The sequence below is a fragment of the Alteromonas sp. ABE4_545 genome, from assembly GCF_056161325.1.
Genome location: NZ_JBSWYY010000003.1, coordinates 115,343 through 173,013, shown reverse-complemented (window position 1 = coordinate 173,013; position 57,671 = coordinate 115,343). Strand labels below are relative to the sequence as shown.

Here is a 57,671-nt window from a genome sequence, read left to right as displayed (position 1 = left end):
CACCGTGAGTTGCCCAACGCGTGTGTGCAATACCTGTTGCGCCCAAAGCTTCACCTTCGGCGACGGCATCAGCGAGTGCTTGCACTTTACCTGTACGGCGAATACGCGTTAAGGTGCCATCGCTTTGTAACAAGGCCACACCGGCTGAATCATAACCGCGATATTCTAAGCGCTTTAAGCCTTCTAATAGTATTTCTACAACATTGCGCTCTGCAACGGCACCGACTATTCCACACATGGGCTAATCTCCATTGGGAGTGGCGAGTAAAACCTCGACTCCGTGTTCTTCAATTCGTTTGATGGTGTCTTGCGGCATGCCCTCATCAGTGACTAACACTGAAATGGCTGACCACATTAATTCTAAGTTTGGCATGCGATACGACAGCTTATGTGATTCTGCCATCACCACCACTTTCTCTGCTACCTGCGCCATGGTTTGGCTCAGAGAGGTCAATTCATTGTAGGTGGTTGTACCGCGCTCAATATCGAGGCCTGCTGCGCCTAAAAAGGCAATATCGAAACTGTAGGCCGCTAATAAGGTTTCAGCCATTTTGCCCTGAAATGATTGGGATTGAGCATCCCATGTACCGCCTGTCATCAGGACCGTTGGCTCATTGGCAAAACTCGTTAGCTGATTGGCAACGGGGAGCGAATTGGTCATAACAACAAGATCTGACGGAATGGCTAAGTGAGGCACTAAGCAGGCAGTTGTGCTACCGCTATCAATGATAACCCGTTGATTGTTTTCCAGCAGTGTTGCCGCGCGCACGCCAATACGTTGCTTATTCGATGTTACCAAAACGGGCGCTTCGGGCGACGCTTTAGGTAAGGGCGCTGCACCACCAAATTGCCTGAGCAGCTTGCCTTCGTCGGCAAGCATGGCTAAATCTTTGCGAATGGTCACTTCAGACGTGGCAAACCGTGACGCAAGATCATCCACCTGCACATGCCCGTGAGTATTCACCCACTGGACAATGGCATTGCGGCGTTCTTGCGTATTACGTTTCTGCATGGTTGAAACACATAAAATTTCGAGATGAAAGAATTCTACACAACTTCTTTCATTTCGCAATGCATTAGTTAAACACTAACACTTTGCCAGCTTCCGCAGCTTTTTCCGCGAGCTCTATCACCTTGATCACATTCACCACACTTTGTCCGTCGGCAGGTAGCGGAGTGCCGGCTTGAATAGCGTTGGCGAGTTGTGTGTAAAACGCCGTGTAAGCGCCCCGCTCTGTGGTCACGGTTTCAGCACTTTCTGCGGTGTATAGCATGCCGTGTTCAGCGTCTTGAGTTATACCAAATGCAGGCTCATGAATAGAAAGCCCACTAATTAACTGCGCTTCTTGGGGGTCGAGATAATACTTGCGGTAACTACCTTCATCACCTTGCAGGTCATAACGCAAGGTTGGCCCAGCCTGGAAGGGTGTGCTACCAAGCTGCACTAATTTATCTGCGTACACTAAGGTAATGTCGAATAAGTCTGTTGACTCTCCGTTATCTCGCAATTGAGTTACCGTGCCACCCACGTGCTCTGGCGGGCCGAACAATTGTAACGCTTGGTCAATTAAATGGGGGCCTAAATCCCAGAAGATACCGCTACCCGGCCCGGCAAGTTCACGCCATCTCGCACGCGGATGGGGGCGAAAACGGTCAAACCGGCTCACCAATCGCTTCACTTTACCGATGCGCTCATTGTTGATTAACTGCTGAAGAGTCAGGAAATCACCGTCGAATCGACGGTTGTGATACACACACAGTTGTCTATTTTGCTCCGCGGCCAAATCCACCAAGCGTTGTGCTTCTTCGGCGCTTAATGTGAAAGGTTTTTCTACCAACACATGACTATTAGCCAACAACGCTTGCTCTGTTTGTTCTACGTGTAAGTGATTCGGCGTAGTGATCACTACAAGGTCAAAGCTCGCTTCTGCCAGCGCCTCGTTTAGTGAAGACCAAACCGGCACATCACTCAATCGTGCCTTTACCTGATCAGGTTTGGAAGACACAACTCCAGTCACACAAAATTCAGGAAGCTCAGAAAGAAAAGGAAGATGAAAGGTCTTGGCTGAAAAGCCAAAACCAACAAGGAGGGTGTTAATCATCACAAACCTCTGTAAAAGCGGGCAGGGCCAGCCTGCCACATCATTATTTTTTAGTTGGGCGTGCCCAGCCTGCAATATTGCGCTGTTTGCCACGAGCAATGGCGAGTTCGTTGTCGCCCACCGCTTTGGTCACGGTTGAACCCGCCCCGATTGTTGCGCCATCACCAATTTCCACTGGTGCCACCAAGGATGAGTTTGAGCCAATAAAAGCATTCGCGCCAATTTTGGTTTTCGACTTATTCACGCCGTCATAATTACACGTAATGGTGCCGGCACCAATATTGGTATTTTCACCCACTTCGGCGTCGCCAAGATAAGTGAAATGATTGGCTTTTGCGCCTTTGCCCAATACGGCTTTTTTCATTTCCACAAAGTTACCCACTTTGGAGCCAGCTTCCATCACTGCACCGGGGCGAAGTCGAGCAAATGGCCCGATCGTGCACTGCTCGGCAACAGTGGCATCTTCGATAATACTGTTGGCTTCAATGGCAACATAATCGGCAATATGGCAGTTTTTCAAAATGCAGTTGGGGCCAACTTTTACACCGTCGCCCAATGTCACCTTGCCTTCGATGACCACGTTCACATCAATAGTAACGTCTTGGCCAGTAGTAAGTTCACCGCGAATATCTAAACGCGCGGGGTCTGCCAGCGTTGCACCGTTCATCATTACGTCGTGAGCTTGCCATGCTTGGAATGCACGTTCAATACGAGCGAGTTGAGCGCGGTTATTCACGCCTTCCACTTCTACCGCTTCGTCAGGATGGGCTGCGCGAATTTGCTTGCCTTCATTGGCAGCCATGGCAATTACGTCGGTGAGGTAATACTCGCCTTGAGCGTTGTTGTTACTTAACTGCCCCAACCAACGCTTAAGATCAGCGCCATTCATCACCATCATGCCGGTGTTGATTTCTTTGATTTCTCGCTGGGCGTCGGTGGCATCTTTGTGCTCAACAATCGCCACAATATTATCGCCTTCGCGGATAATACGCCCCATGCCAGTAGCATCGTCTAGTTCTACTGTTAACAAGGCTAAATCACATTCTGCTTTGGCGGCGAGGAGGCGTTTCAACGTAGATGGCTTAATTAGCGGGGCATCACCCACTAAGATCATCACGTCTTCATTATCATTAATATGCGTGACCGCTTGTTGCACCGCATGGCCTGTACCTAACTGTTCAGCTTGTAAACACCAATTAAGTGACTGCCCAGTAACATTAGCTTGAAGCTGCTCACCGCCATGACCGTAAACTAGATGTACCGCAGTGGCATCAATCGATTCAGCAGCGTTGATAATGCGCTGTACCATGGGGGTACCAGCGACTTTATGCAGTACTTTTGGCAACGCCGATTTCATTCGCGTACCTTTACCGGCCGCAAGAACGACAACAGAAAATGACATGCTCATTCCTTGTTAACTTTTTATTCTGCTAAACAGTGTAACCAAGCCAAGATAACAAGTCAGTGTTTTGGTGTTAAATCTGTCTGGAGAGGTTATAAAAGAGTGAATATTTGTAAAATCGATGAATGGAGTTGTTTATATATTGTCCCATAAAGGCGCTTCACTCTATAATACACCGTAATGGACACCTAACCTGACACGGAGCCTTTTCGTCAGTGAATACTTTTCGCATCCTGCATCGAAGCATACTCGTACTCTTCGCTGTAGTCGTTATTGCAATTATTACCTTGGTACATGTGAGTATCGCCAAAATAGTTGCAGAGCAAAGCCGCGCACAGCAACAATCAATGTCTCCTGCGTTTTCACTGATCACATCGCAAATACTAAAGCCGCTACACGTGTCAGAAGCGTTAGGCCGGTCTCAAGAAATACAAACACTGATGGCCGAATACCCTACCGACCAAGATAAGATATTTGCCACACTCACACGACTCGCCCAAGAGTTTGATTTGTCGTTTTTCATTGCCAGTGAACAAGCGCGTATGCAGTATTACTCGGATGGCACCCAAAACCCGCTGATCGAAGGCGAGGTGTCGTGGTATTTTAAATACAAGGCAAGGCCTGAAGATAAAGTCGCCGACATTGGCAAGTGGGAAGACACGCACTTTTATATTGATATAAAAATTTACGATGACAACGGAAAGTTCTTAGGTTTCTTTGGCATTGGAAAAAGCCTTCAAAGCTTTATTTCTATTTTCGACACCTACAAACGGCAATATGGCTACGACTTTTTGTTTGTCGATCACACTGGCGATATTATGTTGTCGTCTGACCCCCTGCTAAACGCCTCCCAATCTCAATTTACCAATATGAGTGAATTAGCGTGGTTTGCAAGCTTGCCGAACGATGTACAAGACAACAAAGCGCTCAATAACCGATTGGTCACTATCGATAGAAAAGACTACTTGATCGCAGAGGTGCAATTAAACCAATTCGATTGGACCATGTATTTACTCAGCCCACTAGACAAAAGGCAAACCGAAATATCACAAGGCTTTATTTTTAGCGTTGTTACCATTTTAGTGATTATCTTTTCGTTGTTCTTGCTGGTTTATAACTTGCTGTTTTATTTCCGTCGCGACATGCAACCAGAGCTTGTGGTGCCTGTGGATGATCGCCTTCCTGATCGCACCGCCTTGCAAAGCCGCTATCAAGACCTTTCTCAGCAGGTGCCAGCCATGAGTATTATCTTGGTCGATATCGATAAATTCACCGAAATCAATGACAGGTTTGGCCGTAATGCGGGTGATATTGTTATCGAAAGAGTGGTGAATGCGATAAACGAAACCAAAAACGATGCTGACTTACTTGGGCGTTGGAGCAGCCAAGAATTCATCTTATTAATGCCAAATCGCGGGCCGCATGACGCGCAAGAATTTGCCCAACAATTGCGCTATATCGTGGCAACGTTACCGCCAATACATGAGTACCCCGATTTGCAGGTCACGGCATCTTTTGGTGTCACTTTTACCGCCAGCCCTCGTACACTCGCCGAGATGACCGCATGCGCCGAAGATGCCCTCTATGAGGCTCGCCGAGGAGGGGGCAACCTCGTTCGCATGCAATTAATGAATTAGCAAAAGCTGTGTAGTGCTGCGGAAACTCCAGCTACTTGAATGTTGCTCCTTCCAAGGTCAATAAACTGGCCTTGCGCGCTAGCCCTCCGGCATAGCCAGTTAAGGTACCGTTTTTGCCTATGACTCGATGGCAGGGCACAATAATCGCTATCGGGTTTCGGCCATTTGCCATTCCCACTGCCCGCACCGACTTAGGGTTGCCAATTCGGTGCGCAATATCACCATAGGAACACGTATTCCCATATTCTATCTCACACAACGCTTGCCAAACCGTTTTTTGAAAATCGGTGCCTTGTGCGTTTAACGGCACATTGAAGTGGGTACGCGTGCCGGAAAAATACTCATTTAACTGTGTTGACGCCAACGCGGTAATGTCGTTGCCCTGCTCCATCTGACACTCAGTTTCAGTCGCATCAAAAAGCACTTGGGTAACACCCACATCGTCAGCGCGAACAGTCAGCTTTCCCATCGGCGTTTGTGTGGTTTGCTGAAAAAACATAGTAGCCTCTACGAGTTAGATTGTTGTGTAGCCAACTGCCACAACTGAAAAGTCAGGTAACTCCGCCACGGAGCAGCGTTCTCTTCATTCACTTGATATTGCGCCGCCATTTTACGCACAATCAAATCGCCAGCCAAATAACAGTCTGGCTCACTGCGCCCTCGCAACATCAAATAGTTTACCGTCCACGGACCTACACCTTTAATTGCGAGCAAAGCCTGCTCATCAATAGCAACATGATGTTCTTCGCACTGGTAGCAATAGCGCGCAAATTGCCGCAATGCCTCTTTTCTTGCCTGCGGCATTTTTAACACAGTAAGTGCGTTGTCCATAAGCTGTGAAGGAGCGGGAAACACAGGGCCGAAAGAGGTGGTTTCACCCACCTCTACTACCAAGCGACGTAGCAGGTTTATAGCAACTGTTACACTCACTTGTTGACCCACAATGGCCCGACATCCCGCTTCAAACTCACTCCATGCGCCAGGTAAACGCAGCCCCTTGTCAATGGTTTCTGAGTTAATCCCCGCGCTGACCAATGCCTCTTCTATCAACTGTGGGTCGGCATTTACATCCAATACTCGCGCTACATTATCGAACACGGTGCGGGTGTAAGCCACATTGTCGATAGTAATAGAAACCCTAAATTGCTGATGTTGTTGATCATGTGTCGCCACCACCACACCAGAATATTGTGGCGAATGAAACACACGCTTATAGCCATGCGCCGTTACCTCTTCCACTTCGGGAATAGCGCGTTTTGCCAAAAACTGCCAAACGTGCTGCCAATTGTAGGGCGTGCGATAACGCAAAGGTAAATCAATTGACGAACTCAACGGCTTGTTACCAACAGACTTACGCAGCGCACTGGGCGACAACGCAAAATATTTCGCCATATTGGCCTGTAAACGTCGCGCCGACTGAAACCCAGCGGCAATCGCGACATCAGTTACACTGAGTGATGATGATTGCAAAAGCGATTTGGCAAACAACAATTGCTGGTAAATACGAAATTGAGACGGCGAAACCCCAATACGCTGTTCAAAAAGCTTGTGAAGATAGCGAGTACTGATCCCCAGCTTCTCGGCAATGTGCTCCACACTTAACGCGTGTTCGGTCGTCAGTAGCCCAACAGCCCGTCGAAAACTGGTATCGGCCCCCATCCAAGCAGAAGAACCGGGCGCACTGTCGGGGCGACAACGCAAACACGGTCGAAACCCCGCTTGAATAGCTTGTGAGGCTTGCTCGTAATAATCCACATTCTCTTCTTTGGGTAATCGCGCTGGGCAAACAGGGCGACAGAATATTCCCGTGCTCTTAACCGCAACAAAAAAGCGCCCATCAAATCGCGCGTCGCGGCTCATACGTGCTTGAGAATAAATATGTCGTTGATGATGACTTAACATGGTCACACCTATAAAAGAATACCTACACAGAGTACGTGATTTTTTTTATTGTGTGCGACGTTTTCGGCACTCACCTCAAGATTTATTGGTCACAACCATTGCAGTTGATCATCACTATCGGCATACGCATAATAGCACCTGATTTTCTGACACATGAATACGGCAACATAACAGCCATAACGACAATAACGACAGGAGTGCTGTTTGCGCTATTTCACCCGCAAGGCCAATTACCACCGTATAACGATGTGGATAATATGTGCCTTTACTTTAATTGCAGCACATGTCACACGAGCCAGCGAACCTGCGTGGCTAAAAGACTACGCCGCCCATGTGCAGCAACAAGCCAAAAAATATCGCATTCCTGGTTACGCATTTGTGATGTACGAGCAAGGCAAGTCACCTCAGGTTTATGTGTATGGTAAAACGCATTCGGGTGGAGAGAATATTCGGCCCGATACGGTTTTCCGCTTAGCCTCCGTGTCGAAAACCTTTACGTCTGTATTAATGGCCAAGCTCGTCGCCCAGCATCAACTCAATTGGACCACTCCTGTCAACGACATGATCGACGATGTGCACTTTGCGGGGCAAGGAATGGATGAGCTACGCCTGTCGCATATTGTGGGGCAGTCCAGCGGTTTTATGCCAAATGCCTACGACAACCTTATTGAAGCCGATTATTCGTTGCGGCGTGTGCTAAAACAATTATCGGTGTTACAGCCCTTGTGTCAGCCGGGCGAGTGCTACACCTATCAGAATGCTTTGTTTGGCGTGATCCAAGATTATTTTGTGTCGCAAAATACGTCTTACCAGCGCCAGCTTCAAGAGCAAATTATTACCCCCCTTGGCATGCCAACTGCCAGCTCAGGCAAAGGCGGATTGCTCGCGTCTGAGCATTGGGCTAGGCCTCACATTGCTCTGGCTGCGAACCGTTGGAAAAAGGGCAAAATAGAAAGTAACTACTACCGTTTTACGCCCGCGGCGGGAGTAAACGCCAGTATTGAAGACATGACTATATGGTTACAAGCGTTGCTGGGTGAATTTCCTACCGTTATACCACCAGCTCTGATAAACGACGTTACTACACCACGTGTCAAAACCAGCCGAGAAGTGTACCGCAGAGGATGGAGAGAGAGTTTGCGCGATGCTCATTATGGATTGGGTTGGCGCATTTATGATTTCGACGGACACATTATCAATTATCACGGTGGCTGGGTGAAAGGCTACCGAGCTGACGTGGCCTTTGTGCCTGAACTCGGCGTAGGGTATGTAATGTTAATGAATGCCGAGTCTAATATGATCAATACCACTACGGCAGAATTCTGGCGTCGCTATTTCGCCAATCGCGACGCGAACTAACCCCTAAAGCAAAACAGGCTGGGTATTCCCAGCCTGTTTTATGATTATGAACGCGTTTTCAAGTAGGTGTAGCCACTTAAACAAGCTTCATAGAAGTCGGTCCATTTTACCCCTTCACGAGGTTTAATTTTTCCAGCAGCTATTTGCTTGTCGATCAGGCGTTTTACGTCAGAAGCCATGGCGCGCGGGTTGTATTGCATGATAGACAATACGTCTTCCACAGACGAACCTTTCACCACTTCTTCAATGTAGAAGTCTTCTGGATCATCGTCATAGCTAAAAATATGCACTTCGTTTAAACGACCAAACAAATTGTGCATGTCACCCATCACGTCTTGGTATGCACCAGTCAAGAACAAGCCAATGTGATACGGCTCGTTAGGACGCAGCTTGTGCATAGGCAATATGTCTGAAATTTCACGCCCGATAGTGAATTGGTCAATTTTGCCATCGCTGTCACAGGTAATATCAACCAATGAACAGTTAACGTCAGGGCGCTCATTCATGCGTGTTAATGGTACCACAGGCAATAATTGATCAATGGCCCACGTATCTGCCGCCGACTGGAACACAGAGAAGTTACACAAATACTGCGAAGACAAACTGTAGTCTAGTTCTTGTAGCTCATCGGGCACATAATCAGCATGCTTATAGTAAGCGTGTAAACGCTCCATAATGCGCCAATAGAAGGTTTCGATTTTTGCTAACTCTTCTAAGCTTAAAACACGCAATTTAAACGCGTCGAGAGCCTGCTCTTTGTACTGCGATGCGTCGTTATACAGCTCTTGCATGTTAGCGTGTTGGTCGAAAGTGCTGGCCATTTCACGCATGTTTTTCACAAAGAAATGTTCGCCTTCTACTTCTGACGTATCCACTTCTGCGCTATTTGAACGAATTTCACCGACAATTTCGGTCACAACACAACTGTGATGTGCAGTAATTGCACGGCCACTTTCACTCACTAAGTTAGGGTGCGGCACACCTTCTAGGTCGCATACTTCTTTCATGCCATACACGATGTCAGCAACGTACTCTTGAATGTTGTAGTTGCGCGAAGAGTCATTGGTTGATGCGCTGCCGTCGTAGTCGATACCCAGGCCACCGCCTACGTCTACGTAATCCAATGCAAAGCCCATTTTATGCAATTCAGCATAAATGCGTGCACCTTCAGAGATGGCTTCTTTTACCGAGCGAATATCGGTTAGCTGGCTACCAATGTGGAAGTGAAGCAATTTGAGGCAATGAGACATACCTTCCGCTTCTAAGAAACGGGCAGTTTTAATAATTTCGCTGGTAGTTAAGCCAAATTTAGCGCGCTCACCGCCTGAACTTTCCCACTTGCCACGGCCCTTCACGGTCATTTTCGCACGCACGCCAATAATAGGCTCTATCTCTAGCTCCTTGGCGATTTTAACCAACAGCAGTAGCTCAGAGTACTTCTCAACCACTACCACCATTCGACGACCAAGCTTTCGGCCTAACAAGGCCAAACGCATAAACTCTTCGTCTTTATAACCGTTCAATACCGTTAATGAGTTTTCATTGGTGTTGAGTGCAAGTACGGTAATAAGCTCGGCTTTTGAGCCAGCTTCTAAACCGTAGTTATAATCACCGCCCGCGTCGACGATTTCTTCCACTACTTCGCGCATCTGGTTTACTTTAACCGGATAAACACCATTGTATTGGCCCCGATATTCGGCTTCGCTAATGGTGCTGTTGAACGTCTCGTTCAATAACGCAACCTGTGAACGCAACACATCGTGAAAACGCACAACAACTGGAAATTGCACGCCTTCTTGTTTGATTTCATCGATAACCGATTTAAAGTCAATCTTAATAGAAGGATCGGAAGGCACCGGTGTAATATGCACGTTGCCGTTCTCACCAATTTGAAAATAGCCACCACCCCAACGAGATACACCGTAGAGCTTTTCCGCCTCTTCAATTGTCCAGTCTGCAGGAAGTCCTGTCATTTCTAACCTTATTAAATAAAAACACCGGTGCCATTACGTAACCGGTGGTTAAAAATATGATGAATTTTGCGCGTATTATAGCCACCTTTTTTGCCTTGGCTATTCGTTTTTGCTCTTTGCATAAAAATTTATTTTACGCCTTATTCAATAAGCTTTTGCGAGCGATTCACCGAGAAACTTTTCATCTTTTTCGCATTTTTACATACGGTGTTAGAGTCTAGATCAAAATGACCGGATACCCCACCCATTTCCACCGCACATAACTGTGACTCAACCTTACCGCAAATCTGCCGATAAATTAACCAATACACTGTACCGCTAATTTTCGGTGTGGTAGTTTGTTTACGACAGCAAGGAGCAATCATAATGACAACAATAACAGGTGAATTTTCTGTAGAACTCACTCCTCAACAAGACGGCGTTAATACAGGCAGGATGCTAATTCAAAAGTCATTCAAAGGCGATTTAGAAGGGATTAGCGAAGGGCAGATGTTGAGTATTCGCACTGACACGCCCGGTTCGGCAGGGTACGTTGCCATAGAAACCTTTACAGGCACTTTATTTGGCAAAGCCGGTACGTTTTCCTTACAACACATGGGCGTAATGAACCGAGGTGAACAATCGCTAACTATCGTGATCGTGCCTGACTCAGGCTCAGACAACTTAGAAGGTATTCAGGGTAACATGCACATAGACATGGCGGAGGGTAAACATCTGTATACGCTCACCTATTCGTTACCTGACAACGCCTAGTTATCGCGTTTACGTCAGTTTTACCCGCAAAAGGTTTGTCACTCCAAAGCGGACGCGATAGGCTCGCAGTACCTAGACTTAAATCCAATCGCTATGAAGTATTTTCATGTTGTGAGTGTCTGCTGTGCGCTCTTTTCTCTTTCCGCTAATGCAGCTACTGAATTTCCAAAAGACGGCGTTGATCTAAACCGCTATCGCGCCGATGTAAAAACGCTGGCCAGCGACGCTTTTGAAGGCCGCGCTCCACTCTCTCAAGGAGAGAAAAAAACCATCGCCTATTTGGTGGACGCCTTTAAGCGTATGGGCCTGAAACCCGCGTTTGGCGATTGTTACACTCAACCGGTTCCACTCGCAAAGATCACCGCCGACCAAAATATGGTACTGCGTTTTGGTGATTTAACTTTGCAAAATGGCAGCGAGTTTACTGCGCGCACACAACAAATTGCCGACACTGTATCACTAACCAATAATGACGTAGTGTTTGTTGGCTTTGGTGTCAATGCGCCAGAATATCAGTGGAATGACTATGCCAATGTTGATGTAAAAGGCAAAACAGTCATTATGCTTGTGAATGACCCAGGGTTTAGCTCTCAGCAAGCCGACTTCTTTAAAGGCAACGCCATGACTTACTACGGCCGTTGGACTTATAAGTACGAAGAAGCTGCACGACAAGGCGCAAAGGCTGTGTTTATCGTGCACGAAACCATGCCTGCGGGCTATGGCTGGGGCGTGGTACAAAACTCTAATACCAATACTAAGTTCACGTTAGTTGACGACAATGACAACTTAGGTCAAGTTGGCGTAATGGGTTGGCTGAGCCTTCGCGCGGCCGAAAAACTGTTCGCCGAAGCGGGGTTGGATTACCGTGAGTTGAAAAACCGTGCCGCTAAGCCGGGGTTTACACCTGTGGCGCTCAATACTCCTGCGAACCTGGTGATGCACAACACAATTGAACGTGCCGAATCACAGAATGTTGCGGCTATTTTGCCCGGCACCTCGGCAAAAGATGAATGGGTAGCGCTACATGCTCACTGGGACCACCTTGGAAAAGCCATCGAAAATGGCAAAGAAGTGATCTACAACGGTGCGGTGGATAACGCCTCAGGTGTGGCTGGTGTACTTAACCTAGCCCAGGCCTTTAAAGCCATTAGCGACAAAACCCCGCTTAAACGCACTTTGATGTTTGGTGCATTTACGGCTGAAGAAACGGGACTAATTGGTGCCCAACACTTCGCAGAAAACACGCCAATACCCAAATCAAAAATGGTCGCATTTTTAAATATCGACGGCATGAATGTAAACAAAGCCGTCGATTATATTCTGCAATACGGGGAAGGGGTTTCAACTCTAGAAACCTATTTAGCTGATGCAGCAAAAGCCCAAGGCCGTGTTGTTAAACCCGACCCTCGCCCACAAAATGGCTTGTTCTTCCGTTCTGATCATTTTGCGGTAGCCCGCGAAGGTGTGCCATCGTTGTTATTTATGAGCTTGGGAGATACAGACCCAACGTTTATCAGCCAAAAATACCACAAGGCCGCTGACGACTATTACCCATCGTGGGAGCTGGAAGGGGTGGAACAAGACCTTTCACTCATTGGGCAAATTATGTTGTCGCTGGGTAATAACGGAGATTGGCCAACTTGGATAGAAGATTCTGAGTTTAAGGCTAAACGCGCTCAGCAGCGCCCCGAGTAAGGCCCACTTACCATTAAAGCCCTTAACTAAGGGCTTTAATCACTTTTTTGGCTAATCGCGTGTAGGTATTGTCTGAAAAACGATTTGAGCCAATAAAATGCACCACAGTTGCGCCAGCACAGTCTTCATTAACTGTTGGGAAATTGTAATTCTGATACGTTGGCCAAGGTAACATTACCGCATTGGGCGTTTTTGATATCAGGCTTAACGTGGTGGTTTGTTCACTGCCCCAACGACGCCATTCAGGCCCTACGTGCTCTTCTAAAGCTAAAGACAATGTTCGTATTTCATCGACAGTCGCAAACTGTTTAGGGTAACCGGCAAAGCCAGCACAGCCACGCAGATATGGGAAGCTACCATCGAAAAAGGGCACTTTGTGAAAGGACTGTTCAGCCAAAGGTTGCACGTGCGTTGGCTGCCATTGAGCACATAGGTCTCTCATATACTCTACATCTACCCCAACCGACCACTTATCACTGCCGATTACAAACCCAATATTGTGCTTAACACAATGGTTAACATAAATGGCCGGAGACAATGTGATCGTGTCGCTGTCTAGTTGGATAACATACGCGTTTTCAGCCAACGCTTGTGCGCGATATAAGCGCTTCCACGAAATATAGTCAGGGCTATCGTAGGTATTAACATCGGCTGCGTTGAAAAACGTGATATGAGGAATATGGTGCTTTATCAACGCTAAATCAGCATCGTTTAACGAGCCGTCATTAATCGCTTCAATACTGCCATAGCCTAAGTTGGCCATAAATGATTTGGCCGCCAGCAAATACATATCAACACTGCTGTGACCTACCATGGAGACCACTTTGACACTGTCATCGTAACGGTAGCTAACAGGTGCAGTCGCTCTCACCTGAGCCGCAGTTTTCTCAAACCTCGATTTATTCCATTTGTGTTTAAGTCGATTTAGGATACTCATAGAAAACTCAGTCTATTAAATTAAACGGCATGCCTTACAAATGCGAAAGACTTCCTCAGGATAAACCCGGTAGAGGAAAGATGTGCGAAACTGTTTGAACACCACAATAGCAAACACAAAAGACAACACACCATAAATCACCACGCCCACACCAACACACAAGAACAAACGTACCATGGCATGCTCGGCAATAAGTAATTGCTGCAAGTAAATAACACTTTCATACATTAGTAACGCTGGTACTAAAATCATTAACAGCAATAAAATAACGCGGAACACGGAAAGGGCGAACAGACGATTTGCCATGAGCAACATAAAGGCAAAAGCAATCCCCCCTACAACTGCTCGCATCTGTGAAAATTGCACTACATCCACAGGCACCAGCATAAGAAATGCGGCTATTAATAACGCCAAAGCGAATAAGTCATTAACAATGCCAAAACGCGTATGACCAAAGCTGTCATACCCGATAAACAACAAGGGTTGGGTGACAAACGGCAACATTAAAAACCCGAGAATACCAATAAATGGCGCAACACCCATCCATTTTTCGCCGAGTACGATGAAGGTAAAATCATCCGCAACGGCCATTAACCCTAAGGCACAAGGAAAAGTGACAAACCACGAGAAAAACAACAATTGATAGAGCTTTTCCATAAAGTGAGTTCTGTCACTTTTCAATGACACCAAACCCGCAACAGATGGCCCTAGCGCTGGCCCCATAAGTTCAGATTGCGGCATCAGGGCAAAATCTCGGGCCACTTTAAACTGACCGGTCGCAGTATCACCGTATTGCTTACCAACCAAAAGAACGTCTATTTGCGCACGTGAAAAAGACACGATATTTCGCAAAAATATTTGCGCTGAAAACCGGAACATTTCCGATTCAAAGTGAAAGCGTAATTTTGGTCTAAACGGGCAAACCACATAACTCAATACTGTTGATGAAATAGCTTGTACCGCTTGCCCAATAGCCAACGCGTAGTAATTTTGAAAATAATACGCTGAGGTAATTGTGGCGATAAACGCTACCACTTTTGCGCCAATTTTTATTTGGTTTTCAATTTTAAAATTCACCGCTTTTTGGTAAGAAACCATACCAATATTGGTAAACATTTCGGCAATTTTCACTACCGTCAAAATACGAATAACCGTACTGACTTCCGGGCTTTGTAGAAAATCAGCAATAAAGGGCGCGCAGGTGAGTAGCAAAAGGGCGGCAAGGCTTCTAAACAGGATATTGAGCGTCCAAGCTGAATGGTAGGTATCATCACTTGGGTTTTCGGTGAACAAGAGGTAGCGATTCACTCCCATATTGGTCATTACGTCGAATAAGCCAATCACCATCAAGGCTATTGCGATCAAACCAAAATCTTCAGGCATGAGTAATCTAACCAGTATTAGTGTACTCACGACACCAAGACTTCTCACAATTAAATTACCTATCACGTTCCATTTATAGGAATGAATTATTTTCTTTTTTAGATCCATTAACTTTGTGAGGCCGAATAACCACTGCCACGTTGCTACCACTCGTATGTACTGGCTAGACTAACGGTAAATGCCACGATAAGGAAGTATGATTTCACTGGCGTCGTACTCGCTGATTTACTCGTGCTCTGCCCACGCATCCCAATATGGCGGGCTACCATAATAATCACTGATAAAATCAAGAAACGACCGCACTTTATTGGTCATGTAATGCCTGTGTGCGTACACGGCGTAAAGCCCCAGAGGCTCTGGCTCATAATCCATCAACAGCGGCTTAAGCAAGCCCTGTCTAATGGCATCTCCAACAATAAAAGTGGGTTTAAGTGCAATACCTAAGCCCGCAATAGCGGCCTTAGCCAGTACATCACCATTGTTACTTTCAAACCCAGACACCGCCTGCTTTGCCTGTACTTTTGCCCACTCAGCGCCATACAATTGCGTTTCAAATTCCGAGTAGCTGTAACGCAAAATGTGATGGGTAGCCAACGCTTCACGCGTTTTCGGCTCGCCATACTTATCAAGATAAGCTTGGGAAGCACAAAAAACCATGCGAATAGGAGCAATATGCTTGGCAATTAACGATGAGCTTTTTAGCCTGCCAATTCGCAAAGCAATATCAAACCCCTCATCGACAATATCGACTTTGCGATCATTTAACTGCAAATCGATGCCTACTAGCGGGTAGCGCTCTCTATAATCACACAGCAATGGGGTAATGTGCTGAATAGCAAAAGACACCGGTGCACTAATTCGCAGTAACCCTTGAGATGTACCCTGTAAATTGCTCACCTGCGAATCCATGGCTGCCACCGCGTCGAGCACATGCAAAGCTTGCTGAAAATAATTTTGCCCTGCTTCAGTTAAGCTCACTTTTCGAGTTGTTCTGTTTAACAACCGCACACATAAACGCGCTTCGAGTTGAGCAATATACTTACTCACCAACTGAGGAGACACATTCAGTTTGTCTGCAGCACGAGTAAAACTCCCCGTTTCTGCCACTGCAACAAACGCTTGCATGGTATCTAGCTTATCCATCATCCAACCATTATCAACATTTCATTGTTAATTAAACAACAACTAGCTCATTTATCAACAAAATAACACACAGTAAAGTATCACCATCGTTGAGGAAAACCTCAAAACCCAATATCCAGATTAATGACTTAAGGTGACACTGATGAACAACACAATTTTGACCCGTATTTTTGCGACCCAACAATCTATCGCCAGCACAGTACTTCGCATTCCGGTTGGCCTCACGCTCGCCGCTCACGGCTCTCAAAAACTATTTGCATGGTTTGGCGGTTATGGCTTGGAAGGCACAGGGCAGTGGATGGCAAGCATTGGCCTTGAACCAGGGTTTATCATGGCCTTGCTAGCTGGCAGCGCGGAATTTTTCGGTGGCCTAGCACTCGCTTTAGGGTTATTGACCCGCCCAGCAGCCATTGTAACCGCCTTCACCATGTTAGTGGCTATTTTCAGCGTACATATCAACAACGGTTTATTTATGAGCAACAACGGCTACGAATATGCGCTTACCTTATTTGTGGTCACCATCACCCTTGCCATCCAAGGCGCGGGGCGCTTCTCTATCGACAGTGTAATCAGCCGCCGCCTTCGCGCTGAGTAGTTAACCATCTTATAAATTGGAGTGAGGTAAGTAATAACTCACTCCTATTCAACAGGAGAACCACAATGTTAGTCGATGGCCAATGGCAAGAAAACTGGCAACCCGTACAAAGCAAAGACGCTGACGGTCGATTTATTCGTCAAACCTCAACGTTTAGGCACTGGATCACTGCCGACGGCAGTGCTGGACCAACGGGTAATGAGGGCTTTAAAGCTGAAGCTGGCCGTTATCATCTGTATGTTGCCTATATTTGCCCGTGGGCGTCGCGAACATTAATGGTAAGAGCGTTAAAAGGGCTAGAAGATTATATTAGTGTTTCTGTAGTAAACCCGAAGTTGAGTGATCAAGGGTGGCAATTTGGTGGGTATGAAGATGCCGATACAGACCCATTGCACCATGTATCCTATCTTCACGAGCTATACACAATGGCTGACCCAAAGGTCTATGGCAGAGCAACCGTGCCGGTGCTGTGGGACAAGCATACCAATACACTGGTGAACAATGAGTCAGCAGACATTATTCGTATGTTAAATTCTGCCTTTGATCATCTCACTGGCAATAACGTGAACCTGTACCCTACGGCATTGCAAAATGAAATAGATGCACTAAACACTAACATATACACACAACTCAACAATGGCGTTTACCAGGCTGGTTTCGCCAGTTCTCAAAAAGCGTATGAAGAGGCTTACCAGCATGTCTTTGCCATGCTGAACGCTTTGGAGTTGCGATTGAGAGATGGCCGTCAGTTTCTGTTTGGTGACACTCTCACAGAATCAGACATCCGATTATTTGTTACTTTAATTCGCTTTGATGCGGCGTACTACAGCCTGTTCAAATGCAATCAACAGCAAATTAAAGCCATGCCCTTTTTGCATGCCTATATGCATCGTATTTATGACATTCCCGGCATTGCCAATACGGTAAATATTGATCACATTAAAGCTGGCTATTACTCAATTAACGCCCTTAACCCTACAGGCATTATACCAATCGGGCCTGCGGAAATTTGAGGGCTAGCTGCGATAGAGGGTTTTAATGAGGTGGAAGCCAAACTTGGTTTTTATTGGCCCGTGAACTTTAAGGGTTTCCTTTTTAAACACCACATCGTCAAAGGCTTTCACCATCTGGCCACGGCGAAACTCACCGAGGTCGCCGCCGCGCTTACCCGAAGGGCAAATCGAGTGCTTTTTGGCAAGCGCGGCAAAATTCTTACCTTTCTTGAGTTGTTCAAGGATGGTTAGCGCTTCTTTCTCTGTTTTTACCAAAATATGCACCGCGGCCGCTTTGTTCATTGCAATTGTCTCTATAAATCACCAGCGTGCATTATACCTCGACAATCACAAATCCGCTCGCCCAGCTTCTTTTACCCAGTTATCATTTCACTCGCGATGCAAAATCACTCACACCTTGCTCAGTGCGTTTCACCGGTTTTATGGTACCGTCGTCATTAAAATACAGGTATTCTGCGGCGCTATGGCGTTGACGGCCACAAGTAGAATCTAACTCAAGCCAGCGATGATAGAAAACAAGCCATTGGCCTTTATACTCAACAATAGAATGATGGTTATTGCTGTTAGCCTCTTGCTCCATAAAGGCTCCTTGATAAGTCCAAGGCCCCTTAGGTGAACGACTGGTGTAGTAGGTTAATACCCGGTTATTTTCTGGCATGGTGAAATAGTAAAGGTCGTTGCGTTTAAATACCCAAGGCCCTTCCATTTTAGGCTCATAGCCCCCCATATCCATTTTCTCTAATTCGCCTTTCACACTGCGCATATCGTCGGCCATTTCAACCACGTGATAATCATGGCCTTTGGCGTGCACATACAAATATGCCTTGCCATCATCATCGATAAACATGCTTGGATCGTTGGCGTAAGGGTCGGTCCACAACGGCTTACCAATCACATCTTTAAACGGCCCAGTTGGCGAGTCACTTTCAGCAATACCAATGCCCATCCACTTAGTGCTTTTTTCTGGGTTCACCCTGTCTTTGTGGCCAGTACCCGCGGGGAAAACCAAATAATATTTACCGTTTTTATACGCCGCATCAGGCGCCCACGCGTAGTTATCAGCCCAAGTTAAGTCATCTACCGATAAGCTAGGCCCATGGTTGGTCCAATTCACAAGATCGGTAGATGAAAAGGTGTACCAATCTTTCATCCAGAAGTCTTCCTGACACTCAAGATCATGGGAGGTGTAAATATACATACGCCCATCTTTCCAAACGTGAGCAGAAGGGTCGGCAGTGCGTAGCTTGTCGCCTAATTCGAGAGGGTTTTGCGCCAGAAGAGAAAAAGACAGCGTAGATAAACAGAGTGCAGCAATTAGTTTTGTCATGTTGACAGGCTCTTGAGAAATCAAAGAATTAACGAAAAAGTAACAACATGAGTGAAAGGTAGCTACTACTACCTAAGATATTGATTGAAATGTTCAAATGAGAATAGTGAGAACAATACAGAGACCTCCCTCTATAGAAGGTGGCTTCTTACAAACTGACCCCGTGGGCTATGAATTTTCGGCTAGCGCCGGCGCTTCAGTGAGGCTTGGATTGGAGGCAGGAACAGATATTAGTTTCACCAGAGAAAAAGACGACTTTTAAGTGATCATAAAAATAACGAAAGACCACTTATAACAGTGCCTCCAAGGGAAATCACATGTAACCGTACACATGTTTACACTGTGTTTCATCTAGGTGTACACAACAGGTTTTGTCATTTACGATAATATCCTTAAGGAAATACTCGAAAGGAATGCCATGAGTAAAAAAAGTAAAGCAAGACGTGACGCGAAGAAAAAGAAGTTAAAGAACAAAAATCATAAAGTAGATAAAAATTTCTCCCCAACTCGGGTTAAATCAGATGGAGGTCCAGTCTTAACTAGCTTTGAAAATCCTCTATCTTCGTTGACTAGAGAACAACGAGAGTCTTTAATCGAAAAAATTTCTTCTGAGAGTAAAGTTAAGCTAAAAGAAGGAATCGATGACCTTAAGGAATTCCTTTGTGAGTACTGTCCGTTAACTACTTTATCAATTGTCTCTACTTATTCTTTAAGTCAGGGTATCAGTGACGATGGGGTTGTTAATAAAGAATCTCCCATTGGGGTTGAGCAATATCATGTGGAGCTACTACAAGCTTTAATTCTGACGATACCTAAAGATTCGTTAGGTACAAAAATGCCTACGAATAGAGATATTGAAGTTGTTTTTGAGCTAATTAAAGAAATTCAACAAAACTCAACTCACAGTAGATATAGAACAGCAGAACTCAATCAGTCTAATGAAGAAAAAGCAATATCTACTATTCAGGAGCTGCTAAGAGGACATACTCAAATAGTCCGTAATTGGGGTTTTAACTCTCAGATTAAAACAATAATTACGGAGCTCTACACATATTTTGATGTTGAAGTTAACAACATATTTGGTTTTACAGTCACAGACACTATAAAAGTATTCTCTCATTTAGTTAGTAGTGGTGAACAAAGATTAACTGAAAGATATGAATTTTTGAGTAGCGTTTATAGAACTCATGACAAGAAAAAACTAATAGATTTATATACTGACCATATAGGTCTCTCAGTGAATGACAAAGAAGAGCTGTTTGAGGATTTAGCTATTGATAAAACTCCCTTCAAACAGTTATTTTTCCTAATGCTTTCTCACTATGACTTATTCACTCCATACATGTATCACATAGATTGTGAAGAATTAAGTCAAAAGTTAAGCATTGCACAAGAGACTATAGTAAAAATACTCAACCATTTTTCACTCGAAAGCGGTGAACTTGCTACCCACTATCAGGATTTCATATTTCTTGATAACCCTATCTGGACAAGACCTATAGTCCAAAGAGAGTCAGAGTATTTCTGTCCACTCCCACAAGTGTTTTTTAGTTTCTCCTTGAACAGTCTAGACAATCTAATCGAAGGTTATGATAAAGACAAACTTCATGAAAGAAGAGCGTTATATCTAGAAGAAAAGATAGAAGAGATAGTAAAAACGAGGTTTCCTGAATCTCATACAATCTCCGGAATACAATGGGATTTTGAGGGAAAAACATTTGAGACAGACCTAATCACCTTCATAGATTCTCATGCACTAATAATAGAGGCCAAATCACACAATATTACAAAGCCAGCTTTGAGAGGTGCTCCAGATCGAATCAAAAAGCACTTCAAAGAAATTTATATTGATCCTAGCGTTCAGTCATTTAGGTTTGCTGAAAAGATTAAAGAATTAATCGAAAATCCGGATACGAATGACCCACTAATCGACAAACTACCAATCGACATTTCAAAAATTAACAAAGTTATTCGAGTTTCAGTTTCGCTAGAGGATTTTGCCACTTTACAAACTAATCTGAAATTATTCGAAGATACTGGCTGGCTACCAGATGGATATGAATCATGCCCCTCAACCAATTTAGCTGATTTTGAGACAACATTTGATTTGCTAGAGCACCCAGTACAAATACTCCACTATCTAGAAAGACGAAGCATAATTCAAAAGCAATATAATCTTATGGGAGACGAGCTAGATTATTTGGGGCTTTACCTATCGACGTTTTTAGCTTTAGGGAACTTTAGTGATTATGCTACAGATCACGTTATAAATATTAGCGGAATGTCTGATTCTATAGACAGTTACTATCAGGCTAAAGATGCCGGTGTATCAATCCAAAAGCCTAAACCTAAAACATCTAAATTATTCACTGAGATATTCAACCAACTCGAAAAACGCTCAACCCCAAGGTGGACGGAAATAGGTTGTATACTAAATATGTATGTACCTGAAGACCAAGTTCAACTGAGTAATATGATAAAAAGTTTGTCCAAGAGAGTGCACCACACTTGGCAACAAGTAGGTCACAAGAACATGATTATTTTATGCCCTCATGAGTCTTCTGAATATTCTCTCGCTGTCGTTTTATACAAGGATGCTAATAAACAATTAAGAGATAAATTCATCAACGAAGCATCAGTGCAAGCCTTGGAACCTGATCATGTAAAGCAATGCTTATTAATTGCAAAGAACATTGATGACAACGAAATAGCATACCATTTGATTGGATTGTTTGAGTCCAGATAGCTAAAAGTCCACTTAAATAAACGACACTTTTATTATTTGTAATGATACGCTGCAATCTAAAGGGTGAGGTGCATGCTACGTCATCCCCCCTGAGATTGTGGGTACGAAAATACCTAACGATGGAGTATATATAAACCTACGACATCTCTTGATGACTTACCTCTGAGGTTAGCCTTATCAGGTTGCGAAGTAGACGTACAACGTGTCCTTCTTCCTTTATTCAACACATCATTAATCATTTCTACTTCAGATACTTCAACTTCATTATTATTCCAATCGAATCCAAATTTGTTTACGTCCTTGGGCGCAGACCTAAATGAAAGATTCCCCGTTTTTTCACTTTCAACTTTTACAGGGAATGCCCAATCGCCATTTTTCAGCAAGAAGGCTATTTCCTTTGACTCTTCACGACTACTCATAAATCCTCCAAACAAGATATATTCTGCCCTGAATACACGAAAGCTACACACTAAAAGCAAAAAAGCCACCAAGTATTATCTTGATGGCTTTCTATAGGTCTCAATGCCGTGTTAGATCAAAAGGGTTTATTATTGTCTCTACATATGAAAAATAAACCCTTGCAGATCAAAGACAAAGAGAGGAACAGGCAATTACATCAAAGTACCCCAAATACCCACAATTCCCTTAATCCCTGACCAATAGAGGGATGTAAGCCACTTGGCGTTCCACATTCCGTTATACACAAACTTATAAGGGGATTAATTATGACTAAATTAAACAAACACATTAAGAAGCATCACGACACCTACGTTTATCACCGCAGAGTTCCAAAAGCACTCGCACATCTATATAAAGGTACACATATTACTTTCAGTCTGAATACGAGTTGTATAAAAGTAGCCAGACTAAAACGAGACAGATTTAACGGCCAACTTGCAATTCAAATGCAATCCGCATTGAGTCCAGAAAGAGAAACCTTTAAGAAACACCTACAGGTCGCTGAGGAATACGCTGAGGGGATTAAGGATACTAGTTCAGGTCTATTTTATGATGACTTCTTCCCTCGTAATCCTATCGCTCATGCAGCATATAGACAGGTTGCATACGGTGAAACGAATCATCCATATACTTATACCATCAAAGAAGCTCTGAGTAGCCTACTCGCCCGTAAGACCTCACTTTCAGAGGATACAAAGCAAAAGCTTAATTCGTCCCTCAAAAGGTTTCTCACCTTTATGGGAGTCAATGATATTAGTCTTCAGGACATCGATAAAAAGTCTGTTGTGGCCTACATTGAACACCTTGGCGATGAATATGCTCATGGCACTATTGCCGCTCATCTATCGCGCCTTAAGTCAATCTGGACTCATGCTTTTCAACTGGGTGAAATATCCATTAAGCAAAGCCCATTTGAAGACCATGATTTAAGTCCATATAAAAGTGGGTCATCACAACGTAAGCAACTGTTTAGCACTGAGCAATTACGCAAGGTTTTATCTGACTGTCCTGATGAAGTGAAGTCCTTAGTTAAACTGGGCTTGTTTACTGGGGCACGTATCAGTGAGTTATGTAATGCTGACGTGGAGGTGGTAGAAGGGATTAAATGTCTTGTTGTCCATAAAGGTAAAACTGAAAGTGCAGTAAGGTACATCCCTTTAGCTGAACAAGTGGCAGACCTACCGTTACCATTGAAGATGGACCACAAAGCAGCAGGGCGTACCTTCTCTCGCTTTAAAGTCAGTCAGATTACTGATGACTCTACACGGTCTTTCCATTCACTACGTAACCACTTCATAACAGCAGGTCAACGCGCTGAAGGACTCAGTGAATTTGATGTTGCCTATGTTGCCGGTCATAAAACCGGAACCACTATGAGTTTTGGTCATTATGCGAGACATGATGTTAAGCGACTAAAGCAAACTGTGGATACCGTTGCAAGCCAGATTGAGAAAGAATGGCTTTAGATAAACCATAATGTGGCACCTGCTTTCAGCAGCATGCCACCACCAAAAATAAACTTGACAATCAATGTGATACACGGATAAAGTAAAAAAACCTCAAGAGGAGGTTGAAAAATTAACTTAAATTGGTTAAATTTTCACAAGCAGGTATAAAAATGGATGGTTGGGGATTGTCTTATGTTGAGTAAATTTGGTCAGTTGGTAAGAAAACTCAGGATTGATAGGCAAATGAAGTTAGGTGAAATGGCAGTTGGCCTTGGTGTGTCTTCTGCTTACTTATCAGCTTTAGAGAATAATAAAAAGAAATTGACGAACGACTTTGTTGAGCGTGTAGTTGAGTTTTTCGATGTAAGCGATAAAGCAGCAGATGAAATTCGTGATGCAGCAGCGCTCTCGAAAGAGGAATTTGTATTGAAACCCAAGAAAGATAGTGAAATTAATCTAGAGGCAGTGGCTATGTTTGCTAGAAGTATTGAGTCTTCATCACTGAGTGAAGAAAAAGCTAAGAAGATTTTGGACATTCTAAAGATGTAGGAGCAACCAAAACATGATCAGGAAACAAGGGCACAAGGTGCCGCCTCTTAGTACTGCAAAAATCAGAGGCATTGCCAATAAGCTGCGATGTATATTTGATACACTCTCAGATCGCTCGCAGCTAAAGTTTGACGTCTTAGCAGCTATCGAATTTCATCTACCCTCGATTAATTCAGATTACTCATACGTCATTGTAGAAGACCAAAGTCTAGGTGACGATCACGCCCAAACATTCCCTGATAAGAATTTGATAAAGATAAAACAGTCTACTTATGATGGGGCTCTTAGAGGCTCCGGTAGAGACCGATTTACGCTGGCTCACGAAATTGGCCACTTATTTCTGCACAAGAACATTTCCTCCTTCGCACGATCTTCTTCTCCCAGCACCAAACACAAAGCCTTTGAGGATTCAGAATGGCAAGCAGACTGTTTTGCAGCTGAACTTTTGATGCCTTTTGATGATGTCAGAAGATGCACTTCAGCTTTAGAGGTCCAATTTAAATTTGGAGTATCATTACAAGCGGCTGAAGTTAGATGGAACAAGGTGAGGAGTGAAATCGAAGAAAATAAATAAGGTAGCTTCACCATGAATTAATATAGTTCAGCTACCCGATTTAAATCGAAAGTTTCTGGCGTGGTGGGATGTCCCCAGAACACCTAAAACATTTCTCTAAGTTTGGCGACTATGAGTATATATCAGTTTTTAGGTCTTGGCTATTCATCCCTAATCATGAATAGGAGTAGTGCTATGCATTCACGCATACATAAATCCAAGACCGTTCCTGTGCGACGTTATCGCCGTTTCAGATTTGGTCAGTGGGAAGACGTCTGTAAACACTTCAGAAGTCCCCCAAGATATTAATTTGTGAGGGGGGTCCCCCTCGCAATTATTACCAGCTTAGAGCTTGCTATTTAGTGAGCGATAATTTTAAGAATTTGATTAGGAATATTTCCAGTGCGCGATTTTAACAGTAATGGTGATATTAACGTCAATGGCGACCTTAATATTACAGACCAGTCTCAAACAACACAGCACAAACTGCTATATCAACTTACCAGCGAAGAATTACTTCAAGAGCGTCCGTTTCGTATTGAAAACATTCAATTAGAACAAGGTGAAAAGATTAAACGGTTAAAACCCTTATACTTTCTCGTTGTGGTTCTAATTGGTCTTGGAGCTACTTTTTCTGCAATTTACGGTAAAGGAGCTCTAGTAAGCCTTTTGACGTGGTTATGCAGTCTGATTTTAGGATTTAAATCTCTTGAAGCAACTTTTACAGACAATGCATTCCAGAAAGATGAACGTGAAGCTGTAAGGCAAATTTCTAGACTGCTGAAGCAAAGAAGAAGTTAAAAGTGTTGGGTGGACGATCTTACCTTCGTCGCACCCAGTTTCCCATTAACTTACCCAGCCTGTAGAGCCACTCGGATTGCGTCATTAGCTTGCATGATTTCACCGTAACGACTATCAACATAAACGATATTAGCGCCCTTAACGGTCATTTGGTCCACAGTGAAATACGACCCTTCACCTCTAAGATCCAACACCTTGATAGCAGACCGTAAGTCACCAAACACTACAGGGGTCTCATTGGCTCCTTCACCGTTCATCTGGTCGATGATAACGATGGGATGACCTAGCATCATGAAGGACTCTTCAAGGCTATAAGGGGAGCGGCCACAATGAATCAACAATGACTGACCATTACTGTCTACCACTTGCTCCAGAGCCTCAAATACATCAGCATTCATGTACCATTTAGCCATGCGCTTGTACTTAGTGGATAGGGATTTCTTAAGGGATACAAAGTAAGACCGGATAGCCGTAGCATTGGCCCCAAATGAGCCGCTAAGACCCGTCTTGACCACCTGATAATAATCCTGATGTCTTTCACTGTCTGGCTTCAGGGCCTCTGAGAATGCGTTAGGTTTATCTATACGGGCCTGTAGGATACCCCTTAACCTCTGGATACCGTTACTACGGCTTTCATCACCGTAAAGTAACTCAGCTACCAGAAGATTACGGAAGTCATCACCCGTCAACCGGACCACTTCAGACTCAAGGTCTATCTTAGCGTCATTCACGATTTCATCCGTTAGTAATGCCTGAGCATAGATCTTACCAAAGAGACCAGATACGCCTACATAACGCTGACCATTGTTAAGTACCGGAGCAGTAGTGAATCCATCTTGTTCACCTGTAAGGGCTACCTGAGGCCGTGAGGTAACCACTAGGGTTTTATACTCAGTAGACTCCACTTCAATACGGTCAACTTCATTAAGTAACGCATGGGTATCTGTGGCTTTGTCGATGATTTGAGTGGCTACACGTTCACCCACTGCATTGGCATCAGGAGTAGCTAGCGCTTTGTTCTTAACTGAGGTCTTAATGCTTGACTTATTGGCTGTATTTTTCATATGTATTTTCCTTTTGAATAGGCACACAAAAGCTGCCCTGAAGGGTTATTCCTTAAGGCATTTCTCATGTGATTGTGTTTGCTTATTGGGATGTCTCAGGAGGGCCTGAAGTTAACTGTAAGGCCATACAAGACGAGAAAGGGGGTAAGGCTTCAGGATGGTACCTGAGGGCCTCTGAGGGGCCTAGAGAGAGCCTGACAGAAAGAGTTTTGCTATGTCATCCGCTAGTCGAGAGGCTGACTCTTGGGTCATGCCGTAGACTCTCTTAAATAGTTGCTCATTTTGGTCCTGAGAGCGCAAGAGTGTGATTTTGCGACCATCATTTAATTCTATGAATGCAATGCGGGTCTTCTCCGGTTTCTCTATGCTGAGAGGCTTACAGGAGACTTTTACTGATTTACGTTTCTTCTTGAACATTGTTGTATTCCTTACGGTTTCTCTAGTCCATTAGCCCTGTTGTATCTGGTCGCTAGGCCTGTGATGAATGAAGTACGGGATACGCTGACGCCATGGGACTCCATGAAGTGCTTCCTTGCCTTGTCTATCTCAAGGTATTCCTCCCGCGTTAACGCTATGGTTGTTCTTTTGGGTTTACTGAGGTTATTACTGGTCATAATTCAAAGGTCCATGTTTAACGGTTATGTAAAAAATACTAACGGGGTATTCCGTGACGGATTCCGTTAGCATGGTAAAGGTTTGCTTGGGGGGTGACCCCTTAGGGTGTAACGGCCCTAGGTGAGCGTGGTGAATTCTTAGGGCCGTTACATAAGCATCATGTAGACCTATCGTTAGACGTGTAGGTAACTGACCTACATAGAACTACATGAGCCGTGAACACAAACAAAAGAAACAAATACAGCCTGTCAGACTGAAGTTATCAATAAGCACACCCTGAGGCTGAAATTAAAGGTAGTGAGATTGTTGAAGGGACTATTTTCAGCAGTGAGGCTCACGTTTGTGAAGAGACCTCAAAATGTGCTTATGGATAGCTTCACGTAATCGAAAGGCTTTCTTTCTTCTAATGGTCAGGGATAATTAGTTGAAGTAGTGGATGACTTATTTTGGTAAAACTTAAGGTTCTTCTTCGTCATCCTGCCCCATTTCCGCATTATGCGCTTTTGACTCACTTTCATTTTGAGTCATATTGCTCACTGAACGTTTTGACTCACTTTGAGGAATTTTAACATCATGTACTTTTTCCTCACTTTGAGGAATTTGCGCATCATGCGTTTTTTCCTCACTTTTACTTTGAGTCATATTGCTCACTGAGCGTTTTGACTCATCAATTAAACAAACTCAAATTTAAGCCTCAATGACCTCAGGAATCAGTCAGGTAGTTTAGCGCTATGGCCCGCTGCCTTTGTGAAAGACCTGATAGTAAGTTTGTTAACTCATCATCACTAAGAGATTCCTTTCGTCCCCTTGGCTTATCGTTTTTTCTTTTTTCTTTATCAAACTCAGCCCATGGATCTTCCGCTACGGTTGCTGAAGTAATGTGGTTAAATACTGAAGGTTCTTCTTCGTCATCCTGTCCCATTTCCGCATCATGCGCTTTTGGGACACTTTGACCCATTTCCGCGTTATGCGCTTTTGAGTCACCTTGAGTAATTTCCGCATCATGCGCTTTTTGCTCACCTTGAGGAATTTTGAAGTCACTACTTTTTTCCTCACCCTCGACTTCCATATTTTCTTCCTGAGTCATTTCCGCATTATGCGCTTTTGACTCACTTTCATTTTGAGTCATTTTGCTCAATGAGCGTTTTGACTCACTAAGAATCCTACTAATAGTCTTTTGGGATACACCCGTTCTTAGTTGAATCTCACGTTGAGAAATACCCTCATAATCTAAGCGTCTGACCTCAAAGTCACGAGCATCAGTGAGTTCCTTGCGGATTTCTTCAGTGGCTCTCCTATAGGTCGCAGAGGAACACTTAACCACCTTCATGATGGCTTCACTGTCTAACGTAAACTTGTTCTTTGAGAAGCCTATGCGGTCTACCTCTAGTAGCTTTTGGATTGCGTTTTGTATATCTGTGCTCTTACGCTTTAGACCATGATTAGCATTGACCCCAGCAGCCGCTACAATTGCCTCAGCCATGGTATCAAACTCAGTGAGTCTTACTGAGACATTATTGAGGTCTACGTGACACTCTATCTCTTCTTGTTCTGCTAACCACTTTAAAGCGGTTAACCTATGGAATCCATCAATAGGCACATATTCGTTAGTGTCTTTAATCAGGGCAACCCATGGTAGTTCCCTGAAAGACCCAGTGTCAGCGTATGAATGCGCTAGGTCTTCTACGTGGCTCATATCCTCACCTAATGACCTCAACTGAGTAGGTGCCTCAAGGTTGATTTTAGAGAGTGCAATGGTATTCATGTGTGTTGTGCTCCTTGCTTAGGTTAATTTCTAGGGAATAATCTTGAGAGAGTTAAGGTACAAATCTAGGGAGGTCAAAGTGAGTGACCTTTTATGATGATGACCACATTAATGGCAACTCAATAGTCTGAGCTATAGGGAAGGCATTGGGGGCCATAACGTAAGAAGTAACCAATATTGATACTATCAGTAGATCTAACCTTGATGGTCCCTAGGGTATCTTTAAGTATATGACTATTAACGGTATCAGTTATTGGTTTATCATCTAAAGAGGTTACGTGAGGTAATCCCTAAGGATAAATGATCATAGATAGTAACCATATCAGTTGATTAACCATGGTAGTCCTAATGGGATACCCTGTGGTGATATACACAATAGATATTAATCAGTAGTGGTCATATCCCAATGAGGTTCCTTAAGGTATACCCTAATGTTCTTTCTTTACGTTTCTTTCTTATGGTCAGGGACAATTCACTAAGGTTACTTAATGGTCGCTATGATCCCATTGGTATTCATTAGGTATATGACCATGGTTTATAATTAATAATGGTCTATCACCACTAGTTAGTACCTGTTGTCTATCTTAATGTTCTTTCTTTACGTTTCTTTCTTATGGTCAGGGAGAAAGATTGACCAGTTGTATAGGTCGCTATGATTCCCGCATGTTTACCCTTATGTTCTGCTATTCAGGGTATTCAGTACGGGGGCATAGTGAAGCAGAAGAGGGGTCATAAATAGTATCCCCCTCAAACGCTCTAAAATGCGTTCTACGCTGTAATATCCATAGCGACCCAAACTGGTATTCATGAACTTACGAATGCCATCAGGAAGGCTCTGAGAGGCTATTACACTACCTTTCTACTGATGTTTAATATGGTCGCCCTAGAGACACCAAATTGTTTACTTAATACAACCTTGCTGACTCCCTGTGACAGCTTAGTGATGACCTCTTGCTCCTGCTCACTGGTTAACTTGGGTTTACGACCACCATAGTTACCACTAGCGGCCTTACCTTCTCTGGTACGAGAGATAATGAAGTTCCTTTCCAGTTCAGCAAACATACCTAGTAACTGGACCATAGCTTTACTGAGAGGGTCTTTTTTGTTGCTAGTGTCTATCCCTTGCTCAATCGCAACGAAACCAACTTGTTTATCTGTGAGGGTATCCAGACAGTTGAGTACCTGCGAGAGTGAACGACCCAGTCTGTCCAATTTAGTTACTACCACAGTGTCACCACTACGCACATAATCAATGAGAGACGCTAGGGCTTGCTTATTGGACTCTTCTTTACCGGAGTGTTTACCTTGGAAGATTTTTTCACAACCGTATTCAGTCAGACGCTCAACCTGCAATGTGAGGTCTTGCTGATTAGTGGAGACCCTAGCGAATCCTATCAGTGCCATAATGTACCCTTAGTGTTACGTCAGAAACTTAAGAGATATTGACATCTAGAGACGCTACCGTCAACAACTCTGAGAAATCCATTTGTGACAGTGTTAGATTAATTGTGTGAGTTTTTGACGTTAAGATTCAAATACGTTGTTAAAATTCAATAGGTAAATACTTACGGCGGATCTTGTACAAGCTTTCATACATTTTATCTTGCGTATTTGCTGCCAGTTCACATAAATCCCAATCAGTATCCTTAAAGTTACCACCAACTAATGGAAAGCCATTTTTAGCATCTTCTTCTAACTTGGCGTAAATATCTTGGTGAATTGCACCAATATATGAGGGGGACAGTGGGTCTGAATCTGCTATGTGAACAAAATGCTCTAACCTTTTAAAGCAATCACCGTAATCTATAAGCCTAAACACAACTGGTCTCGTAGCTGCGCTCCTTTCCTGTAACAATTCTAAGTCTTCTTTGGTAGAGAGGTTTTTACCTTGACTACCAAGTAAATAACGGTCATGAGCAAACCAACTTTTGACATAGGAATCTACTAAGGGGTGAATTTGTTTTTCCAATTCATCAAGTACTTTGTCGAGTTTTTGGTGAGTGAATTGTTTCCGCCATGCCACTAGGCTTTTAATCGCTACGATTATTCCTGCAATCGTCGCTATTGAAGCGAATGTAGAAAGTATTTTTTGTAAAGAATCAAACGTACTGAGGTCACTACCTAGAACTCCTCCTATCGCTATGCCAGCAATAACAAGCAAGATACTAATGAGGGAATAGAAAACACTATCTGACATATACCATCCTTGAGCGATGCAACCTTTTGCGCAACTTGCATTTAGGCTACGAAAAAATGACCAAAAATAACACACGTTTTTTTCAAAAAGCATGGGACGCAGCAATCGCATAGGAAGGGTATTACCTCGCCCCCTCCCCCCTGCACTCATAGGAGATCGTGAGATAATCTGTGAGAAGACTTTAAGACACACTAAGGCATTGGCTTAGGTCTACGTTACGTGATCTTAGAAAGCCGTACAGAGCTTATTTGATATAGGTAAAGATTAGGGGGTAGATATTGAGAAGCTGATGGAATATCGTAAAAGAAGATTAAGGGAAAGTGTGAAACCAACCGTGACACAAAACGTACCACAGTTGGTTTCGATAGGCTTCTAAGTCATTGATTTATAATGACCCTGAAAGCGGGGCGATTCTTACATCATGCCGCCCATTCCGCCCATGCCGCCCATATCAGGCATTGCAGGCGCTGCTTCTTCTTTAGGTAGCTCAGCAACCATTGCTTCAGTTGTGATCATTAGAGAAGCGATTGATGCTGCGAACTGTAGAGCAGAACGCGTTACTTTAGTTGGGTCTAGGATACCCATCTCTAGCATGTCACCGTAAGTGTCGTTACCAGCGTTGTAACCGTAGTTACCTTCGCCGCCTTTCACAGCGTTAACAACAACAGACGCTTCTGCACCTGCGTTTGTAGAGATTTGACGTAGCGGTGCTTCCATAGCACGAAGTGCTAGTTTGATACCGTGAGTCTGGTCTTCGTTTTCGCCAGTCAATTCGCCAAGCTTAGCAGCAGCGCGAACTAGAGCAACACCACCACCAGCAACAACGCCTTCTTCTACCGCAGCGCGAGTAGCGTGAAGTGCGTCTTCAACGCGGTCTTTCTTCTCTTTCATTTCAACTTCAGTGGCAGCACCTACTTTGATAACTGCTACACCGCCAGACAATTTTGCCAAGCGCTCTTGAAGTTTTTCTTTGTCATAATCAGAAGTTGATTCTTCGATTTGACCTTTGATTTGTGCACAACGGCCTTCGATTGCTGCTTCTTCACCAGCACCGTCAACAACAGTTGTGTTGTCTTTGTTGATCACAACGCGCTTCGCTGTACCTAGGTCTTCTAGCTGAACTTTTTCTAGTTCAAGACCAATCTCTTCAGAGATAACAGTACCGCCAGTTAGGATGGCGATGTCTTGTAGCATTGCTTTACGACGGTCACCGAAACCAGGCGCTTTAACAGCAGCAACTTTCACAATACCGCGCATGTTGTTAACAACCAAAGTAGCTAGTGCTTCACCTTCAACATCTTCAGCGATGATGAGAAGAGGCTTGCCTGCTTTTGCTACGCCTTCAAGAGTAGGTAGCAATTCACGGATGTTAGATACTTTTTTGTCAACCAATAGGATGAACGGGTTGTCTAGCTCAACAGTGCCGTTTTCTTGGTTGTTGATGAAGTATGGAGATAGGTAACCACGGTCAAACTGCATACCTTCAACAACATCAAGTTCGTTTTGAAGTGCTTGACCTTCTTCAACAGTGATAACACCTTCTTGACCAACTTTTTCCATTGCTTGTGCAATGATGTCACCCACTTCTGAGTCAGAGTTAGCAGAGATAGTACCAACCTGTGCAATGGCTTTGCCGTCTGCACAAGGAGTAGAAAGTGTTTTAAGCTCAGCTACCGCAGCAACAACTGCTTTGTCGATACCGCGCTTAAGATCCATTGGGTTCATGCCTGCAGCAACAGACTTCAAACCTTCAGTTACGATTGCTTGCGCAAGTACAGTTGCAGTAGTTGTACCGTCACCCGCTTCATCGTTAGCTTTAGACGCCACTTCTTTAACCATCTGTGCGCCCATGTTCTCGAACTTATCTTCTAGTTCGATTTCTTTTGCTACCGATACACCATCTTTAGTGATCGTAGGTGCGCCAAATGACTTGTCTAGAACAACGTTACGGCCTTTAGGACCAAGTGTTACTTTAACTGCGTTAGCTAGGATGTTTACGCCCTTTAGCATCTTTGTGCGAGCGTCATCACCAAAACGTACTTCTTTAGCTGCCATGTTTAATTTCCTCTAAATTCTGTTAAACGGTTCGATTACTCAACGATTGCCAAGATGTCGCTTTCACTCATGATAAGCACTTCTTCACCATCTAGCTTTTCGGTTTTCACGCCGTAACCGTCGTTGAAAATAACGGTGTCGCCAACTTTAACGTCAAGAGCTTTAACATCGCCATTTTCTAGGATGCGACCGTTACCTACAGCGATAACTTCACCACGGGTAGACTTTTCTGCCGCAGAACCAGTCAAAACGATGCCGCCAGCAGATTTGGTTTCTTGCTCTGCGCGTTTGACGATTACGCGATCGTGTAAAGGACGAATTGCCATTTTCAAATCTCCTGAAAATTCAAACTTCAATAGTTGTATTATTGTCGAGGCATGACGTCATGCTCTCGGTTGTGTAAACAGCCTTCACGAGGAAGACTAAACTTTTATTCTGCACGGTTAAATGGGGGAGTACCCAGACAAACTCAAGGGCTTTTGTTAAAAAAAAACCAAAAAATTTCACACCTCGAGTAATTCACTGAATTCGCGCTGCATTTTCTGTATTCCCAAAGCAAAAAACCGTCGTAACGACGGCTTTTTAACCACAGTGTTCGTGCTTAACGCAAACGATGATTCTCGTCTGCGTGTTGAGTTTTATCTGTGTATTCGCCTTCAAACACATCGCCAGGTTCGTTGCGGCGGTCGAAGGGATTTTGTGGTTGCTGATAAGCCCCTTGGGTAACTACGCGCATTTGCATGTGTTTCATCACAAACTTGGCTAACAAACCTCGGGTGCCGGGCAACACAAAAAGAATACCTACAATATCGGTAATAAACCCAGGCGTAACTAACAATACACCCGCAATGACTAACATTAATCCTTCGGCCATTTCTTTGCCGGGCAACTCATTGCGCTGTAGTTTTGCTTGCGCATTTTGTAAGGTCGCTATGCCTTCTCGTTTCACAAAATACGCACCGACAAAGGCACTCAACAATACGATAGCGAGGGTATTCCAGCCGCCTATCACAGCGCCAACCTGCACTAGTAATGTCACCTCGATAATGGGCATCAAGGCAAATAAAACAAATAAGATCCGCAAAATAACTCCGCTCTATATCTTCTATTTCTATGAGATGGGGCGATTTTGTATAAAGCCAAGCCAATTAACCGAATTAGCCCGGAAATATATCGGTTTAGGGTTGACCAATTTAGGCAGGCATTGCGTAATACACCACTTGGTCACTTCGCGACTGACCTAAAAGTAAAATTGCTGAAAGTGAACATCGCCCAATACGGTCTGATAAGAACAAATACACATTAACTTTGGCTAAGGTAGCTGATTAGCATGACAATATTCACACGTTTGGTTTCCTATTTCTCGCTTCTGTTTACTCTCGCAGTGGCGTTACCAGCGTATTCTCAACTAACCAATGACGACCCATTTGCTTCAGGGTTTGGTGAACAGACTACCTTTTTAGACATCAACCAAGCTTTTGCTTTCGACTTTCAGCAAAATAAACAAACTCTCTCGGTCACTTTCACTATCGCGCCCGATTACTACCTGTATAAAAAGCAGTTTAAAGTGGCGACCAAACAAGCAGAACTTGGTGAGCCAAGCTTTCCTGACGCGACCTTGGTTGAGGATGAATTCTACGGCGAAACCGAGGTGTTTTTTAATACGGTCACTATCAACTACCCTATTTTGTCTTCGGTAAAAGACGGTGTGGTGAAGTTGCGTTACCAGGGTTGTGCAAAAGCAGGCTTTTGCTATCCACCGACAACACAGGTCATTTATTTGGATGCCGTATCGGCAGATACGCCTCCTCAACAAGCCGTAAGTGGGCAATCAGACAACGCGTCTTCTCAGTACTCTTTAGCCGATGAACTCGCTAGTGGCGACAACCTACCTCTTACCTTGTTGGCATTTATCGCTTTAGGAATAGGGCTAGCATTTACGCCTTGCGTGTTCCCCATGTACCCCATTATTTCGAGCATAGTGCTGGGGCAGAACCGCAACGTCAGCACAGGACATGCATTAAAGCTCTCTATTATTTATGTACAAGGTATGGCGATCACCTACTCTCTGTTGGGGTTAGTAGTTGCCTCGGTCGGCGTTAAATTTCAGGCGTTTTTACAAAACCCAATCATTCTCGGTGTGATGATCGCGCTATTTATTACGCTGGCACTGTCTTTGTTTGGCTTATTTGAAATCCAACTGCCTTCACGCTGGCAAGAAAAGCTCAACAACATGAGCAATCAGCAGTCTCAAGGCCAAGTGGTTGGAGTATTTGTGATGGGCATTATTTCCGGGCTTGTTGCTTCGCCATGCACCACGGCTCCTCTCACTGGTATATTGCTGTTTATCGGACAATCAGGCGATATGGTACTGGGCTTCGCCTCTCTGTATGCGCTGAGCATTGGCATGGGGATTCCACTGATTATTTTTGCGGTAACAGGCGGTAAGTTACTACCCAAGGCCGGAAACTGGATGACCATCGTTAAAACGACGTTTGGCTTTTTCATGCTCGCGGTGGCTGTTTTCTTTGTAGAGCGTTTGGTGCCCGAAAGTGTGGTGTTACTACTATGGAGCGTGCTTGGTATTTCGGCCAGTGTGTACTATTTGCTGCAAAACGCCGATTCGCGAGATTCCATCGCGAAATTTGCCCGATTAGCACTTATTTTATTAGGCTTTGCTGCCAGCGTAATTGTGGGATACTCAGGCCTGCTTTCACTTAAACAAGTGCAGAACGACAATCACGTCACGCAAGCTCACCCCACATTTACCGTGGTTAAAGACCTCGATGACCTACATCAAAAAATTGCTGCCGCTAATGCACAAGGCAAGTCGGTAATGGTCGACTTATATGCCGATTGGTGCGTAGCCTGTAAAGAGTTTGAAAAATATACCTTCCCCGATCCCGCCGTAGTTGACGCACTGTCTAATACTGTGTGGATGCAAATTGACTTAACCGACAACACCCCAACCAACATCGCATTTCAAGAAGCATTTGATATATTGGGTTTACCCACTATTCTATTTTTTAACCAACAAGGAATTGAAATTAAAAAAGCGAGAGTAACGGGGTTCATGCAAGCTGACGCGTTTGCTAAACATGCTCGATTGCACTTGTCTAACGATCCTAGTTGATTGATTTTATTAAAATAGAATAGGATTTATAAAAATAAATAGGTATAGTGATTTACCTATTTGTCAGGTGCATAATTAAGTTCTAAGCTTAGTCTAATAATGAACGCGTAGGATACTGATGAACAAGTACATCTCGCTAGGAATTGCGGGTGTTGTAGCAGTGGTTATTGCTTTGGCCGGCTTTGGCTTAGTTGCCACGGTGGTGTTAGCGCTAGCAGTATTGGCAATCGAGTATGGCTACAACCAGCTCGATACACAACCAACTGAAACACCTTTACAAACGTCTTCAGAGCAAACGCTGGAGCAGGTATTACCTGATTTAGCCTCTGCATCTACAGGCATACTCAATGAGTGTGAAGAAAACCTCAATAATGTGCTTTCTACTCACACCGACGCTGTCTCAACGTTGAGCGAAAGCTTTATCGGGCTTAGGCAACTGGTTACCGAACAATCCGAGGCAATTAATGCACTGATTGCTGCGGAATACGAATCAGAAGAGCTGTACAGCGAGCACATGCGCAACTTTGCCGAGCGTACCGGCGAGACGCTCGACAAAATTATCTTATCAATGGTTGATATGTCTGCGGGGATCATGGAGATTCTTGAGCAAGTAACAATAATCGACCAAAAAGTCCCGGCCGTTATTCAGGCCCTCAAAGACATAGATTCCATATCAGACCAAACCAACCTGCTGGCACTCAATGCTGCAATTGAAGCCGCGCGGGCCGGTGAGCACGGGCGCGGTTTCGCGGTTGTTGCTGACGAAGTTAGAACTCTGTCTAATCGTTCCTCTGAGTTCAGTGAGTCTATTCAGGCACAAATTAAAGCCATTAATGACAAAATTTATGCACTGAGCAACCGCATTGGCGAGTTAGCCTCTTACGACGTGAGTTTTGTTATTGATGCCAAAAAAGACATTAACGCAGCGCTCAAGAAAATTATTGTAAAAGCAGAACAAGACCAACAGGTGACAGGAGGGTTACAAACCTTATCTGAAAACCTTGATCAAGCGCTAAGCGATGCAATGCGCAGCCTGCAGTTTGGTGATATTAACGGTCAAAATGTTGAATTTATTCTCAGTGAGGTACACGCACTCACTACCCACTTGTCAGAACTAGAAGAAAGCCAAGATGTTGCCGCCATTGTTGAAGACTTCTCAGGATATTTAGAACGTCTGCAACAAAAACGTAACCCGCGCCACAACCCCGTATCAGCCTCCTCAGTTGATGCCGGTGAAATTGAATTCTTCTAACAGGAAATTTCTCTATGAGTACAATAACCTTACCTGAGCGCTTTGATTTTAGTTTCCACAAACAATTCACCGACAGCTACACTGAAGCTATTGCTAACAGTGGTGGTGGCAAAGTAATCACACTCGATTTTGGTCATGTGATGTACTTAGACAGTGCCGCGCTGGGCATGCTCGTATTGGCTAACAAACGCGCCAAAGAAAAAAGCTGCAAACTCGAAATTATTAACGCCAAGGGCGCAGCACGAGATGTACTCAATATTGCCAACTTCGACAGACTGATCACTATCAGGTAATAAACGGGGCGCGAATGGGACAATCAAACCAAAATCAAATTTGCTCGATTTTGCTGGTAGATGACGATCCCATTTTTAGCGAAATCCTACTCACCTTTCTGCATCACAAACCCGTTAAAGTGCTTTATGCCAAGTCGTTGGCATTCGCCCGGAAAGTGCTGGCAAAGCAAACATACCACGTTGACATTGTGCTGTTGGACAATGTATTAACTGACGGCTTTGGCATTGAATTAATGCCCGATATTCAACAACGAGAAGCCAAGCCTTTAGCTTTAATGATCACGGCCGATGACGATCAAGAAAGCATTAATAAATGCTTCGAATTGGGCGTGCATGATTACATGGTAAAACCCATCAACAACAACCTGTTGTGGGCCAAAATTCAACGTTCTTATGCCTTCCTGCAAAACGCGCGCAAGCTTTATCAGCAGAACGCCGTTCTAGAAGACCTAATTAGCTTAAAGGCGCAAGAAGAGCGCTTGGCAAGGCATGTATATGCCAGTATGGCGCAGCGTGACATGCGAATGTTGCAAGGCATTGAGATTATTGAACACTACGAAGGGCAATTTAGTGGCGACTTTGTATTTACCCCGCAAACACCTGACGACAGAGTACTGATCTTTCTCGCTGATGCCATGGGCCATGGGCTCGCAGCAGCGTTTTGTATATTGCCTGTGATTGGTGTTGCAAGGTCGATGGCATCAAAAGGAAAATCTCTGCAGGAAATTTTCCATGAGGTCAATCATAAGCTATACATTGATATACCTGACGATCGTTTTGTGGCCCTGTCTGGGCTAGAGATAAATTGGTCAACCGGCATAGTTACTGCCATTAACGCAGGTTTGCCGAGTATGCTCATTGGTACAAAAACTGGTGAGGTACGCACAATTCAGTCGAAATCAATGCCCTTGGGCATATTGTCATCTGAAGAGTTCAGTGTCGATTTAGAAGAGTTTCGACTGGAAGACAATCAACAAATCGCATTGTTCAGCGACGGCGTGATTGAACAAATGAACGAGCAAATGGAGCCTCTTGGCGCCACTAAATTTATGGAAAACGCACAATGCTTGTTACAAGACAACAAAAGCTGGGTGGCGTTAATGGACCATATGCTCATTCACGCAGGCACAAAGCCCATCGATGATGATGCCACTTTGTGTGTTGTTGACTGTGACAAATTGATACAAGGCCATCAGCAAGCGTCTGTTGTAAAGTCAAACAGCCAGCTCGATGGCAGGGTAGAACTGAACATAGAGATAAAAGGTAGACCTATTGCTGAATTAGATCCTTTGCAGTCAGTGCTACACTTTCTCAATAACGCAGACATTGAACCCGAAGTAAGACAAAAAGCGTTCACGATCGCAGCAGAATTGGTTAACAACGCCATTGACCACGGCATATTAGGCTTAGATTCAGCGCTTAAAAACGATGCCATGGGCTTCGCTGAATTTTTAGAAGCAAAAGAACAAGGCTTAAAACAATTAACACAAAAGGATTCACTGGTTATTACCGTGAAAACAGCCTTAAGAAGCGCCGTTGCCATTGAAGTCAAAGACAGTGGTACGGGTTTTGATTACGTCAATATCTCTTTAGTAGAGCAAGGCGATGCACTAAGTGGCAGAGGGCTTAAGCTGATTGAAGGCCTCTCCGACACACTAGAACGCAACGCCGCTGGTAACTATACAAAAGTAACTTTATCAAGGAACTAGAACACTATGAGCAAATCGATTTTGGTGGTTGACGATTCTGTTTCCATTCGCCAAATGGTAGAAACAACGCTGAAGTCAGCGGGCTACAAAGTACAGACCGCAGCCGATGGACAAATCGCATTGGACATGTGTCAGTCTCAACGTTTTGATTTTGTACTGACTGACCAAAACATGCCTCGCATGGACGGTATTACACTGATTAAGAATCTGCGAACAATGGCGTCTTACCGCACGACTCCAATTGTTGTGCTGACGACAGAAGCGAGCGATGCGATGAAAGCACAAGGTAAAGCAGCGGGCGCTACAGGTTGGATGGTGAAGCCTTTTGACCCGTCCAAACTACTCGCAATTAGTGCCAAAGTACTCGGATAAGGCGTAGTAAAATGTCGGTAGACATGAATCAATTCCACTCGGTCTTCTTTGAAGAGAGTGTTGAACATCTGCAGACGATGGAAGAATTGCTATTAAACATGTCGACAGAAGACCCTGATCCTGAAGACCTTAATAGCATTTTCAGGGCAGCGCACTCTATCAAAGGTGGCAGTGGCATTTTTGGGTTCGACGCCTTAACTGGCCTCACCCACGTAATGGAAACTATTCTCGACAAAGCCCGTAATCACGAATTAGCATTGTCGCCTGACATCGTCGATACCTTATTGTCTACCAGCGATATTCTGTCTGCCATATTACAAGCCTATCAAGATGAAACCCCCATCGACTGGGACGCGATCGAAGCGGGTACCAAAGCACTAAAAGCCATTCTGCATGAAGACGGTAACGTGACTATTGAACACGCAGAAGAAGACGATGGCTTTGGCTTTTTTGATAATGCTCCCACAGCCACCAGCGACCTTGATGACGACGATGGTTTCGGCTTCTTTGACGACGATGCAGGCTCAAACTCCTCAGCAAAACAAATGGCCGACGACGATTTAGACGGCTTTGGCTTCTTTGATGAAGAGCCTTCTACCGCCGAGGTTAAGAGCGAAGAAGAAGACGTTAGTTTTGGCTTTTTCGAAGAACCCACAGACACCGCGCCTACACCACAAGTTACCACCGCCGAAACCGATGACGGTTTTGGCTTTTTTGAAGAGCCAACACCACCCCAAGCTCAAGATTCGACGGAAGAAAAAGGCTATGGTTTTTTCACTCAAGTAGGCAAACAAAACGCCCCAGCAGAAAAACCCACACGCCCGGCTGCGGCCAAAACCGAGAACAAAGCCCCGGTTGCTAAAACGAGTAAACCCGCGGCTAAAGAAGCGTCGTCTATTCGTGTAGATACCATCAAGATCGACAGTGTAGTTAATTTGGTTGGTGAAATGGTGATAACCCAATCTATGCTGCGCAACATAGGCCATGAGGTAGAGGGCAACGCTGGCGACAAGCTCGAATCAGCCATTGACGAGCTGTCTCGTAATATTCGTGAAATTCAAGAAGCGGTAATGTCTATGCGGATGTTACCTGTCTCGTTTGTGTTTAATCGCTTTCCCCGCTTAGTGCGAGACCTAGCAGGTAAGTTGGGCAAAAAGATCGACCTTGTCATTGAAGGTGGCAACACTGAGGTCGATAAGAGCATGATTGAAAAGCTGGCCGACCCGCTTACGCACTTGGTGCGCAATAGTCTAGACCACGGTATCGAAAGCGCCGATGTTCGGGCTAGCGTAGGCAAGCCTGAAACAGGCACTGTGGTGCTCAAAGCCGAGCAACGCGGCAGCAATATTCTTATTAGTATTAAAGATGACGGTGGCGGGTTAAATCGAGAGAAGATTCTCGACAAAGCCCGAGGCAACGGCATGGATGTACACGACAGCATGCCAGACAAAGATGTGTGGAAGCTCATTTTTGAACCCGGTTTTTCTACCGCTGAGGCCGTTACAGATGTATCTGGTCGTGGTGTAGGCATGGACGTTGTTCGCAAAAATATCGAAGCAGTTAAAGGCAGCATCGAGATTGAATCTGAAGCGGGCGTAGGGTCTACCTTCATCATTCGTTTGCCTCTCACTTTAGCAATTGTCGACGGAATGTGTGTAGCCGTAGGCGACCAAACCATGGTGGTCCCTCTTACCAATATTGTAGAGTCTTTCCAGCCCAATGTGGCACAAATGAAATCGCTCAACAAAGACACACTATTGTGGGTGCGTGAAGAGTATTGGCCACTGGTGAGGTTACATGACTTAATGGAAATCGACGACGCGATCATCGACCCAACCAAAGCCATTGTGGTGTTAATCGAATCCAGCAAAAACCGTTTTGGCTTGTTAGTCGACAGCTTGGTTGGCCAACAACAAGTCGTTATTAAGTCGCTTGAACAACATTACCGCAAGGTACCTTGTGTAGCGGGCGCAACCATTATGGGCGATGGCAGTGTTGCACTCATACTCGACATTGAATCTATCGCTACAAGAGTTAAACAGATCCACCCAAGGGAGATGGCAAATGCAGGATAAGCCAACTCAGACTCATCCTGGCGATCATCAAGATCAAACCGAATTTCTCACTTTTATTCTTGGCAAAGAGTTTTACGCCATCAATATAATGACGGTAAAAGAAATTCGCGGTTACGACCCAACAACCAAAATCGCCAACGCACCGCCTTTTATCAAAGGCGTATTGAATTTACGTGGCGACATTGTCCCAATCGTTGATTTGCGTATTAAATTTGAATTAGGCGAAGTGACGTACGATGAGTTTACCATCGTCATCATGTTGCACATTGACCAACGCATCGTCGGCATTGTTGTTGATGAAGTGAGCGATGTGTTAAAGGTAAGCGAGAATGAAATTAAGCCGCCCCCCAATTTCGGCGTTGCATTCGACAGCGATTACCTCCTCGGTCTCGCCAATATCAATGACCAGATGATTACACTCGTTAATATAGAAGCGCTGATCCGCAGTGATGAACTTGAACTGTTCGACACTGACAAAGCGACCCAAGATTAATTCCTTTTCGGAAAACACACTGAATGAGATTCTCGACCAAATTTTCTTTGCTGAGCGCATTGATGCTAGCCTCTGTACTGGTACCAACCTTTCAGTACTATCAATACGCCCTTCACACCAATATCGACGATGCGATAACTTGGCTCGCTGTCGGCGTAGCGATGTTTACCACGCTACTCACCTTGCTTACCGCAGCCCAGCTAGCCAAGGCTAATCAAGGTATAGCCGAGTGTTTACAAGCTTTTGCGCGTGGCGATACCAGCGCTTTTAAAACCCTTTCTCACAGCCTTAAACATGACGGCGTAACAAAGGCTGCTGAACACTTGTCTCGCGAACTCGCCACACAGGCAGATAAACTGGCGAACCTGTCTCGTATCGGCCAAGCACTAGAAAACAGTTCAACCAGTTTTATGCTAACCGACACAAGCGGCTTTATTACTCATGCCAACAAAGCCGTAAAAAACCTGTTCACCCAAGCCCAAGATGAGATCCGCAAAGTCATTCCCCTTTTTACCACTGATAAATTAATAGGCAGCAAAGTCGACGCTTTCGATTTACAGCACCAGTTACTCGGCGCAACTTCACACGCATACGAAACCCACATTGCCATAGGAGCCATGACTTTCCGTGTTGTGTTGAACCCGATCATAGACGACGGCGGAGTACGTATTGGACAATCGCTTGAATGGCATGATATTTCCCAACAACTCGCCAAAGATATGCACACCACCCGAGTTTTGGAAGCGCTCAACGGCACCACAACAAATGTGATGATTGCAGACGAAAAGCGCGACATCATTTACATGAACAAGTCTGTAGAAACCATGCTGCGCGCAGTTGAAAGCGAGTTACAAAAGGCACTGCCTCATTTTGCCGTTGATAAGGTCATTGGTAGTAGTGTGGATATTTTCCACAAAGACCCTTCTCACCAAAAGCGCGTACTGGAAAATTTATACGACACTTACTACACCAACATTCGGGTATCTGACAAACACTTCAGGCTGATAGCCAACCCGCTTATGGATGAAACCGGCAACCGTTTAGGGTTTGTTGTTGAATGGCAAGACCGAACCGCTGAAGTAGCAGCGGAGCAAGAAATTACAAAACTGGTCGGTGCGGCTGTGCGTGGCGACTTTTCAATGCGCGCTGAAACCTCAGGTAAAGAGGGCTTTATTCTCACTCTTGCCGAAGGACTTAACCAACTCATCGACGTGACCGAGCAAGGGCTGATTGAGATCAGCAATGTACTTGATGCGCTTGCAAAAGGTGACCTTACCCACCGCATCAACAAGCCATTTGACGGTTTATTTAACGACCTAAAAACCTACTGCAATACCACCAACGACAACCTAGCCGACATTATTGGTGAAATTCGCTCGGCGACCGACCTCATCAACGGCGCGGCATCAGAAATTGCGACCGGAAATACCGACTTGTCCGCACGGACAGAACAGCAAGCCTCCAGCTTGGAAGAAACCGCATCCAGTATGGAAGAGATCACAAGTACTGTGCAATTAAATGCAACCAATGCAAAAGAGGCCAATAGTCTTGCGTCTAAAGCCACCACAGTGGCCGAACACGGCGGTAACCTTATCGACGAAGTGGTAGACACGATGGCCGCCATTAATGATTCGGCGAAAAAAATCTCAGACATTATTGGTGTGATCGACAGCATCGCCTTTCAAACCAATATTCTGGCATTAAACGCAGCTGTAGAAGCGGCACGTGCAGGAGAGCAGGGCAGAGGCTTTGCCGTTGTCGCCTCAGAAGTGAGAACGTTAGCGCAACGCTCGGCGAATGCGGCAAAAGACATTAAAGCGCTGATTACTGACTCGGTGAATAAAGTGGAAGCGGGCAACACGCTGGTTAACCAATCAGGTGAAACCATGCGCGAAATTGTCACGTCGATAAAAGGTGTAAATGACATCATGTCAGAGATTACTTCAGCTTCAGTAGAGCAAGCATCTGGCATTGATGAGGTCACGCAAGCCATTACGCAAATGGACGAAATGACGCAACAAAACGCTTCGTTGGTAGAAGAAGCAGCGGCCGCGGCCGAAAGTATGCGCAATCAAGCAACGCATCTTTCAGACCGTGTGAATAAGTTTATCCTCGCCTAGGCTCAACGGGTGTGCTCAGGCCCCATTTTTACAGGTTAAAACAATGGCGGATCACAACGAACGAGAGTTTGCATACAGTCGTAAAGAGTTTGAATCTGTCCGGTCACGGATACGCTCTCTGGTGGGCATTAACCTCGCTGATAGCAAAGACTCGATGGTCTATAGCCGGTTGTCACGACGTATTCGCGCCTTGCGTCTTAAGTCGTTTCAAGAATACTTAGCATACCTTGATAACAACAGTGCTGAAACCGAGCAATTCATCAACGCACTCACTACAAACCTCACGTCATTTTTTCGGGAAGAGCACCACTTTGACATATTAAAAGACTACCTCATTGCACACCCAGGCCCTTTAAATATCTGGTGTGCAGCGAGTAGCAGTGGTGAAGAGCCTTATTCCATTGCCATGACGTGCGTAGAAGCTCGTAACTCTTTCAACCCAAACGTGAAAATTTTCGCCTCTGATATCGACAGTAACGTGCTGGATAAAGCAAGAAGAGGGATATACCCCATTGGGCATGTTAGTAAATTAACCTTAGAACGAAAAAAGCGGTTTTTCTTTCGCGGTAAGGGAAACAATGCCGACAAGGTTAAGGTAGTGCCCGAATTGACCAATATGGTCACCTACTTTCAACAAAACTTATTAGACAGAAAATGGAACCTTGACGAAAGGATGGACATTATTTTCTGTCGTAACGTGATGATTTATTTCGACAAACCCACTCAGCTAAAATTAGTTGAGAGAATGACCCACGTGCTCAAGCCTTCGGGACTATACTTTGCTGGTCACTCTGAAAACTTTTCTCATCTTTCAAAGTTGCTCACACCCATTGGTAAAACCGTATACAAGCCTGCAGGAAGTAGCGCCCTATGATGATAGATGACACGGAAAAGAGTCCCAATCGCTATTTCGACCGCCATTTTGCTTGCCAAGCTGTAAAAATTCTTCCCGGAGAATACTACGCCACTACAGACAAAACGCTCATTGTGACGGTATTGGGTTCGTGTGTTTCTGTGTGTATGCGTGACCCCGTGACCCAAATTGGGGGAATGAACCATTTTTTACTGCCAAACGACGAAACAAATAACGCCGATGACCTCGCCTCTTCGTCTGCACGCTACGGCTCATATGCAATGGAAGTATTGATCAACGAACTACTAAAACTCGGCGCGTCACGCAATCGACTAGAAGCCAAAGTGTTTGGTGGAGGAAACGTACTAAAGGGCCTAACCTTAACGAACGTGGGACAGCGAAATGCCGAGTTTGTACTTGATTATTTAAGCAGAGAACATATCCCGCTACTTGCAAAAGACTTGCTCGATCAATACCCAAGGAAGGTTTACTTTTTCCCAGAAACCGGGCTTGTGAAAGTGAGAAAAATTAAATCTCTTCACAATACCACCATACTGGATCGCGAAAGCGAATACCGTATGCGTATTAAACAACGTCCAACATCTGGTGATATCGACCTATTTTAAGGAATGCTATGCCCGTATCAGTCCTTGTTGTTGATGACTCAGCGTTAATCCGTTCGCTGATGACAGAAATTGTTAACTCGCACCCTGGCTTAAAGCTTGTGGGCTGTGCGCCCGACGCCTATGTGGCTAAAGACATGGTGAAGCAATTTAACCCCGACGTTATCACCTTGGATATTGAGATGCCAAAAGTCGACGGTCTCACTTTTCTAGACCGTTTAATGAAAGCCAAACCCACACCCGTATTGATGATTTCTACGCTGACAGAAAAAGGCGCTGATGCAACTATGATGTCGTTGGAATTGGGCGCGGTAGACTTTATCGCTAAGCCCAAAATTAACGTTGCCCAGCAATTTATGGCATTTCAGGAAGAGGTGATCGAGAAAATTCTCGCGGCTTCGCGAGCCAAAGTAAAACGGCGCGACAAACACGCGGCGATCGCAAAGCAAACTCAGGTGTCGTATCAGGGTACAGAATTAATCGTGGGCATCGGCGCTAGCACTGGCGGAACCGAAGCCATCAAAGAAGTACTCACGCGACTACCGGCAGCATTTCCAGCGGTGGTTATGACACAGCATATGCCACCGGGTTTTACCACGTCATTCGCAAAGCGGCTGAATTCAATGTGCGCAATGACAGTACAAGAAGCTAAAGACAATGTGCGTATTCTCCCCGGCCATGCATATCTGGCACCGGGAGATCGCCACATGGAAATTGTGCGTTACGGCGCAGACTATCGTATTCGTTTGTTTGACGGAGAACGTGTTTCAGGGCACAAACCTGCTGTTGATGTACTGTTCGATAGCTTGGCAGAGCACGTGGGCAAAAATGCACTAGGCGTCATTCTAACCGGCATGGGTAAAGATGGTGCAACAGGGTTAAAGAAAATGAAAGACCGAGGCGCCATCACCTTTGGTCAAAACGAAGCCTCTTGTGTGGTCTATGGCATGCCCAAAGAAGCCTATCGCTTAGGTGGAGTTGACCAAGAGTTACCGGTGGATAGCATTGCCGATGCGCTCACTGAAACCATCAACAAACGTGGCTCTGGCAATAGGATGTAACACAATATTGCCTTGTCATGCGTGTCGATATTGAGCGGCAGTCTGTATAAGACTGCCGTTTTTTATTGTGATATTGCGGAAAAAGCTCGCTCAGCCCATCAACATTCGACTTCAAATTAAATCGCACCTTTTGGTATAAGCCTTGTCACACCTTACAATGAAAGCGTAACTTGTCGTGAAACGCCCTGATTAGACCAGTATTTTGCTGATAAAACTCAAACATCTACTATAATCGGGCGTTAACTAAAAAATGACGAGAAACTCTGGTGTTTTTTCGTGCAAGATTGGTTTCAATCTGTTGAAATAGCACGATACCTGACTTTTAACGTAAGATAGCAGCAGTTTAATGAAAGTTTTACTCCTAAATGGCCCTAACCTAAATATGTTAGGACAACGCGAGCCCGACAAATACGGTCATCAAACATTAGATGACATCGTAACGGGTTTGTCTGAAATAGCGCAAATTCAAGGTGTGGAGTTATCCCACTTCCAGTCGAATGCCGAATACGCATTGATCGACCGAATTCATGCGGCTATGGGCGAAGTCGACTTCATCATTATAAACCCCGCCGCCTTTACACACACCAGCGTTGCCATTCGCGATGCCTTATTAAGCGTGTCTATCCCGTTTATAGAAGTGCATTTGTCGAATGTGCATGCCCGTGAGCCTTTCCGTCATCATTCGTATTTTTCTGACGTCGCAGCAGGCGTTATTGTGGGTTTAGGTGCCTATGGGTACGAGCTCGCATTGCAAGCTGCGGTTAAACACATTTCAAGCCTTAAAGAAGATTAGAGACAGAACATGGATATTAGAAAGATTAAAAAACTGATCGAGTTAGTAGAAGAATCAGGTATTGCCGAACTAGAAATTTCAGAAGGTGAAGAATCAGTACGTATCCAACGTGCTACTGCACCTATCGCTCCTGCTCAGTACACAGTAGCTGCGCCTGCAGCGGCTACTGCTCCAGCGCCAGTTGCTGCACCGGCCGCGGCTGAAGCGCCTGCTGCGGCAGAGCCTACTGGTCACCAAGTTAAGTCTCCTATGGTTGGGACTTTCTACCGTGCTTCTTCACCGACTTCAGCTAACTTCGTAGAAGTAGGCCAATCAGTTAACGTTGGCGATACATTGTGTATTGTTGAAGCAATGAAAATGATGAACCAAATCGAAGCCGACAAATCAGGTGTGGTCAAAGCTATCTTGGTAGACAACCAAGAGCCAGTAGAATACGACCAACCACTATTTATCATTGAGTAAGTGACGCCTTATGTTGGATAAAGTACTTATCGCCAACCGAGGCGAAATTGCACTGAGGATCCTTCGCGCATGTAAGGAACTCGGTATCAAGACGGTAGCCGTGCATTCCACGGCTGACCGTAACTTAAAACACGTGCTGTTGGCAGACGAATCCATTTGTATTGGTGGCGCATCTGCAACAGAGAGCTATCTGAACATTCCGCGCATCATTGCAGCGGCAGAAGTGACTAACTCTATTGCTATCCACCCTGGATATGGCTTTTTGGCAGAAAATGCTGATTTTGCCGAAGCAGTAGAGAAAAGTGGCTTCATTTTCATCGGCCCAACTGCTGACACCATCAACCTAATGGGTGACAAGGTATCAGCGATCAACGCGATGAAAAAAGCCGGCGTACCATGTGTACCGGGCTCAGATGGCCCATTGACTGAAGATGCCGAGCGCAACAAGTCGATTGCTAAACGCATTGGTTACCCGATTATCGTGAAAGCAGCCGGTGGTGGTGGTGGTCGTGGTATGCGCGTAGTACGCAGCGAAGCAGAACTCGTTTCTGCAATCGAGACGACTAAAGCAGAAGCGGGCGCAGCCTTCGGTAACTCTACGGTTTACATGGAAAAATTCCTTGAGAACCCACGTCACGTTGAAATTCAAGTATTGGCTGATGGCCAAGGCAATGCGATTCACCTAGGCGAACGTGATTGCTCGATGCAACGTCGTCACCAAAAAGTGGTAGAAGAAGCGCCAGCGCCAGGTATTTCAGAGCAAATGCGTAATAAAATCGGTGATCGCTGCCGTCGCGCTTGTGTTGAAATTGGTTATCGCGGTGCTGGTACGTTTGAATTTTTGTATGAAAACGGCGAGTTCTATTTCATCGAGATGAACACCCGTATTCAGGTAGAACACCCAGTATCAGAAATGATCACAGGTGTTGATTTGATCAAAGAGCAACTGCGCGTAGCCGCTGGTCAACCTTTGTCTATCGACCAATCGCAAATTCAAATTCGCGGCCATGCCATCGAGTGCCGAATTAACGCGGAAGATCCAGATACTTTTATTCCTAGCCCCGGCAAGATCAATATGTTCCATTCGCCAGGTGGTTTGGGGATTCGTTGGGATTCTCACATCTATGCTGGCTACTCAGTACCGCCTTACTATGATTCGATGATTGGTAAGTTGATCACTTATGGTGAAAGCCGTGATGAAGCCATTGCACGTATGCGTCATGCGCTAGACGAGTTAGTGGTAGACGGTATTAAAACCAACGTTCCACTTCAGCAACGTATCATGGCAGACGAAAACTTCTTTAACGGTGGTACAAACATCCACTATCTAGAGAAGAAGCTAGGTATGGCGTAAACGCCAACCGCAAAACATAGCTAAATGGCCAGCACCTTGCTGGCCATTTTTTTACGAAATTTTACGTCTTTCACCAAGCCTGCCTTAAAATCGGAAAAAGCTATAAATAAGATAGATTTTTCCAACTTTGCTTAATTAAATGACTCGCCTAATATAAACCACGTAGAGAGTTGAGCGCCTTATCCACAAAGGCTTTCATCTTGTTCTCATAGTGTGCTGATTTGTCATTTTGAGTTTCCCTGCTCAACAATGCAGAGTTGATAGCATTACCCTTAAGAGTAGTTCTTCTCCACTCAGTTGGCCGGTGTGATAGACACCGGCTTTTTTTTACCGAAAATCTCGGTATTATCACAGCCTGAACATTCATGAGTATTGGGCTATGAGGTTACTCACCACATTTTGTTTTTTGGCGTTTAGTTCGATTGTTGGCGCGATGGAGTATGATCAAACACTGGATCTACAAGTGCGCTTTGACGACCGCTCGGGCCAAAGCCACCGTAACCAGTACCGCGTACGCTTTTATCCGTCGATGTACCTCGACGCTCAGAAAAACTGGAGCGTACATGCCTTTGCCGTCACTGGCGATGAGTTTTCTTCCAGCCACAATACCTACGGCAGTGATACCACTGATTACTTTTATGTACGCCGTGCTTACCTTCGCCATGAATCCGGCTATGGCAAAACGGAAGTTGGGATTATCCCCACCTATAAAGGGCGCGTTTCCGCCACTGGCTTATCCAAAGACGGCTGGATTGGCGGTGTACGCCATGTGCAGCGTATTGGGCAAACCAGCGCTCTCGAAGTGGTTGTTGGTGAGCTAAATGAATTTGACGCCAGTAAAGCTTTGTTTGTACCTGACGAAGTGGATTACATTGAAGTGGAGTTTTCCGCTCGTATGGGCCAACGCCACAGTTATGAATTTAGCGCCGAACGCATAACCGAAGGCGATTATCTACGCGCCGAATACCGCTATCAGTACAGCGGAGACAATACCTTGTTTTTAGAATATGTACGGCGTGTGGATGAACAAAACGACAAAGTCGTGGTGGGTGTATCAGGCACACTAACCACCGAAAGTGAACTCGATTACTACCTGTATTACGCCTATGTCAGTGATAATTTTGGCACCCGCGCTGAGCTAACTGAAGACTTTCTAGGTACCGGCCACGGCGTATCTGCTGAGATAAGCGGGCAAGTTGCCAATTACAAAAGTATGAAATGGTTTGCACGCGTCGACAGTATCGACAGCCACCATCGCTTATTGTCGGGGCTGGCATTTAAGTTCTAAACCACTTTTGTTTAATTCATTACTCGCCAAGCCTTGCGCCTATTCTCGTCGCGAGTTATGCATTACACTTTAGCCAAACCACATCACGTAACTGCATTTTATGGAAGAAGAATTAAAACAAGCACAAGCGCTTTATGACACCTTGCTAGAATTTGCTGTGACCTACAGCTTCCAAATTTTCGGCGCCTTGGTGATTTTGCTTGTAGGTTGGTGGATAGCCAATAAACTCGGCAGCGTGGTGGAAAACCTGATGACCGGGCGCAATATCGATATTACGCTCAGTCGCTTTACCGGCGGTGCCTGTAAAATCCTGATTTTATCCTTAGTCGTTATCATTGCACTGGGTAATATTGGTATTAGTGTAACTCCGCTCATTGCCGCCGTTGGTGCCGTTGGCTTAGGGGCTGGTTTAGCCATTCAAGGGATGCTGGCCAACTATGCCGCAGGGTTTACCATCATCATCACACGACCTTTTGTGCTGGGCGATACTATACAAGTACAAGGCGTTTCAGGTGTGGTCGACAAGGTCATGTTGCCCTACACCATTTTGATCAATGAAGACAACGTACACATACAAATCCCCAACAAGCTAATTATTGGCGAAGTACTACACAACTCAGCCGAACAAATGCTCATTAGCTTAGAGGTAGGCGTGGCCTATTCCAGCAACGTGGATGAAGTCATTCAACTATTGAACGACGTAGTCAAAACCATTGATGGCATTTCAGAAGAAAAGGCCCCAGCTATCGGCATCGACAACTTTGGCGACAGCAGCATTAATTTTGGTGTACGGGTGTGGGCGCTGACCACCCGTCATTATGAAATTCGTTATGCGCTTAACAAAGCCATTTACGACGCGTTACAACAAGCCGAAATACAAATTCCATTCCCGCAGCGCGAAGTCAAAATGCTATAAAAAAGGCCCGTCGAAAAGACGGGCCAAACAGCAAGAACGCGTACACACTTTGACAGTGCATTTAGTATTACGTGACCAGCGAAAAGTTGGTTTAAAAGTTTTTGTTTTTTATCACAGTGCTTCGATTTCCTTAAATCGAGACGGACAGGAATATTTTCCCATGTCACCTCTTGGCCAAATCGGTATTATGGATTGTTATAACTTGGTTTTCCCTTTCGATATTGTCGAAGTAACTTATTGTCCCCGCAATCACTATTGAAAAAATACAAACACCAGCAAAAAGTAGAGCCATTGTCAGCATCGGAGAAGGGCTTTGGATTCAATATAGATAACTTACTTATTATTGTTGTCTAATCTTTGCTTCTACCGACAAAAAGTAATAGGTATTGCTTCCACTGTACCCAGAGTCAATAGAGTAATAGAGCCAAGCACTACCGCTATCATCAGTGGTCATTGTGTAGTCACTATCAGAGCTTATAGTTTTTGATTCCCAAGGATTATCTTCTGCACAGGAAGATCCAACACTAACATCTCCTAAATATTGAGTGTCGCTAGCGATTCCTTCTGCACTATCATCTCCTTTCTGAGGATCGTCAAAATTCACCACATACTTAGCATCATTTTCAATGATAGTTTCTGGCTGAGTAGTGAGAAGAGCCGCCTTCACATAAACACTAGTAGGTGAAGATACGTAAGCCCCGCATGGTTCATTGGCATTGCTAAGAATTGTAGCTTCGAAGAGAACCTTATAAGGAGTATTTGGCACCAATCCAGTCACTTCCTTGTACATATAGCCTTTCAAGCTAAGCGTGTAGTTGACCCAAGAGTACTTTATGCCTTCTCTATATTCATACGGAGAAGGAAGAGTATCGAGGCCATATGAGATTTGATCATTGTTTTCGTTGTCCACTCTGTAGTCTGCAACTCCGAGAGTGAAACCGTCCAAGCTCTCCGTAAAATCTCCATCAATTACAATTTCTTCTTGTCCAACATTCGTGTCACTGCCACAACCAGTGAGCGCTAAAACCGTAAAAATTCCAATATATCTAAGCACTATTTTCCCTATTTTTTATTGCAAATACTGAGGCGCTGGTAGATTTAATGACTAATAATTGCAATCAACTTCCTTGTGCGCTTGTTTAGAACGAGCAACATATTTCATTCAAACACATAATAACAAGATAAATAAGGTAATAATTACAAATTCTTACACTAGCAACATCAGTGGCTAATTCAATCAGCAATATTTATTTTTAACCTGCATGTTCGTATAGACTATGGCTCACATCACCCCAACAACTGCTGCGAAATCCGCAGCAGTTCGGCGGCAGCTCTGGCGTCTGACAACGCGCGGTGATGTTGTTCCATGCCTATCTCAAAATGCTGCGTGAGGTTTGCCAGCGAATAAGATTTTAACCCCGGCTTGGCTTTACGCATTTCCCGCACGGTACAGAGCTTAGGCCGTTTGTAATATTCCCCTATACGGGCAAACTCCTGCTTGATAAAGCCAAAGTCAAAGTTCACGTTGTGGGCCACAAAAATACAGTCTTGGGTAAAGCTATCTACTTGCTCTGCAACTTGTTCAAAGGTTGGCGCGTCGGCCACCATGGCGTTAGAAATACCCGTGAGTTGGGTAATGCGCTGGGGAATATGGCGCTGGGGATTGATCAAGCTTTGCCATTCGTCTACCACTTCGCCTGCCACCATTTTTACCATACCAATTTCAGTAATACGGTGTGACTGAGACTGGCCGCCGGTGGTTTCTATATCCACAACCACATAAGGTTGATTGGGGTCGCGATACCAAGTCACTTGGGTAATAGCCACGTCGAACCCCGCGCTTTGCATACGCTGAATAGTGAGCATTTGATTGCGTCTAAGTTGATCGCCTGGTGCTTTAATTTCTTCAAACCGCAGTTTGCCCTGTTCCAGCACCATGATGTCTGGGAAGCCATCGCGCAGGGTGTGATAGTCTTGGCTCATCATCCGCATCAGCGCGGCAGTTTGGGTTAATGACGCTTGTTCCAACAGTACTTTAATTGGCGTGAGCACGTTTTGATGCCACACAAACAAACTGTTCATTTGGCCGTATTTTTCTGCCGCTAATCGAGTGAAATAACGCAGTGCGCCTTCGTGTTCGGCAAACACAAATCCCAAACGCTTTTCTATATCCTGTTCGTATTTTTGATAAAAATCGTTGTTGCGCAGAGTTTGGGGCCGCCGGTCGAACTCAGTAATAATTTCATCACTTTCAAATAATAAATCCCAAAACAACAAACCGAAGACTGACCGCCAAAACTGGTTTTCGGTACGCCACGCTTCGATTTTATGTCGGCGATAATAAGCCACAACACCGCGCTCAACATCCTGATTAAAGCTTTCATCCAACTGCAAGCTGCGGCTGGCATTGCGCAACATATCGGTTAATACACTGGTGCGTTTTTTACCGTATTTTCTGGCGTAAAAGTCTTCGGCGAAAGCCAATAAGGTTTCAGACTGAGGGTTGTCGATAATCGCTTCTAACGCGGCCTTTACTTCGTCGACATCACCTTGTTTATGCTTCTCTCGCAACCATTTTTCTTCGGCGTTATCTGCACCTGACATTTTTAGCGCAGTTAGTGCTTTTTCTCTGTCAACTGGCAGTAATTTGCTACCTAATTGAAACAAATAGCGCTGTTTTCGTCGCTCACTTACCGTACATAACGCATCGGGTAGTGAGGCAAGGTCAATGCCTTGTAACGAGGCATCGTCAGCGGATTTCAGCGCTTCATAAGCATTGGCGTAGTAATACGCGGCTTGTGCACTCTCTGCGTTTTCAAAACGGGCCATGTCTGACGACACTTCGCCCCGCGTTCGCATAATGCCGAGGTCGCGCATAGAGAACTGATTGAGTCGCCCGTGAGTGTGGCCAAAATACAAAAACAGTAAATACTGAATACTGTCGTCAAACGTCCGCAATACGAAATTTTGAATAAGTGGGTGCTGTTCATCCAATTGCTGATGAGGTGCGTGTTCGAGAAAGTGTGCAATCACTTCTTCTTTTTTGCGACTGGCCGGCAGCGCAACACCAATGGCGCTGAGCAAGTCTAATAACGCCGACTTGGTTTGGCTTTGCACAAAGGCATTTCCATCGGCGTGATTGGCCGGTACAAACCAACCTTGAGCCACGAGTTCGTCTAAATGCTGCTGCGCTGCGGGAATTTCATCGTAGTTAAAGGTGCTTCGCGCATTTAGCGGGTACTTACGATTCGCCGCCCGAGCAACAAGGCATTGTTTGGGTTCATCCAACGCGAGAAATTGCTCGATAAATTGTGTGGTTTCCTCCCCCAGCAGCTCACGGCTTGGGCCGTCGAAAAAGCGCAGAAACTCGTGGAAGTGCGACAAATAGTAGCGCTCGGGTAGTTCTTTGGGGTAAGCCATGCACATTCACTCAAAGCATTGGATATATATACAGCATTATTGCGAAATAAAGCCACAATGTCGACGCTATCTGCGAACCAATCAACGAAAAGATGATCCTTACGGTCAAGCTATGCGAACAAGATCACTACACAATATTCGTAGGAGCCTTATATGAGCTTAACCGAAGCTGGTCGCTTTGAATGCCCTTATTGCATGACCATTAACGATATTGAAATCGACACCCTCAATGACGTGAACCAAGAGCAAGTGGTCGATTGTCAAATTTGCTGCCAACCCATTGTTATCACGGTTTTTGAAAACAGTAATGGCCTTGTTCTCAATGCAGAAAGGGAAAACGACTAATGAGCAGCAAGCACTTCCACCACAGCGATATCATGGCGATGGACCAGCGTTATCGCACTGCATTTATCAATAGCTTATCGGGCTTTAAAAGTGCCAATTTGGTAGGCACACAAAACCAAGCGGGGCGAACTAATTTAGCGTTGGTGAGCTCTGTTGTGCATATTGGCGCTAACCCGCCATACCTTGGCATGATCATGCGCCCGCATACGGTGCGTAGAGATACCATAGAAAACATTGAGTCTACTGGTGTTTATACACTGAATCACGTAGCAGAAAGCTTTTACCCCCAAGCTCACCAGACGTCAGCCCGTTACGACGAATTTACCAGCGAGTTCGACGCGACAGGGTTAACGCCTGTTCACATAGACAGCTTCACTGCGCCTTTCGTTGAACAAAGCCCCATAAAACTTGGTATGACGCTGAAAGAAATACTTCCCATTAGTTGTAACAATACACAGCTGATTATTGGTGAAGTCACGCATGTAATACTGAATGAGCAAGCTGTAGGTAGCGACGGATTTGTAGATTTAGAAGCCCTGAAAGTGATGGCTATATCCAGCTTAGATAGCTACCACGTTACTCAGCAACAGGGGCGTATGGCTTACGCAAAACCTGAGCTACCGCCACGAATCAACACGCCTTCGCGTTAAGGCAAGATTAAGGGTAGCAGATATCGTCTATAATATTGGCGAGGAATCTAGATCAAGGTTTACCCGTTTTTACTTTGACGATCTAAAAAGATTGAGTAACAGTATAAACAGAGAAAACCTGCCGCATTTGGCAGGTTTTTGCGTTTTAAGACCTTAATAAAAAAGAATCATTTTTGTTTACTGTTTTACGGGAGTTAACTATGAGTGTGGTCAACCGTCGCGATTTTCTTAAATTATCAGGTAGTGCGTTAATCGGCATCACTTTAGGTGGCGTTGCATTACAAGCGCAAGCTCAAGAACGTATTTCAGTAAATGACCCCACAGCCAAAGCACTGAAATACACAAACAAGTCGACAACAGAAGGCGCTAAGTGCGCTGGTTGTATGTACATTCAGGGCAAAGACGGTGATGATTGGCGCCCTTGTGCCATTTTCCCCGGCAAAAATGTGAATGCCAACGGCTGGTGCAGTGCTTGGGTTAAAAAGCCAGGCTAGTTCCTGGCATAATTTGCGTTGAACACTTAAAGAACATCGCAGGCTTGCAAACACACGCCTGCGTGTTTTAATTCAGCGGCTGTGCGGGCGCATTAAGCTCAGGGTCATCAAAACGAGAAGACCAGAAATGCGGCGTCATATCCACCTCTCTTGCCTGCTCTAATCCATATCCCACTTGTAGTACTTTGGCGTCTTGCCACTGGCCACCTAGTACACTAAAGCCGACGGGTAAGCCTGATACTTTGCCCATGGGAATAGTCACATGGGGGTAACCGGCAATGGCCGCCAAATAACCAATGCCTAAGAAGCCAACCGGTGAGTGGTCGCCGTAAACGGCATCAATCATAAACGCTGGGTTATTGCTCGGCGCCACGATAACATCCACTTGATTGTCGGCCAGTAGCTTATCTAAGCCCTCTGTACGAGTGGCATTTCTTACATACGCCAAAGCCGTTTGATACTGCTCACCCGTTGTACCTTCAGTGGCTTGAG

54 protein-coding genes (2 of these 54 running past the window's edge) are annotated in these 57,671 nt (G+C 44.9%); 30 read left to right on the top strand and 24 right to left on the bottom strand.

All coding sequences use genetic code 11. The features are described 5' to 3' along the window. From glmS to glmU, 4 genes are all read right to left on the bottom strand, one after another. A protein-coding gene (glmS, locus tag ACXAH6_RS04715) for a glutamine--fructose-6-phosphate transaminase (isomerizing) (RefSeq protein ID WP_474875482.1) crosses the window boundary here: on the bottom strand, window positions 1–238 show its beginning. Its footprint begins 1,595 nt before the window's first position; only the first 238 of its 1,833 coding nucleotides appear in the window; the start codon lies at window positions 236–238; its stop codon lies beyond the left edge, outside the window. Window positions 239–241: 3 nt separating this feature from the next. Beyond that, entirely contained in the window at window positions 242–1,012 is a 771-nt protein-coding gene (locus tag ACXAH6_RS04710; RefSeq protein ID WP_474875481.1) for a DeoR/GlpR family DNA-binding transcription regulator, read from the bottom strand. A gap of 64 nt (window positions 1,013–1,076) precedes the next feature. Further along, window positions 1,077–2,102, bottom strand: coding sequence for a Gfo/Idh/MocA family oxidoreductase (locus ACXAH6_RS04705; protein WP_474875480.1), 1,026 nt, complete (start codon window positions 2,100–2,102; stop codon window positions 1,077–1,079). A gap of 43 nt (window positions 2,103–2,145) precedes the next feature. Continuing rightward, complete coding sequence (gene glmU / locus ACXAH6_RS04700; protein ID WP_474875479.1) at window positions 2,146–3,504, bottom strand: bifunctional UDP-N-acetylglucosamine diphosphorylase/glucosamine-1-phosphate N-acetyltransferase GlmU; 1,359 nt, start codon at window positions 3,502–3,504, stop codon at window positions 2,146–2,148. A gap of 215 nt (window positions 3,505–3,719) precedes the next feature. On the opposite strand from glmU, the gene ACXAH6_RS04695 reads away from it, so the two are divergent. Then, window positions 3,720–5,141: a diguanylate cyclase domain-containing protein gene (locus ACXAH6_RS04695; RefSeq protein ID WP_474875478.1), complete on the top strand. Its 1,422-nt coding sequence runs from the start codon at window positions 3,720–3,722 to the stop codon at window positions 5,139–5,141. Between the two features lie 31 nt (window positions 5,142–5,172). Here ACXAH6_RS04695 and ACXAH6_RS04690 read toward each other — a convergent pair whose 3' ends face one another. Both ACXAH6_RS04690 and ACXAH6_RS04685 read right to left on the bottom strand, forming a co-directional pair. Continuing rightward, the gene (locus ACXAH6_RS04690; RefSeq protein WP_474875477.1) at window positions 5,173–5,640 is read right to left on the bottom strand and encodes a methylated-DNA--[protein]-cysteine S-methyltransferase; all 468 of its coding nucleotides are present in this window, start codon (window positions 5,638–5,640) and stop codon (window positions 5,173–5,175) included. 8 nt (window positions 5,641–5,648) lie between these two features. Further along, window positions 5,649–7,043: an Ada metal-binding domain-containing protein gene (locus tag ACXAH6_RS04685; RefSeq protein WP_474875476.1), complete on the bottom strand. Its 1,395-nt coding sequence runs from the start codon at window positions 7,041–7,043 to the stop codon at window positions 5,649–5,651. Between the two features lie 246 nt (window positions 7,044–7,289). Between ACXAH6_RS04685 and ACXAH6_RS04680 the strand changes: the two genes are divergently transcribed. Then, window positions 7,290–8,402 carry a serine hydrolase domain-containing protein gene (locus ACXAH6_RS04680; protein ID WP_474875572.1) on the top strand — a complete coding sequence of 371 codons (1,113 nt, stop codon included), beginning with the start codon at window positions 7,290–7,292 and terminating at the stop codon, window positions 8,400–8,402. A 44-nt stretch (window positions 8,403–8,446) separates the two neighbouring features. Here ACXAH6_RS04680 and speA read toward each other — a convergent pair whose 3' ends face one another. Next, window positions 8,447–10,375: a biosynthetic arginine decarboxylase gene (gene speA, locus ACXAH6_RS04675; protein WP_474875475.1), complete on the bottom strand. Its 1,929-nt coding sequence runs from the start codon at window positions 10,373–10,375 to the stop codon at window positions 8,447–8,449. Window positions 10,376–10,741: 366 nt separating this feature from the next. On the opposite strand from speA, the gene ACXAH6_RS04670 reads away from it, so the two are divergent. Beyond that, entirely contained in the window at window positions 10,742–11,128 is a 387-nt protein-coding gene (locus ACXAH6_RS04670; protein ID WP_474875474.1) for a DUF3224 domain-containing protein, read from the top strand. 93 nt (window positions 11,129–11,221) lie between these two features. Further along, entirely contained in the window at window positions 11,222–12,823 is a 1,602-nt protein-coding gene (locus ACXAH6_RS04665) for a M28 family metallopeptidase (protein ID WP_474875473.1), read from the top strand. A gap of 22 nt (window positions 12,824–12,845) precedes the next feature. Here the strand turns inward: ACXAH6_RS04665 and ACXAH6_RS04660 are convergent, their stop codons facing one another. From ACXAH6_RS04660 to ACXAH6_RS04650, 3 genes are all read right to left on the bottom strand, one after another. Next, window positions 12,846–13,760 (bottom strand): hypothetical protein, encoded by a 915-nt coding sequence (locus tag ACXAH6_RS04660; RefSeq protein WP_474875472.1) that lies wholly within the window; start codon window positions 13,758–13,760, stop codon window positions 12,846–12,848. Between the two features lie 15 nt (window positions 13,761–13,775). After that, on the bottom strand, window positions 13,776–15,251 hold the full coding sequence (locus tag ACXAH6_RS04655) for an oligosaccharide flippase family protein (protein ID WP_474875471.1): 1,476 nt from the start codon (window positions 15,249–15,251) through the stop codon (window positions 13,776–13,778). Window positions 15,252–15,368: 117 nt separating this feature from the next. Further along, window positions 15,369–16,289 (bottom strand): LysR family transcriptional regulator, encoded by a 921-nt coding sequence (locus ACXAH6_RS04650; protein WP_474875470.1) that lies wholly within the window; start codon window positions 16,287–16,289, stop codon window positions 15,369–15,371. 139 nt (window positions 16,290–16,428) lie between these two features. Between ACXAH6_RS04650 and ACXAH6_RS04645 the strand changes: the two genes are divergently transcribed. After that, window positions 16,429–16,881: a DoxX family protein gene (locus tag ACXAH6_RS04645; protein WP_474875469.1), complete on the top strand. Its 453-nt coding sequence runs from the start codon at window positions 16,429–16,431 to the stop codon at window positions 16,879–16,881. A gap of 65 nt (window positions 16,882–16,946) precedes the next feature. After that, window positions 16,947–17,894, top strand: coding sequence for a glutathione S-transferase family protein (locus ACXAH6_RS04640; RefSeq protein ID WP_474875468.1), 948 nt, complete (start codon window positions 16,947–16,949; stop codon window positions 17,892–17,894). A gap of 3 nt (window positions 17,895–17,897) precedes the next feature. Here the strand turns inward: ACXAH6_RS04640 and ppiC are convergent, their stop codons facing one another. After that, the gene (ppiC, locus tag ACXAH6_RS04635; RefSeq protein ID WP_474875467.1) at window positions 17,898–18,176 is read right to left on the bottom strand and encodes a peptidylprolyl isomerase PpiC; all 279 of its coding nucleotides are present in this window, start codon (window positions 18,174–18,176) and stop codon (window positions 17,898–17,900) included. Between the two features lie 82 nt (window positions 18,177–18,258). Further along, window positions 18,259–19,221 (bottom strand): family 43 glycosylhydrolase, encoded by a 963-nt coding sequence (locus ACXAH6_RS04630; RefSeq protein WP_474875466.1) that lies wholly within the window; start codon window positions 19,219–19,221, stop codon window positions 18,259–18,261. Window positions 19,222–19,639: 418 nt separating this feature from the next. On the opposite strand from ACXAH6_RS04630, the gene ACXAH6_RS04625 reads away from it, so the two are divergent. After that, a complete protein-coding gene (locus ACXAH6_RS04625) occupies window positions 19,640–21,967 on the top strand; it encodes a hypothetical protein (RefSeq protein ID WP_474875465.1) in 2,328 nt (775 codons plus the stop codon). A gap of 113 nt (window positions 21,968–22,080) precedes the next feature. Here the strand turns inward: ACXAH6_RS04625 and ACXAH6_RS04620 are convergent, their stop codons facing one another. Continuing rightward, window positions 22,081–22,386: a hypothetical protein gene (locus tag ACXAH6_RS04620; protein WP_474875464.1), complete on the bottom strand. Its 306-nt coding sequence runs from the start codon at window positions 22,384–22,386 to the stop codon at window positions 22,081–22,083. A gap of 306 nt (window positions 22,387–22,692) precedes the next feature. On the opposite strand from ACXAH6_RS04620, the gene ACXAH6_RS04615 reads away from it, so the two are divergent. The 4 genes from ACXAH6_RS04615 to ACXAH6_RS04600 all read left to right on the top strand — a co-directional run bounded on the left by ACXAH6_RS04615 (window position 22,693) and on the right by ACXAH6_RS04600 (window position 25,777). After that, complete coding sequence (locus ACXAH6_RS04615) at window positions 22,693–23,892, top strand: phage integrase SAM-like domain-containing protein (RefSeq protein ID WP_474875463.1); 1,200 nt, start codon at window positions 22,693–22,695, stop codon at window positions 23,890–23,892. Window positions 23,893–24,066: 174 nt separating this feature from the next. Next, complete coding sequence (locus ACXAH6_RS04610) at window positions 24,067–24,423, top strand: helix-turn-helix domain-containing protein (protein ID WP_370244915.1); 357 nt, start codon at window positions 24,067–24,069, stop codon at window positions 24,421–24,423. A gap of 13 nt (window positions 24,424–24,436) precedes the next feature. Further along, window positions 24,437–24,997, top strand: coding sequence for an ImmA/IrrE family metallo-endopeptidase (locus tag ACXAH6_RS04605; protein WP_474875462.1), 561 nt, complete (start codon window positions 24,437–24,439; stop codon window positions 24,995–24,997). A 381-nt stretch (window positions 24,998–25,378) separates the two neighbouring features. Further along, window positions 25,379–25,777: a hypothetical protein gene (locus tag ACXAH6_RS04600; protein ID WP_474875461.1), complete on the top strand. Its 399-nt coding sequence runs from the start codon at window positions 25,379–25,381 to the stop codon at window positions 25,775–25,777. Window positions 25,778–25,827: 50 nt separating this feature from the next. On the opposite strand, the gene ACXAH6_RS04595 is transcribed toward ACXAH6_RS04600, so the two are convergent. From ACXAH6_RS04595 to ACXAH6_RS04560, 8 genes are all read right to left on the bottom strand, one after another. Continuing rightward, window positions 25,828–26,841 (bottom strand): phage major capsid protein, encoded by a 1,014-nt coding sequence (locus ACXAH6_RS04595; RefSeq protein WP_474875460.1) that lies wholly within the window; start codon window positions 26,839–26,841, stop codon window positions 25,828–25,830. Window positions 26,842–27,912: 1,071 nt separating this feature from the next. Further along, window positions 27,913–28,098: a hypothetical protein gene (locus ACXAH6_RS04590; RefSeq protein WP_474875459.1), complete on the bottom strand. Its 186-nt coding sequence runs from the start codon at window positions 28,096–28,098 to the stop codon at window positions 27,913–27,915. Between the two features lie 61 nt (window positions 28,099–28,159). Further along, window positions 28,160–29,221 (bottom strand): hypothetical protein, encoded by a 1,062-nt coding sequence (locus ACXAH6_RS04585; RefSeq protein WP_474875458.1) that lies wholly within the window; start codon window positions 29,219–29,221, stop codon window positions 28,160–28,162. Window positions 29,222–30,067: 846 nt separating this feature from the next. Beyond that, window positions 30,068–30,625 (bottom strand): recombinase family protein, encoded by a 558-nt coding sequence (locus ACXAH6_RS04580; RefSeq protein ID WP_474875457.1) that lies wholly within the window; start codon window positions 30,623–30,625, stop codon window positions 30,068–30,070. 139 nt (window positions 30,626–30,764) lie between these two features. Continuing rightward, complete coding sequence (locus tag ACXAH6_RS04575) at window positions 30,765–31,418, bottom strand: hypothetical protein (RefSeq protein ID WP_474875456.1); 654 nt, start codon at window positions 31,416–31,418, stop codon at window positions 30,765–30,767. 414 nt (window positions 31,419–31,832) lie between these two features. After that, on the bottom strand, window positions 31,833–33,473 hold the full coding sequence (gene groL, locus ACXAH6_RS04570) for a chaperonin GroEL (protein ID WP_474875455.1): 1,641 nt from the start codon (window positions 33,471–33,473) through the stop codon (window positions 31,833–31,835). Between the two features lie 35 nt (window positions 33,474–33,508). After that, on the bottom strand, window positions 33,509–33,799 hold the full coding sequence (locus ACXAH6_RS04565; RefSeq protein WP_474875454.1) for a co-chaperone GroES: 291 nt from the start codon (window positions 33,797–33,799) through the stop codon (window positions 33,509–33,511). Between the two features lie 275 nt (window positions 33,800–34,074). After that, window positions 34,075–34,557, bottom strand: a complete 483-nt coding sequence (locus tag ACXAH6_RS04560) for an FxsA family protein (RefSeq protein ID WP_474875453.1) — start codon at window positions 34,555–34,557, stop codon at window positions 34,075–34,077. 246 nt (window positions 34,558–34,803) lie between these two features. Here ACXAH6_RS04560 and ACXAH6_RS04555 point away from each other — a divergent pair, with 246 nt between their 5' ends. From ACXAH6_RS04555 to ACXAH6_RS04480, 16 genes are all read left to right on the top strand, one after another. After that, window positions 34,804–36,606: a protein-disulfide reductase DsbD gene (locus ACXAH6_RS04555; protein WP_474875452.1), complete on the top strand. Its 1,803-nt coding sequence runs from the start codon at window positions 34,804–34,806 to the stop codon at window positions 36,604–36,606. A 118-nt stretch (window positions 36,607–36,724) separates the two neighbouring features. Beyond that, complete coding sequence (locus tag ACXAH6_RS04550) at window positions 36,725–37,858, top strand: methyl-accepting chemotaxis protein (RefSeq protein WP_474875451.1); 1,134 nt, start codon at window positions 36,725–36,727, stop codon at window positions 37,856–37,858. A gap of 14 nt (window positions 37,859–37,872) precedes the next feature. Further along, window positions 37,873–38,151, top strand: a complete 279-nt coding sequence (locus ACXAH6_RS04545; protein WP_474875450.1) for an STAS domain-containing protein — start codon at window positions 37,873–37,875, stop codon at window positions 38,149–38,151. A gap of 14 nt (window positions 38,152–38,165) precedes the next feature. Beyond that, entirely contained in the window at window positions 38,166–39,860 is a 1,695-nt protein-coding gene (locus tag ACXAH6_RS04540) for a SpoIIE family protein phosphatase (RefSeq protein ID WP_474875449.1), read from the top strand. A gap of 6 nt (window positions 39,861–39,866) precedes the next feature. Further along, complete coding sequence (locus ACXAH6_RS04535) at window positions 39,867–40,232, top strand: response regulator (RefSeq protein WP_474875448.1); 366 nt, start codon at window positions 39,867–39,869, stop codon at window positions 40,230–40,232. 11 nt (window positions 40,233–40,243) lie between these two features. Further along, window positions 40,244–42,307, top strand: a complete 2,064-nt coding sequence (locus ACXAH6_RS04530) for a chemotaxis protein CheA (RefSeq protein WP_474875447.1) — start codon at window positions 40,244–40,246, stop codon at window positions 42,305–42,307. Beyond that, window positions 42,297–42,800, top strand: coding sequence for a chemotaxis protein CheW (locus tag ACXAH6_RS04525; RefSeq protein WP_474875446.1), 504 nt, complete (start codon window positions 42,297–42,299; stop codon window positions 42,798–42,800). Before ACXAH6_RS04530 ends, ACXAH6_RS04525 begins: the two co-directional genes overlap by 11 nt. A gap of 23 nt (window positions 42,801–42,823) precedes the next feature. Then, window positions 42,824–44,920, top strand: coding sequence for a methyl-accepting chemotaxis protein (locus ACXAH6_RS04520; protein WP_474875445.1), 2,097 nt, complete (start codon window positions 42,824–42,826; stop codon window positions 44,918–44,920). A gap of 43 nt (window positions 44,921–44,963) precedes the next feature. Next, on the top strand, window positions 44,964–45,794 hold the full coding sequence (locus tag ACXAH6_RS04515) for a CheR family methyltransferase (RefSeq protein WP_474875444.1): 831 nt from the start codon (window positions 44,964–44,966) through the stop codon (window positions 45,792–45,794). Next, entirely contained in the window at window positions 45,791–46,399 is a 609-nt protein-coding gene (gene cheD / locus ACXAH6_RS04510) for a chemoreceptor glutamine deamidase CheD (RefSeq protein ID WP_474875443.1), read from the top strand. Before ACXAH6_RS04515 ends, cheD begins: the two co-directional genes overlap by 4 nt. Window positions 46,400–46,407: 8 nt before the next feature. Continuing rightward, on the top strand, window positions 46,408–47,457 hold the full coding sequence (locus ACXAH6_RS04505) for a protein-glutamate methylesterase/protein-glutamine glutaminase (protein ID WP_474875442.1): 1,050 nt from the start codon (window positions 46,408–46,410) through the stop codon (window positions 47,455–47,457). Window positions 47,458–47,803: 346 nt separating this feature from the next. Then, window positions 47,804–48,250, top strand: coding sequence for a type II 3-dehydroquinate dehydratase (gene aroQ, locus ACXAH6_RS04500; protein ID WP_474875441.1), 447 nt, complete (start codon window positions 47,804–47,806; stop codon window positions 48,248–48,250). A 9-nt stretch (window positions 48,251–48,259) separates the two neighbouring features. Further along, window positions 48,260–48,712: an acetyl-CoA carboxylase biotin carboxyl carrier protein gene (gene accB, locus ACXAH6_RS04495; RefSeq protein WP_474875440.1), complete on the top strand. Its 453-nt coding sequence runs from the start codon at window positions 48,260–48,262 to the stop codon at window positions 48,710–48,712. A 10-nt stretch (window positions 48,713–48,722) separates the two neighbouring features. Then, entirely contained in the window at window positions 48,723–50,066 is a 1,344-nt protein-coding gene (gene accC / locus ACXAH6_RS04490; RefSeq protein ID WP_474875439.1) for an acetyl-CoA carboxylase biotin carboxylase subunit, read from the top strand. A 379-nt stretch (window positions 50,067–50,445) separates the two neighbouring features. After that, window positions 50,446–51,354, top strand: coding sequence for a hypothetical protein (locus tag ACXAH6_RS04485; protein WP_474875438.1), 909 nt, complete (start codon window positions 50,446–50,448; stop codon window positions 51,352–51,354). Between the two features lie 100 nt (window positions 51,355–51,454). Further along, the gene (locus ACXAH6_RS04480; RefSeq protein ID WP_474875437.1) at window positions 51,455–52,270 is read left to right on the top strand and encodes a mechanosensitive ion channel family protein; all 816 of its coding nucleotides are present in this window, start codon (window positions 51,455–51,457) and stop codon (window positions 52,268–52,270) included. A gap of 340 nt (window positions 52,271–52,610) precedes the next feature. Here ACXAH6_RS04480 and ACXAH6_RS04475 read toward each other — a convergent pair whose 3' ends face one another. Next, window positions 52,611–53,324, bottom strand: a complete 714-nt coding sequence (locus ACXAH6_RS04475) for a hypothetical protein (protein WP_474875436.1) — start codon at window positions 53,322–53,324, stop codon at window positions 52,611–52,613. Between the two features lie 233 nt (window positions 53,325–53,557). After that, a complete protein-coding gene (locus ACXAH6_RS04470) occupies window positions 53,558–55,690 on the bottom strand; it encodes an exonuclease domain-containing protein (protein WP_474875435.1) in 2,133 nt (710 codons plus the stop codon). A gap of 153 nt (window positions 55,691–55,843) precedes the next feature. Here ACXAH6_RS04470 and ACXAH6_RS04465 point away from each other — a divergent pair, with 153 nt between their 5' ends. The 3 genes from ACXAH6_RS04465 (at window position 55,844) to ACXAH6_RS04455 (ending at window position 57,179) form a co-directional block, all read left to right on the top strand. After that, window positions 55,844–56,035, top strand: coding sequence for a zinc ribbon domain-containing protein (locus ACXAH6_RS04465; RefSeq protein WP_474875434.1), 192 nt, complete (start codon window positions 55,844–55,846; stop codon window positions 56,033–56,035). After that, window positions 56,035–56,685 carry a flavin reductase family protein gene (locus ACXAH6_RS04460; RefSeq protein WP_474875433.1) on the top strand — a complete coding sequence of 217 codons (651 nt, stop codon included), beginning with the start codon at window positions 56,035–56,037 and terminating at the stop codon, window positions 56,683–56,685. Before ACXAH6_RS04465 ends, ACXAH6_RS04460 begins: the two co-directional genes overlap by 1 nt. A gap of 200 nt (window positions 56,686–56,885) precedes the next feature. Next, a complete protein-coding gene (locus ACXAH6_RS04455) occupies window positions 56,886–57,179 on the top strand; it encodes a high-potential iron-sulfur protein (protein WP_474875432.1) in 294 nt (97 codons plus the stop codon). Window positions 57,180–57,246: 67 nt separating this feature from the next. Here ACXAH6_RS04455 and ACXAH6_RS04450 read toward each other — a convergent pair whose 3' ends face one another. Beyond that, window positions 57,247–57,671, bottom strand: partial view of an amidase gene (locus ACXAH6_RS04450; protein WP_474875431.1) — the end only. It continues 1,249 nt past the right edge of the window; the window shows 425 of its 1,674 coding nt (coding positions 1,250–1,674); its start codon lies off the right edge, out of view; its stop codon occupies window positions 57,247–57,249.

Bases quoted from the DNA above. Each gene is read 5' to 3' on its own strand.
- ACXAH6_RS04710 (WP_474875481.1), bottom strand. From the start codon at position 1,012: ATGCAGAAACGTAATACGCAAGAACGCCGCAATGCCATTGTCCAGTGG.
- ACXAH6_RS04705 (WP_474875480.1), bottom strand. From the start codon at position 2,102: ATGATTAACACCCTCCTTGTTGGTTTTGGCTTTTCAGCCAAGACCTTT.
- glmU (WP_474875479.1), bottom strand. From the start codon at position 3,504: ATGTCATTTTCTGTTGTCGTTCTTGCGGCCGGTAAAGGTACGCGAATG.
- ACXAH6_RS04690 (WP_474875477.1), bottom strand. From the start codon at position 5,640: ATGTTTTTTCAGCAAACCACACAAACGCCGATGGGAAAGCTGACTGTT.
- ACXAH6_RS04685 (WP_474875476.1), bottom strand. From the start codon at position 7,043: ATGTTAAGTCATCATCAACGACATATTTATTCTCAAGCACGTATGAGC.
- ACXAH6_RS04680 (WP_474875572.1), top strand. From the start codon at position 7,290: ATGTGGATAATATGTGCCTTTACTTTAATTGCAGCACATGTCACACGA.
- speA (WP_474875475.1), bottom strand. From the start codon at position 10,375: ATGACAGGACTTCCTGCAGACTGGACAATTGAAGAGGCGGAAAAGCTC.
- ACXAH6_RS04670 (WP_474875474.1), top strand. From the start codon at position 10,742: ATGACAACAATAACAGGTGAATTTTCTGTAGAACTCACTCCTCAACAA.
- ACXAH6_RS04665 (WP_474875473.1), top strand. From the start codon at position 11,222: ATGAAGTATTTTCATGTTGTGAGTGTCTGCTGTGCGCTCTTTTCTCTT.
- ACXAH6_RS04660 (WP_474875472.1), bottom strand. From the start codon at position 13,760: ATGAGTATCCTAAATCGACTTAAACACAAATGGAATAAATCGAGGTTT.
- ACXAH6_RS04655 (WP_474875471.1), bottom strand. From the start codon at position 15,251: ATGGATCTAAAAAAGAAAATAATTCATTCCTATAAATGGAACGTGATA.
- ACXAH6_RS04650 (WP_474875470.1), bottom strand. From the start codon at position 16,289: ATGATGGATAAGCTAGATACCATGCAAGCGTTTGTTGCAGTGGCAGAA.
- ACXAH6_RS04645 (WP_474875469.1), top strand. From the start codon at position 16,429: ATGAACAACACAATTTTGACCCGTATTTTTGCGACCCAACAATCTATC.
- ACXAH6_RS04640 (WP_474875468.1), top strand. From the start codon at position 16,947: ATGTTAGTCGATGGCCAATGGCAAGAAAACTGGCAACCCGTACAAAGC.
- ppiC (WP_474875467.1), bottom strand. From the start codon at position 18,176: ATGAACAAAGCGGCCGCGGTGCATATTTTGGTAAAAACAGAGAAAGAA.
- ACXAH6_RS04630 (WP_474875466.1), bottom strand. From the start codon at position 19,221: ATGACAAAACTAATTGCTGCACTCTGTTTATCTACGCTGTCTTTTTCT.
- ACXAH6_RS04625 (WP_474875465.1), top strand. From the start codon at position 19,640: ATGAGTAAAAAAAGTAAAGCAAGACGTGACGCGAAGAAAAAGAAGTTA.
- ACXAH6_RS04620 (WP_474875464.1), bottom strand. From the start codon at position 22,386: ATGAGTAGTCGTGAAGAGTCAAAGGAAATAGCCTTCTTGCTGAAAAAT.
- ACXAH6_RS04615 (WP_474875463.1), top strand. From the start codon at position 22,693: ATGACTAAATTAAACAAACACATTAAGAAGCATCACGACACCTACGTT.
- ACXAH6_RS04610 (WP_370244915.1), top strand. From the start codon at position 24,067: ATGTTGAGTAAATTTGGTCAGTTGGTAAGAAAACTCAGGATTGATAGG.
- ACXAH6_RS04605 (WP_474875462.1), top strand. From the start codon at position 24,437: ATGATCAGGAAACAAGGGCACAAGGTGCCGCCTCTTAGTACTGCAAAA.
- ACXAH6_RS04595 (WP_474875460.1), bottom strand. From the start codon at position 26,841: ATGAAAAATACAGCCAATAAGTCAAGCATTAAGACCTCAGTTAAGAAC.
- ACXAH6_RS04590 (WP_474875459.1), bottom strand. From the start codon at position 28,098: ATGACTCAAAGTAAAAGTGAGGAAAAAACGCATGATGCGCAAATTCCT.
- ACXAH6_RS04585 (WP_474875458.1), bottom strand. From the start codon at position 29,221: ATGAATACCATTGCACTCTCTAAAATCAACCTTGAGGCACCTACTCAG.
- ACXAH6_RS04580 (WP_474875457.1), bottom strand. From the start codon at position 30,625: ATGGCACTGATAGGATTCGCTAGGGTCTCCACTAATCAGCAAGACCTC.
- ACXAH6_RS04575 (WP_474875456.1), bottom strand. From the start codon at position 31,418: ATGTCAGATAGTGTTTTCTATTCCCTCATTAGTATCTTGCTTGTTATT.
- groL (WP_474875455.1), bottom strand. From the start codon at position 33,473: ATGGCAGCTAAAGAAGTACGTTTTGGTGATGACGCTCGCACAAAGATG.
- ACXAH6_RS04565 (WP_474875454.1), bottom strand. From the start codon at position 33,799: ATGGCAATTCGTCCTTTACACGATCGCGTAATCGTCAAACGCGCAGAG.
- ACXAH6_RS04555 (WP_474875452.1), top strand. From the start codon at position 34,804: ATGACAATATTCACACGTTTGGTTTCCTATTTCTCGCTTCTGTTTACT.
- ACXAH6_RS04550 (WP_474875451.1), top strand. From the start codon at position 36,725: ATGAACAAGTACATCTCGCTAGGAATTGCGGGTGTTGTAGCAGTGGTT.
- ACXAH6_RS04545 (WP_474875450.1), top strand. From the start codon at position 37,873: ATGAGTACAATAACCTTACCTGAGCGCTTTGATTTTAGTTTCCACAAA.
- ACXAH6_RS04540 (WP_474875449.1), top strand. From the start codon at position 38,166: ATGGGACAATCAAACCAAAATCAAATTTGCTCGATTTTGCTGGTAGAT.
- ACXAH6_RS04535 (WP_474875448.1), top strand. From the start codon at position 39,867: ATGAGCAAATCGATTTTGGTGGTTGACGATTCTGTTTCCATTCGCCAA.
- ACXAH6_RS04530 (WP_474875447.1), top strand. From the start codon at position 40,244: ATGTCGGTAGACATGAATCAATTCCACTCGGTCTTCTTTGAAGAGAGT.
- ACXAH6_RS04525 (WP_474875446.1), top strand. From the start codon at position 42,297: ATGCAGGATAAGCCAACTCAGACTCATCCTGGCGATCATCAAGATCAA.
- ACXAH6_RS04520 (WP_474875445.1), top strand. From the start codon at position 42,824: ATGAGATTCTCGACCAAATTTTCTTTGCTGAGCGCATTGATGCTAGCC.
- ACXAH6_RS04515 (WP_474875444.1), top strand. From the start codon at position 44,964: ATGGCGGATCACAACGAACGAGAGTTTGCATACAGTCGTAAAGAGTTT.
- cheD (WP_474875443.1), top strand. From the start codon at position 45,791: ATGATGATAGATGACACGGAAAAGAGTCCCAATCGCTATTTCGACCGC.
- ACXAH6_RS04505 (WP_474875442.1), top strand. From the start codon at position 46,408: ATGCCCGTATCAGTCCTTGTTGTTGATGACTCAGCGTTAATCCGTTCG.
- aroQ (WP_474875441.1), top strand. From the start codon at position 47,804: ATGAAAGTTTTACTCCTAAATGGCCCTAACCTAAATATGTTAGGACAA.
- accB (WP_474875440.1), top strand. From the start codon at position 48,260: ATGGATATTAGAAAGATTAAAAAACTGATCGAGTTAGTAGAAGAATCA.
- accC (WP_474875439.1), top strand. From the start codon at position 48,723: ATGTTGGATAAAGTACTTATCGCCAACCGAGGCGAAATTGCACTGAGG.
- ACXAH6_RS04485 (WP_474875438.1), top strand. From the start codon at position 50,446: ATGAGGTTACTCACCACATTTTGTTTTTTGGCGTTTAGTTCGATTGTT.
- ACXAH6_RS04480 (WP_474875437.1), top strand. From the start codon at position 51,455: ATGGAAGAAGAATTAAAACAAGCACAAGCGCTTTATGACACCTTGCTA.
- ACXAH6_RS04470 (WP_474875435.1), bottom strand. From the start codon at position 55,690: ATGGCTTACCCCAAAGAACTACCCGAGCGCTACTATTTGTCGCACTTC.
- ACXAH6_RS04465 (WP_474875434.1), top strand. From the start codon at position 55,844: ATGAGCTTAACCGAAGCTGGTCGCTTTGAATGCCCTTATTGCATGACC.
- ACXAH6_RS04460 (WP_474875433.1), top strand. From the start codon at position 56,035: ATGAGCAGCAAGCACTTCCACCACAGCGATATCATGGCGATGGACCAG.
- ACXAH6_RS04455 (WP_474875432.1), top strand. From the start codon at position 56,886: ATGAGTGTGGTCAACCGTCGCGATTTTCTTAAATTATCAGGTAGTGCG.